The organism is Pseudomonas sp. R11-23-07 (assembly GCF_003852295.1).
Lineage (GTDB): Bacteria > Pseudomonadota > Gammaproteobacteria > Pseudomonadales > Pseudomonadaceae > Aquipseudomonas.
Map to the genome: position 1 here is coordinate 2277652 of NZ_CP027761.1, position 57671 is coordinate 2335322.

At 61.9% G+C, this 57671-nt stretch carries 45 protein-coding genes and 2 pseudogenes (2 of these 47 only partly in view); 11 read left to right on the plus strand and 36 right to left on the minus strand.

The features are described from left to right. Positions 1-219: the 5' end (the start) of an acyl-CoA dehydrogenase family protein gene (locus C4J84_RS10510; RefSeq protein WP_124435282.1), read on the minus strand. Its footprint begins 1020 nt before the window's first position; only the first 219 of its 1239 coding nucleotides appear in the window; the start codon lies at positions 217-219; the stop codon falls past the left edge of the window. A gap of 268 nt (positions 220-487) precedes the next feature. Between C4J84_RS10510 and sfnG the strand changes: the two genes are divergently transcribed. Beyond that, entirely contained in the window at positions 488-1573 is a 1086-nt protein-coding gene (sfnG, locus tag C4J84_RS10515; protein WP_124435283.1) for a dimethylsulfone monooxygenase SfnG, read from the plus strand. Positions 1574-1576: 3 nt separating this feature from the next. Here the strand turns inward: sfnG and map are convergent, their stop codons facing one another. Beyond that, positions 1577-2332: a type I methionyl aminopeptidase gene (gene map, locus C4J84_RS10520; RefSeq protein WP_124370381.1), complete on the minus strand. Its 756-nt coding sequence runs from the start codon at positions 2330-2332 to the stop codon at positions 1577-1579. Then, positions 2329-2532, minus strand: a complete 204-nt coding sequence (locus C4J84_RS10525; protein WP_124362422.1) for a ParD-like family protein — start codon at positions 2530-2532, stop codon at positions 2329-2331. The genes map and C4J84_RS10525 overlap by 4 nt, the downstream gene beginning before the upstream one ends. A 358-nt stretch (positions 2533-2890) precedes the next feature. Between C4J84_RS10525 and C4J84_RS10530 the strand changes: the two genes are divergently transcribed. Next, the gene (locus C4J84_RS10530; RefSeq protein ID WP_124370382.1) at positions 2891-3157 is read left to right on the plus strand and encodes a DUF1652 domain-containing protein; all 267 of its coding nucleotides are present in this window, start codon (positions 2891-2893) and stop codon (positions 3155-3157) included. Between the two features lie 66 nt (positions 3158-3223). Here C4J84_RS10530 and C4J84_RS10535 read toward each other — a convergent pair whose 3' ends face one another. The 8 genes from C4J84_RS10535 to C4J84_RS10570 form a co-directional block, all read right to left on the minus strand. Continuing rightward, positions 3224-5833, minus strand: coding sequence for an autotransporter outer membrane beta-barrel domain-containing protein (locus C4J84_RS10535; RefSeq protein ID WP_124435284.1), 2610 nt, complete (start codon positions 5831-5833; stop codon positions 3224-3226). A 118-nt stretch (positions 5834-5951) separates the two neighbouring features. Continuing rightward, on the minus strand, positions 5952-6890 hold the full coding sequence (locus C4J84_RS10540) for a carbohydrate kinase (protein ID WP_124435285.1): 939 nt from the start codon (positions 6888-6890) through the stop codon (positions 5952-5954). A 12-nt stretch (positions 6891-6902) separates the two neighbouring features. Then, positions 6903-8384: a xylulokinase gene (xylB, locus tag C4J84_RS10545; RefSeq protein WP_124435286.1), complete on the minus strand. Its 1482-nt coding sequence runs from the start codon at positions 8382-8384 to the stop codon at positions 6903-6905. A 139-nt stretch (positions 8385-8523) separates the two neighbouring features. Next, the gene (locus tag C4J84_RS10550; RefSeq protein WP_124435287.1) at positions 8524-10005 is read right to left on the minus strand and encodes a mannitol dehydrogenase family protein; all 1482 of its coding nucleotides are present in this window, start codon (positions 10003-10005) and stop codon (positions 8524-8526) included. Between the two features lie 19 nt (positions 10006-10024). Beyond that, complete coding sequence (locus tag C4J84_RS10555) at positions 10025-11128, minus strand: ABC transporter ATP-binding protein (protein ID WP_124370387.1); 1104 nt, start codon at positions 11126-11128, stop codon at positions 10025-10027. A 23-nt stretch (positions 11129-11151) separates the two neighbouring features. Beyond that, entirely contained in the window at positions 11152-11982 is an 831-nt protein-coding gene (locus tag C4J84_RS10560; protein WP_003233033.1) for a carbohydrate ABC transporter permease, read from the minus strand. 10 nt (positions 11983-11992) lie between these two features. Continuing rightward, positions 11993-12883, minus strand: a complete 891-nt coding sequence (locus C4J84_RS10565) for a carbohydrate ABC transporter permease (protein WP_065952553.1) — start codon at positions 12881-12883, stop codon at positions 11993-11995. 149 nt (positions 12884-13032) lie between these two features. Next, a complete protein-coding gene (locus C4J84_RS10570) occupies positions 13033-14316 on the minus strand; it encodes a sugar ABC transporter substrate-binding protein (protein ID WP_372238206.1) in 1284 nt (427 codons plus the stop codon). Positions 14317-14599: 283 nt separating this feature from the next. Here C4J84_RS10570 and C4J84_RS10575 point away from each other — a divergent pair, with 283 nt between their 5' ends. Then, positions 14600-14896, plus strand: a complete 297-nt coding sequence (locus C4J84_RS10575; RefSeq protein ID WP_124435289.1) for a chitin binding peritrophin-A domain-containing protein — start codon at positions 14600-14602, stop codon at positions 14894-14896. Positions 14897-14981: 85 nt separating this feature from the next. Here the strand turns inward: C4J84_RS10575 and C4J84_RS10580 are convergent, their stop codons facing one another. From C4J84_RS10580 to C4J84_RS10590, 3 genes are all read right to left on the minus strand, one after another. Then, positions 14982-18755 carry a hypothetical protein gene (locus C4J84_RS10580; protein ID WP_124435290.1) on the minus strand — a complete coding sequence of 1258 codons (3774 nt, stop codon included), beginning with the start codon at positions 18753-18755 and terminating at the stop codon, positions 14982-14984. Positions 18756-18865: 110 nt separating this feature from the next. Beyond that, positions 18866-19771: an AraC family transcriptional regulator gene (locus C4J84_RS10585; RefSeq protein WP_124435291.1), complete on the minus strand. Its 906-nt coding sequence runs from the start codon at positions 19769-19771 to the stop codon at positions 18866-18868. Between the two features lie 72 nt (positions 19772-19843). Then, positions 19844-21133 carry a glycosyltransferase gene (locus C4J84_RS10590; RefSeq protein WP_124435292.1) on the minus strand — a complete coding sequence of 430 codons (1290 nt, stop codon included), beginning with the start codon at positions 21131-21133 and terminating at the stop codon, positions 19844-19846. 159 nt (positions 21134-21292) lie between these two features. Between C4J84_RS10590 and tpx the strand changes: the two genes are divergently transcribed. The 5 genes from tpx (at position 21293) to C4J84_RS10620 (ending at position 31108) form a co-directional block, all read left to right on the plus strand. Further along, complete coding sequence (gene tpx / locus C4J84_RS10595; RefSeq protein ID WP_124370392.1) at positions 21293-21793, plus strand: thiol peroxidase; 501 nt, start codon at positions 21293-21295, stop codon at positions 21791-21793. 231 nt (positions 21794-22024) lie between these two features. Then, the gene (locus tag C4J84_RS10600) at positions 22025-23323 is read left to right on the plus strand and encodes an MdtA/MuxA family multidrug efflux RND transporter periplasmic adaptor subunit (RefSeq protein ID WP_124435293.1); all 1299 of its coding nucleotides are present in this window, start codon (positions 22025-22027) and stop codon (positions 23321-23323) included. Next, positions 23320-26421, plus strand: a complete 3102-nt coding sequence (locus tag C4J84_RS10605) for an MdtB/MuxB family multidrug efflux RND transporter permease subunit (protein ID WP_124435294.1) — start codon at positions 23320-23322, stop codon at positions 26419-26421. Before C4J84_RS10600 ends, C4J84_RS10605 begins: the two co-directional genes overlap by 4 nt. Next, positions 26418-29525, plus strand: a complete 3108-nt coding sequence (locus C4J84_RS10610; RefSeq protein WP_124370395.1) for an efflux RND transporter permease subunit — start codon at positions 26418-26420, stop codon at positions 29523-29525. The genes C4J84_RS10605 and C4J84_RS10610 overlap by 4 nt, the downstream gene beginning before the upstream one ends. A 155-nt stretch (positions 29526-29680) precedes the next feature. Further along, positions 29681-31108 carry an efflux transporter outer membrane subunit gene (locus tag C4J84_RS10620; RefSeq protein WP_124435295.1) on the plus strand — a complete coding sequence of 476 codons (1428 nt, stop codon included), beginning with the start codon at positions 29681-29683 and terminating at the stop codon, positions 31106-31108. A gap of 160 nt (positions 31109-31268) precedes the next feature. On the opposite strand, the gene C4J84_RS10625 is transcribed toward C4J84_RS10620, so the two are convergent. The 4 genes from C4J84_RS10625 to xylA form a co-directional block, all read right to left on the minus strand. Then, the gene (locus C4J84_RS10625) at positions 31269-32405 is read right to left on the minus strand and encodes a sugar ABC transporter permease (protein ID WP_124435296.1); all 1137 of its coding nucleotides are present in this window, start codon (positions 32403-32405) and stop codon (positions 31269-31271) included. After that, on the minus strand, positions 32406-33962 hold the full coding sequence (xylG, locus tag C4J84_RS10630) for a D-xylose ABC transporter ATP-binding protein (protein WP_124406942.1): 1557 nt from the start codon (positions 33960-33962) through the stop codon (positions 32406-32408). Continuing rightward, positions 33959-34960: a D-xylose ABC transporter substrate-binding protein gene (gene xylF, locus C4J84_RS10635; protein ID WP_124370398.1), complete on the minus strand. Its 1002-nt coding sequence runs from the start codon at positions 34958-34960 to the stop codon at positions 33959-33961. Before xylF ends, xylG begins: the two co-directional genes overlap by 4 nt. Before the next feature lie 169 nt (positions 34961-35129). Next, positions 35130-36446, minus strand: coding sequence for a xylose isomerase (gene xylA / locus C4J84_RS10640; protein ID WP_124370399.1), 1317 nt, complete (start codon positions 36444-36446; stop codon positions 35130-35132). Positions 36447-36585: 139 nt separating this feature from the next. Here xylA and C4J84_RS10645 point away from each other — a divergent pair, with 139 nt between their 5' ends. After that, entirely contained in the window at positions 36586-37761 is a 1176-nt protein-coding gene (locus C4J84_RS10645) for a XylR family transcriptional regulator (RefSeq protein WP_124370400.1), read from the plus strand. On the opposite strand, the gene C4J84_RS10650 is transcribed toward C4J84_RS10645, so the two are convergent. The 4 genes from C4J84_RS10650 to C4J84_RS10670 all read right to left on the minus strand — a co-directional run bounded on the left by C4J84_RS10650 (position 37758) and on the right by C4J84_RS10670 (position 43435). After that, positions 37758-39023, minus strand: coding sequence for a carbohydrate porin (locus tag C4J84_RS10650; RefSeq protein WP_124370401.1), 1266 nt, complete (start codon positions 39021-39023; stop codon positions 37758-37760). The genes C4J84_RS10645 and C4J84_RS10650 overlap by 4 nt on opposite strands. 55 nt (positions 39024-39078) lie before the next feature. Further along, on the minus strand, positions 39079-41487 hold the full coding sequence (locus C4J84_RS10655) for a glucose/quinate/shikimate family membrane-bound PQQ-dependent dehydrogenase (protein WP_124370402.1): 2409 nt from the start codon (positions 41485-41487) through the stop codon (positions 39079-39081). 357 nt (positions 41488-41844) lie between these two features. After that, positions 41845-42888 (minus strand): LLM class flavin-dependent oxidoreductase, encoded by a 1044-nt coding sequence (locus C4J84_RS10665; protein WP_124370403.1) that lies wholly within the window; start codon positions 42886-42888, stop codon positions 41845-41847. Positions 42889-42949: 61 nt separating this feature from the next. Further along, complete coding sequence (locus C4J84_RS10670; protein ID WP_124362446.1) at positions 42950-43435, minus strand: flavin reductase family protein; 486 nt, start codon at positions 43433-43435, stop codon at positions 42950-42952. A 318-nt stretch (positions 43436-43753) separates the two neighbouring features. On the opposite strand from C4J84_RS10670, the gene C4J84_RS10675 reads away from it, so the two are divergent. Further along, on the plus strand, positions 43754-45160 hold the full coding sequence (locus C4J84_RS10675) for a cytosine permease (protein ID WP_124370404.1): 1407 nt from the start codon (positions 43754-43756) through the stop codon (positions 45158-45160). Positions 45161-45354: 194 nt separating this feature from the next. Here C4J84_RS10675 and C4J84_RS10680 read toward each other — a convergent pair whose 3' ends face one another. From C4J84_RS10680 to ribBA, 5 genes are all read right to left on the minus strand, one after another. Then, the gene (locus C4J84_RS10680; protein WP_124366692.1) at positions 45355-46509 is read right to left on the minus strand and encodes an ABC transporter ATP-binding protein; all 1155 of its coding nucleotides are present in this window, start codon (positions 46507-46509) and stop codon (positions 45355-45357) included. A 17-nt stretch (positions 46510-46526) separates the two neighbouring features. Next, a complete protein-coding gene (locus tag C4J84_RS10685; protein WP_124370405.1) occupies positions 46527-47336 on the minus strand; it encodes an ABC transporter permease in 810 nt (269 codons plus the stop codon). A gap of 6 nt (positions 47337-47342) precedes the next feature. Further along, the gene (locus C4J84_RS10690; RefSeq protein ID WP_164487653.1) at positions 47343-48260 is read right to left on the minus strand and encodes an ABC transporter permease; all 918 of its coding nucleotides are present in this window, start codon (positions 48258-48260) and stop codon (positions 47343-47345) included. Beyond that, positions 48257-49282 carry an ABC transporter substrate-binding protein gene (locus C4J84_RS10695; RefSeq protein ID WP_124370406.1) on the minus strand — a complete coding sequence of 342 codons (1026 nt, stop codon included), beginning with the start codon at positions 49280-49282 and terminating at the stop codon, positions 48257-48259. The genes C4J84_RS10690 and C4J84_RS10695 overlap by 4 nt, the downstream gene beginning before the upstream one ends. 178 nt (positions 49283-49460) lie before the next feature. Continuing rightward, positions 49461-50567 carry a bifunctional 3,4-dihydroxy-2-butanone-4-phosphate synthase/GTP cyclohydrolase II gene (gene ribBA, locus C4J84_RS10700; RefSeq protein ID WP_124370407.1) on the minus strand — a complete coding sequence of 369 codons (1107 nt, stop codon included), beginning with the start codon at positions 50565-50567 and terminating at the stop codon, positions 49461-49463. Between the two features lie 69 nt (positions 50568-50636). Between ribBA and C4J84_RS10705 the strand changes: the two genes are divergently transcribed. Continuing rightward, positions 50637-50930 (plus strand): DUF1330 domain-containing protein, encoded by a 294-nt coding sequence (locus tag C4J84_RS10705; RefSeq protein ID WP_124366697.1) that lies wholly within the window; start codon positions 50637-50639, stop codon positions 50928-50930. A gap of 139 nt (positions 50931-51069) precedes the next feature. Here the strand turns inward: C4J84_RS10705 and C4J84_RS10710 are convergent, their stop codons facing one another. From C4J84_RS10710 to C4J84_RS26720, 9 genes and pseudogenes are all read right to left on the minus strand, one after another. Beyond that, positions 51070-51633, minus strand: coding sequence for an NUDIX hydrolase (locus C4J84_RS10710; RefSeq protein WP_124370408.1), 564 nt, complete (start codon positions 51631-51633; stop codon positions 51070-51072). 2 nt (positions 51634-51635) lie between these two features. After that, complete coding sequence (locus C4J84_RS10715; RefSeq protein WP_065952753.1) at positions 51636-52388, minus strand: GntR family transcriptional regulator; 753 nt, start codon at positions 52386-52388, stop codon at positions 51636-51638. A 23-nt stretch (positions 52389-52411) separates the two neighbouring features. Then, positions 52412-52801, minus strand: a complete 390-nt coding sequence (locus tag C4J84_RS10720) for a carboxymuconolactone decarboxylase family protein (RefSeq protein ID WP_065883580.1) — start codon at positions 52799-52801, stop codon at positions 52412-52414. A 13-nt stretch (positions 52802-52814) separates the two neighbouring features. Next, entirely contained in the window at positions 52815-53300 is a 486-nt protein-coding gene (locus tag C4J84_RS10725; RefSeq protein WP_065952751.1) for a flavin reductase family protein, read from the minus strand. Between the two features lie 12 nt (positions 53301-53312). Further along, entirely contained in the window at positions 53313-54794 is a 1482-nt protein-coding gene (locus tag C4J84_RS10730) for an aldehyde dehydrogenase (RefSeq protein ID WP_124370409.1), read from the minus strand. Further along, positions 54791-55624: an alpha/beta fold hydrolase gene (locus C4J84_RS10735; protein WP_124366707.1), complete on the minus strand. Its 834-nt coding sequence runs from the start codon at positions 55622-55624 to the stop codon at positions 54791-54793. Before C4J84_RS10735 ends, C4J84_RS10730 begins: the two co-directional genes overlap by 4 nt. Positions 55625-55663: 39 nt before the next feature. After that, positions 55664-56254, minus strand: coding sequence for an amino acid synthesis family protein (locus C4J84_RS10740; protein WP_124362460.1), 591 nt, complete (start codon positions 56252-56254; stop codon positions 55664-55666). A 167-nt stretch (positions 56255-56421) separates the two neighbouring features. Further along, a pseudogene (locus tag C4J84_RS26715) lies at positions 56422-56958 on the minus strand (methyl-accepting chemotaxis protein); the annotation flags it as partial. A gap of 327 nt (positions 56959-57285) precedes the next feature. Continuing rightward, positions 57286-57671: pseudogene (locus C4J84_RS26720) on the minus strand (cache domain-containing protein) (its annotated part continues 694 nt past the right edge of the window); the annotation flags it as partial.

The window sequence follows — 57671 nt, forward strand, 5'->3', positions numbered from 1 at the left end:
CGGCAGGGACGCGCCGCCACCGCCATATTCCACCGGCACTCGCACCGCGCCAAAGCCGGCTTCCTTCAACCAGCGGATCGGCTCATGGGGCAGGGTGCGGCTGTGCTCGCGTTCAACCGCGCCGTCGGCGATGCGCTGGAAAATAGGGCGGAAACGCTCGGCCAGGGTGGTGTAGTCGACGCCGATGGACAGCGGGTTGATGACGTGTTGCTCGGTCATGGGGGTGGGCTCCTGGGCAGTGATCAAGTCCCAGGGTGGTTGCACACTCCGTGCCGGGCACGCCGGCCCGTGTTTACGGCGCGGGGACGCCCGCCGCTGTTGCTCCAGCAACAGCGTTTGGACAAAGCGCAGCGATCCATGACAGTCGCGGCACGCCGTGCAAACCCTGGGTTTTGCGCCGCGACCCGCACGGCCAGGGCGTTTAACCGTGGCTGGCACGCTTGCTGCTCAAGCCCTGGGTACATCCCTGTGTGCGAGGAACCGTTCAATGAGTCAGCAAGCCGTGAAATTTGCCTATTGGGTGCCCAACGTCAGCGGTGGGTTGGTGGTCAGCAAGATCGAACAACGTACCCACTGGGGCATCGACTACAACCGTAAACTGGCGCAACTGGCCGAAGCCGCCGGCTTCGAATATGGCCTAACCCAGATCCGCTTCACTGCCGGCTACGGCGCCGAGAACCAGCACGAATCAGTGGCCTTCAGCCACGCGCTGCTGGCGGCGACCACCACCCTCAAGGTGATTGCCGCGATCCTGCCGGGTCCGTGGCAACCGGCGCTGGCGGCCAAGCAACTGGCAACCATCGACCAGCTCACCAACGGGCGTATCGCGGTGAATATCGTCAGCGGCTGGTTCAAGGGCGAGTTCCAGGCCATCGGTGAACCCTGGCTGGAACACGATGAGCGCTATCGCCGCTCCGAAGAATTCATCCGCGCCTTGAAAGGCATCTGGACCCAGGACGATTTCACCTTCAAGGGCGACTTCTACCGCTTCAACAACTACACCCTCAAGCCCAAGCCGCTGGGCCAGCCCGAGGTGTTCCAAGGCGGCAGTTCGCGGGCGGCGCGAGACATGGCCGCGCGGGTGTCGGACTGGTACTTCACCAACGGTAATACCCCGGAAGGCATCAAGGCCCAGGTCGATGACATCCGCGCCAAGGCGGCGGCGAATAACCATTCGGTCAAAGTCGGCGTCAACGCCTTCGTGATCGCCCGCGACACCGAGGAAGAAGCGCGTGCCGTGCTCGCCGAGATCATCGATAAAGCCGACCCGGAAGCGGTCAACGCCTTCGGTGACGCGGCCAGACAAGCCGGCAAGGCATCGCCGGAAGGCGAGGGTAACTGGGCCAAGTCCAGCTTTGAAGACCTGGTGCAGTACAACGACGGCTTCAAGACCAACCTGATCGGCACACCGCAGCAGATCGCCGAACGCATCGTGGCGCTCAAGGCGGTGGGCGTGGACCTGGTGCTGGCCGCTTTCCTGCATTTCCAGGAAGAGGTGGAGTATTTCGGCAAACGCGTGTTGCCGCTGGTGCGTGAGCTGGAGGCCAAGGCCGCGATCAAGCAGGTGGCTTGAGGTTCAAGCGCTCGCTTGCAGCGTCAATACTTCGAACCCATCGGCCGTGACCGCTACCGTGTGTTCCCATTGCGCCGAGAGGCTGTTGTCTTTGGTCACCACCGTCCAGCCATCCTTGAGGCTGCGCACCTTCGCGCTGCCCTGGTTGAGCATCGGTTCAATGGTGAACACCATGCCTTCACGCAGCTCCAGCCCGGTGCCGGGGCGGCCGAAGTGCAGGATTTGCGGCTCTTCGTGCATTTCCTGGCCAATGCCGTGGCCGCAGTATTCACGCACCACGCTGTAGCCATTGGTATGCGCATGGTGCTGGATCGCATGGCCAATATCACCCAGGCGGGCGCCGGGCCGCACCTGGCGGATGCCCGCCCACATGGCCTCGAAGGTCATCTCTACCAGGCGCCGCGCCTTGGGGGAGACATTACCGATCATGTACATCTTGCTGGAGTCGGCGATAAAGCCACCTTTTTCCAGGGTGATGTCGATATTGATGATGTCGCCATCCTTGAGCAATTGCGTGGCGCTGGGCATGCCGTGACACACCACTTCGTTGATCGAGGTATTGATGCAGAAGGGGTAGTCATATTGCCCGAGGCTGGCCGGGCGGGCTTTGAGCTCCTGGCGGATGAAGGTTTCGACGGCGCTGTCCAGCTCCAGGGTGGAGCGGCCGGCGACGACAAAGGTGTCGAGCATGCTGAACACCTGGGCCAGCAGGCGCCCGGCTTCGCGCATGACCACCAGCTGTTGTGGCGTCTTGATCATTGGCTGCGCCCTCGGATCAGGTCGGGTTTGTCCAGCAACAGCTTGTTGATCAGCTCGTTGTAGGGCAGGTGGGGATTGAGTTCAGCCAGCAGGCCGATCTTGATCCAGAACTCGGCCTGGGCGTTGATGGAGCGGTCCATCGCGGCGCTGGCCAAGCGCAGCTGTTCGTGCAGTTGGTCGGTGATCTTGACGATGCCCATAAGCTTCACTGTGTTGGGTTGATATACGAAGCGTATATGTTTCGTATGGTTTGCGTAAGTCCCTCTCGACCCAACGGCGACAGATAAATTGGTTGCCATATGTTGCTGGAAAAACCGGCCTGCGCACGCATCCTGTGGGTTAAACGTTTAATCGAAGTGGTTCGACGAGGATGCAGACAGTCAGTTTTTTCATATATAAGCGCCGTCAGCGCTTATGAAGAATGGTTACAACAGCAGGAGATTTTGCCGAGTAGGCTTATTTCTGTAGGCGTCTTCCAGGGCCGGCAAGACGTGGCAGGCAAGTGCCTGCCGGATACTTATAAAACCATTGGCAGTCTCAACAAAGGAGAGGTTAGCCATGCTTTCGGAACTAGAGCTTCGCAGCATTATTGAAGGAAGTTTCCTGCCTAAGCGGTGTGAGTGCACCAAAGCCGAAGACGCTTCACTGACAATCAAGGTGTACGACGACCGCGACCGTGATCGAGTGGACTTGGAGGTCAAGGGTATAAACGCCGACAAACTCGACAGCAGTCGCGCCATTTGCAACCTGATCGCTGAACTGCGTGAAGACCTCAAGCACAGCCACACGCCCGTCCTGCAACGAGCAGGAGGGCGCAGATTTTAAGGGTGTGCTTCGTTCAACGCTGACCTGTGGGCCTGGTATTGACCAGGCCCTCAAACCACACGGTCTTTACCAACTCATACGCACCCCGGCATTGCCGCTCACGCCCTCCTGGGCGTTGCCATCCAGGTTGGTGGTGTAGTCCGCCGCCAGGTAAACGCTCACCGTTGACGACAATCGGGCGACAAGCCCCACGCCGAGATCGGCGGTGGACGCCTTGTGATCGCTCTTGATGCGGTCCACATCATCGTAAGTCACCGTGTCCCTGCCGCCGAAGGTACGCCAGGCATTGGCGCGCACGTAGGGTTCGACGGGGGTGTTGCCCACCAGGTAGCGGCCTTTGAGACGTGCGCCAAGACGGCCGGTCCAGTATTCCTGGGAATCGAACGCTACCTTGGAAATGCCGTCGTGCTGGCTGTCCAGGTCGATGGTCTGGCGGATCACCTGGACCTGGGGCTCCACCACCCACTGCTCGGACAGGGTGATCGGATAACCCGCTTCCGCGGACAGCGCCAGGGCATGGCCCTTGGTGTTCATCTTCACGCCACGGTCGGATTTGTTTTCACCGTCCAGGCGCGTGAACATCGTGACCACATCGACGTACCCACCTTCGGAGCCGGTGAGGGTCCAGTAGGCGCCGAAATTGTCGCCATCCAGTTTCACCCGTCCCGAGCGCCGGTCCTGGAAGCCTTCGGCAAATCCCTTGACGTCGCCGTTCAAGCGACTCTGCCCGACGAACAAGCCAAACCGTTGCAGTTGCCCACCGCTGGTGTGCGCAGCGTAGAGGTCGTGCCCCACCTGATAGCCCTTGACGCTGCCGTCGAAGCTTGGCGATACGGTGCCCGACCAACGCTTGTTGAAGTCGCTGCCATAGGCCCGCGCCCAGCCCGCCGGCACCGCGCCGGTTTCGCTGAGCAGGCTTTGCTCGCCCTGGCGCTCGTGGAAGGTGCCCAGGGCCATGCGGGTCATGACTTGCGCGGCGGGGACCACTATCGAGTACACCGGCACTTCCAAACGGTACAGCGCGATAGGTTCGGCACCGGGCACCGCCGTCGGCACGGCCGGGTTGCTGGCGGCCGATTGCGGTGAAGTGGCTGCCGCGACTTGGCTCGGCGCCGGCGCCGGGGGCTCGATCGGCGCGACCGGCTGCGCGGTCGGTGGCTCCACCGGGGGTTCATCGGGGTCGACCACCGGCGGCGTCGGCGGAATCGGCGGAACCGGCACCACCACCGGCGGAGTGGGTGGCACTGGCGGCACGGCGGGTGGCTGCACGGCCACCACCGAGGAGCGCAGGTACCAGTTGTTTTCCGTGCCGGCGGTCACGCCGCCTTTGAACAGCCGGTATTCATAAGCACCGGCCGACACCGAGCCCTTGAGGGCGAAGGCATCCGTGCTGCTCACCGCGCCGTTGACGGCCTGGACCACCTCGATGCCGCTGTTCTGGGTAAAGCCACCGGCACCGCCGAGGTTGGTCACGGCCAACTGGGTATGGCCGCTGAGCGTGCCATTGGACACCACCAGCTTGTCGGTGGCGGAGTTGTCGTCACCGAGCACGGTTTGCAGCCACAGTTGACCGTTGTTGCCCACGTAATTGCCATGCACCGTGAGCGCATCGGCGGCACTGGCGCTGCCGGTGGTCATGTCGATCGTGCCGGCGTTGTTCAGCGTGGCCAATTGGCCGGTGGTGTAAGGGCGAATGGCGCCTTGCGTCACGGCCAGGGTACTGCTGCCATCGATGTTGAACGTACCGGTGTTGCTGGTGCCGTCGCCGAGGAAAAAATCCCCGGCCAGGTCAAAACGCGAGGCGTTATTGAGGTTGACCGTCTCCCAGCCGACATAGCGCGCAGCGTTGCCGGAGGTGGTGTTATCCAATGTCAGCTGATCATTGCCCAGACCACCGTCAATCGACGGCGTAGCGGCCAACCGGCTTTCAGTAAGGCCGCTGAGCAAGGCGGTATCGTCACCATCGCCCATCAATACTGAAGACTGGATCTCACCGCCGTTGCGCCAGGTGAACGTGTCGTTGCCGAAACTGGCGCGGATTTCACCTTTGATCACGCCGTCGCTCACCCTGATGATGTCATCGCCGCCGCTGGTGCTGATGTTGCCGCCTACGCTGCCTGTCCCCGAGATGTCGATCCTGTCCTTGCCGAACCCGGTGACCAGGTTGCCGAGGATCTCGCCGCCGGTCATCTCGTATACGTTATCGTCCAGCTTCATGTCGACCCGGCCAATGGTGCCGCCGGTTTGTCTCGCCACGTCACCGTCGACGAATTCTCTTTCGATGACGCCGTTGGTCATCAGGAAGGTGTCGAGGCCATCGCCCTGGGCCAGAGAAGGAATTCGCCCGCCGTTCATAACGAAGTCATCGATGCCGGAGCCTTGTTGCACAGCACCCAGGATGCTGCCGGCATCAATCCGGATTCGATCTTCGCCCGCGCCGAACGTGACAGGGCCGTTGACGGTTCCCGTACCACCGGCGGGCAGCGACAGACGATTGTTGCCCTGAAGATCGGTGAGTCCGGCGGTGCTGGTGCCGCTGTCGCAGACGTAGGTATCGTCGCCTAAACCTGGGGTAAAGGCACACGCGGAATGCGCGGCCTGGGGGGTGATGTACTGCAGTGAAAGGATGCCGACAGCAATAACGGCTCGGGTTGGAAAGCCTGAGACCTTGGTCATAACGTGTCCTACGTTGTGTTTTTATTACTGCTGTTCTTTGGTCTAGCACACACCTCGTTCATCGGTGAAATTTCTGACAAAAGGTTGCAGGCCACGCAGTGCGTGGCCTGTGGGGCGCTCAGCCGAGCTGGCTGCGGTAAGGCAGGTCCGGCCCGGTGCGGGTGCAGGTCAGCGCTGCGGCGCGAATCGCAAAGCCGAGCATGGCGTCGATCTGTTCGCGGCTGAGCTGTTGCAGCCCTGCGACCGAGTCCAAGCGGTGCTCGGTCAACCAGGCGATCAGCGCCGCCTGGAAGGTGTCGCCGGCACCCACCGTATCGGCCATCACGATGTCGATTGCCGGTTGCGACCAGTTGCCGTGGCGGCGGCTGAACACGCTGGCGCCATCGCCGCCACGGGTGAGAAATACCAACTGGCAGCGGTGTTGCAGCCAGCCTTGCAGCACGCTTTCCGGCGACTGCTCGGGGTAGAGCAGGTGCAGGTCTTCATCGCTGACTTTGATCAAATCAGCATGCTTGACCAACTCCGTCACACGGTCGCGCCACAGCTGGATGTCCGGTTGCGGGTTCAGCCGTACGTTAGGGTCGAGGCTGATCAGGCGCTTGCCGCTTTCGCGCTTGACCAGCGCCAGCAGTGTGTCGCCAATCGGCTGTACCACCAGCGAAAACGAGCCCACATGCAGCCCGCGAATCTCATCACCCAAGGCCGGCAGATGCGTCAACTGCAGTTGCCGGTCTGCACAGCCTTCGCCACGAAAGCTGTATTGCGGTGAACCATTGGCACCCACGGCCACCATGGCCAGGGTGGTCGGCGCGTCGAAGGGCACCAGGAAATCTTCACTCACGCCTTCGTCTTTGAGCACTTGTAGCAAGCGCCGGCCCAGGTAGTCATGGGAGATCCCGGCGAAGAACCCGGACTCGATCCCCAAGCGGCGCAGGCCCACCGCCACGTTGAACGGCGAACCACCGGCAATCGCCGTGTAATTGAGCTTGGCAGCCTGCCCGTCGGCATCCTCCTCGCTGAAAAAATCGAACAGCGCTTCACCACACACCAGATACATAGTCACTCGCTCTTAAAGGGTTGCCACAAGCTGTTGATAGCGCTCATAGGCCTGTTGATAGGCGCTCACGTTGGCCGGCACCGGCACGGTACGGCTGGCCGGGTCAAGACTCACGCATTTGTCGCACAGGCTGGCCAGGGATTCGCCGGACTGGCACCACGCCGCCTGGATCGCCGCGCCCAGGGCCGCGGCCTCGCTCTGTTCGGTACAGACCACTTCGGTGTTCATGATATCGGCGACCATCTGCCGCCACAGCGGGCTTTTCGAACCGCCGCCGATCAAGCGGATGCGCAGGCTTTGCAGGCCGGTCTGGCGCAGCAGGTCCAGGCCGTAGCGCAAGCCGAAAGTGGTGCCTTCGACCACCGCGCGGCACAGGTTGGCGCGGGTCAGGTTGGTCATGGTCAGGCCGTGCAGGCTGCCGGTGGCCTGGGGCAGGGCGGGTACGCGTTCGCCGTTGAGGAACGGCAGCATGCTCACTCCGTCCGCGCCAATGGGGGCCTGCTCGACCAGGGCATTGAAGGCGTGCAGGTCGAGTTCGAACAGCTCGCGGATCACCCCGGTGGCGTTGGTCAGGTTCATGGTGCAGATCAACGGCAACCAGCCGCCGCTGGATGCGCAGAAGGTGGCGACCGACGCCTCGGGGCTGACGTTGGGCTGGTCGGCAAAGGCGTAGACGGTGCCCGATGAGCCCAGGCTCATGGTGATCACCCCAGGGGCGATGTTGCCGGTGCCGATGGCGCCCATCATGTTATCGCCGCCGCCGCTGGCGACCACCGCGTTGGGGTTGATGCCCAGCCGCTCGGCGATGGCCGGCAGGATCGTGCCCACGGCTTGATCGGCTTCAATCAGCTCGGGCAGCGCCGCCTGCAGACGACCACTGGGGTCGATGTGCTCAAGCAGCGCCACGTCCCATTCACGGCGGCGCACGTTGAAGTAGCCGGTGCCCGAGGCATCGCCGTATTCGGCGACGGCGCGGCCGGTGAGCCAGTAATTGAGGTAGTCGTGGGGCAGCAGGATATGGGCGATGCGCGCAAAGAGGTCCGGGTGCTGTTCGCGGGTCCAGAGCAGTTTGGACACCGTGTAGCCCGGCGCAATGGCCACGCCCAGACGCTCCAGCGAGCCGCTTTCGCCGCCCAGGTAGTGCAACAGGCGCTCATTTTCTGTGGCGGTTTCGGTGTCGCACCACAATTTTGCCGGGCGCAGCACCTGGCCCTGGGCATCGAGCAACACCAGGCCGTGTTGCTGGCCGGAAACACCGATGCCGAGGATGTCCTGGCCGTCCACCCCGGCCTGTTGCAGGGCGCGGTGGGTGGCTTCGGTGAAGGCGTCCAGCCATTCCTGGGTGTGTTGCTCGCGCCGGCCGTTGGCGCCGCTGATCAAGGTGTGCGCGGCGGCGCCCAGGCCCAGCACCTTGCCGCTGGAAGCGTCAAGGACGATGGCTTTGGTGCCCTGGGTGCCGCAGTCGATGCCGAGGAACAGGTTTTGCTGGGTCATGATGATTTGCTCAGCAGTCTTATTGTTGGAGTGGTAACACAGTCAAATGTGGGAGGGGGCTTGCTCCCGATAGCAGTGGTTCAGTTGATAAATCTGTGACTGATATACCGCTATCGGGAGCAAGCCCCCTCCCACAGTTTTAAGCCAGTTTGTTCAGGAGGTTCTGTAGGGTCGCGCTGACGCCGTTGTCACGCAGGCTCACATAACACCGCTCGAACGCTGCCACAAATGCAGGCGAGTTGGGAATAGCCGTGCCGAAAATCTCTTCAACCCCCAGCAGGCGCTGGCTGATCAAGGCGTCATCACTCACCAGCGCCTGGCAGAACGCGGCACGCGGATCGGGAATCGTGTAGGCCACGCCATTTTCGTCGACACCCTTCAGGTACAAGGCCCAGGCAGCCACCACCAGCGCCGCGCGTTCGGTCTTGCGCCCATCGGCGATCAGGCGGTTGATGGTCGGCACGGTGAACTTGGGAAACTTCGACGAACCGTCCGAGCACACCCGTTCCAGCTGGTCGGCAATCGCCTGGTTGGAGAAGCGGTCGACCAGGGTCTGCTTGTACGCCGTCAGGTCGATGCCTGGCACGGGTGCCAGGTGTGGCGTGACGTCGAGGTCCATGTAGGCGCGCATGTAGGCGACGAACAGCGGGTCGTTCATGGTGTCGTGAACAAACCGGTAGCCCTTGAGAAAGCCCAGGTACGTCAGCGCCAGATGGCTGCCGTTGAGCAGGCCGATCTTCATTTCTTCGTAAGGCGTCACGTCATCGGTGAACTGCACGCCGACCTTTTCCCAGGCCGGGCGGCCGTTGACGAACTTGTCTTCCAGCACCCATTGCACAAAGGGTTCGCACACCACTGGCCAGGCATCGTCGATGCCGTGCTCATCATGCAGTTGCAGGCGGTGGGCGGTGCTGGTCATTGGCGTGATGCGGTCGACCATGGCGTTCGGAAAGCTCACATTGGCTTCGATCCAGTCATGCAGTTGCGCATCGTGCAGCGCGGCGAATGCAAGCAGGGCCTTGCGGGTGACGGCGCCGTTGTGGGGCAGGTTATCGCAGGACATCACGCTGAACGCCGGGGTGCCGGTGGCGCGGCGTTGGGTCAGCGCGGCGCAGATAAACCCGAACACGGTCTGCGGTGCGCCGGGGTGCGCCAGGTCATGCTGGATCTGCGGCAGGTGAGCCATGAATTGGCCGTTGCTGTCGTCGATGCAGTAGCCGCCTTCGGTGATGGTCAGCGACACGATACGGATGGCCGGTTCGGCCAGTTTATCGATAAGGGCCTGGGCGCCGTCTTCTGCCAGCAACATGTCGCTGATGGCGCCGATCACGCGTACTTGGGTGTCGTCGGTGTCGCCCAGTTCATACAGGGTGAACAGATAATCCTGGCCGGCCAGATCATCGCGGGCCTTGCGGTCTTCGGCCCGCAGGCCAACGCCGCAGATGCTCCAGTCCAGGCCCTCGCCGGTGTTCATCAGGGCGTCGGTGTAAAACGCCTGGTGCGCGCGGTGGAAACCGCCGACGCCGATATGCGCGATGCCCTGGGATGTACTGGCAATGGCATAGGCTGGCACTTTCACGTCGGGCGCCAACTGGGTGAGGTTCTGTTTATTCAGCTTCATAGCGTCAATACTCGCGAAATCAGGCGGCGGCGCGCAGGGGGCGGGCCACGGCCACGCCGTCGGTGTCGAACAGATGGCAGTGGGCCGGGTCGAGGTGCAGGTGCAGCGTCTCGCCATATTGGCTGGCCATGTCGCCGCGAATGCGCATCGTCAAAGGCTCGCCGTTGGCGGTGATGACATGGCAGAAGGTGTCGCTGCCCAGGCGCTCGCCGACGTCGGCGGTGACGGTCAGGGTGGTCTGGCCCGGCGTGGCGATTTCCAGATGCTCCGGGCGAATGCCCAGGGTGACTGCGCTGCCCACGCTCAAGGTCGGGCCGCTGAGCGGCAGGCTGATCAGGGTGCCGGCGTCGAGCTGCACGTCACAGCCCTGGCCTTCGACACGCGTGACCTTGCCCTTGAGAAAACCCATCTTCGGCGTGCCGAGAAAGCCTGCCACAAACAGGTTGGCCGGCTGGTGGTACAGATCCAGCGGCGAGCCGACCTGTTCGATGCGCCCGCTGTTGAGCACCACGACTTTGTCGGCCAGGGTCATGGCTTCGACCTGGTCATGGGTCACGTAGATCATGGTCGCTTGCAGCTCTTTATGCAGGCGTGCCAGTTCCAGGCGCATCTGCACGCGCAGCGCGGCGTCGAGGTTGGACAAGGGTTCGTCGAACAGGAAAATCTTCGGGTTACGCACGATGGCGCGGCCAATCGCCACGCGCTGGCGCTGGCCGCCGGAGAGCTGCTTGGGCTTGCGCTCCAGCAGCGGGCCCAGCTCCAGAATGCGCGCCGCTTCGTTGACCTTGCTCTCCACCAGTTGCTTGTCAACGCCGGCCAGGTCCAGGGCGAACGACATGTTCTTGCGCACGCTCATGTGCGGGTACAGGGCGTAGGTCTGGAACACCATCGCCAGGTCACGCTTGGCCGGGGTCACTTCGGTGATGTCGCGCCCGTCCAGCTCGATGGTGCCTTCGCTGACTTCCTCAAGGCCGGCGATCAGCCGCAGCAGGGTGGATTTACCACAGCCCGACGGGCCGACGAACACCACGAATTCCTTGTCGTTCACTTCCAGGTCGATGCCCTTGATGATGGAAAAACCTTCGAAGCCTTTTTGCAGATTCTTGATTTTCAGGTTGGCCATGATGGGCCCTCCGCTTGGAATTATTATTTAACGGCGCCAAAGGACAGGCCGCGCACCAGCTGTTTCTGGCTGATCCAGCCGAAAATCAGGATCGGCGCGCAGGCCAGGGTCGACACGGCGGACAATTTGGCCCAGAACAAGCCTTCGGGGCTGGAATAGGAGGCGATCAGCGCGGTCAGCGGCGCGGCGCTCGATGACGTCAGGTTCAACGACCAGAAGGCTTCGTTCCAGCACAGGATCAGCGACAGCAGCACGGTGGAGGCCAGGCCGCCCTTGGCGATCGGCAGCAGCACCCGCACCATTTCCTGCCACAGGGTGGCGCCATCCAGGCGTGCGGCTTCGAGGATGTCCTTGGGAATGTCCTTGAAGTAGGTGTAAACCATCCACACCACGATCGGCAGGTTGATCAGGGTGTAGATGATGATCAGCGCGATGCGCGTATCGAGCAGGCCAAAGCTCTTGGCCAGCAGGTAGATCGGCATCAGCACGCCCACCGGCGGCAGCATCTTGGTGGACAGCATCCACAGCAGCGTGCCTTTGGTGCGCTTTGTCTCGTAGAAGGCCATAGAGTAGGCGGCCGGCACCGAAATCAGCAGGCACAGGGCGGTGGCGCTGAACGAGATCAGCACCGAGTTCCAGGCGTAGGCGAAGTAGTTGCTGCGCTCGTTGATGTGCAGGTAGTTCTCCAGCGTCGGCGTGAAGATGAACTGCGGCGGCGTGGCGAACGCGTCGATTTCGGTCTTGAAGCTGGTCAGCACCATCCAGAAGATCGGGAAGAAAATCAGGATCGCAATGGCCCAGGCCAGGGTGCCGAGCAACAGGCTTTGCAGGCGGCGGGATTGTTGAAGCGTCATGGCGCGGCCCTCAAGGCTTGTCAGTCAGGTTTTTGCCGATCATCCGCACCAGGATGATCGCCGCGATATTGGCGATGACCACGGCGATCAAGCCGCCGGCCGAGGCCATGCCCACGTCGAACTGCACCAGCGCCTGGTTGTAGATCAGGTAGGCGAGGTTGGTCGAGGCGTAACCGGGGCCACCGTTGGTGGTGGTGAAGATTTCGGCGAACACCGAGAGCAAAAAGATGGTTTCAATCATCACCACCACGGCAATCGGACGGGCCAGGTGCGGCAGGGTCAGGTGCCAGAAAATCGCGATGGCGCCGGCACCGTCCAGGCGTGCGGCTTCCTTTTGTTCCTGGTCGAGGGACTGCATGGCGGTCATCAGCAACAGGATGGCGAAGGGCAGCCATTGCCACGACACAATGATGATGATCGACAGCAGCGGGTAGTGCGCCAGCCAGTCCACGGGTTCTGCGCCAAAGAACTTCCACACCGCAGCGAGAATCCCCGACACCGGGTGGAAAATCAGGTTCTTCCAGATCAACGCGCCGACGGTGGGCATGATGAAGAACGGCGAAATCAACAACACCCGCACCAGGCCGCGACCGAAGAACTCACTGGCCTCCAGCAGCGCACTGATCAACACGCCGAACACCACGCTGATCAGCAGCACGCTGCCCACCAGCAGCAGGGTGTTAGTGGCGCCTGGCAGGAAGCCGGAGTCGGTGACGAAGTAGGTGAAGTTCTCCAGCCCCACGAACTGGTTTTCGCCGGGGTAGAGCAGGTTGTAGCGGATCAAGGAGAAGTACAGGGTCATGCCCAGGGGCACGATCATCCACAGCAGCAGCAAGGCCACCGAGGGGCTGACGAGGAACCAGCCGGGGTTGGCCAGGCGGTTTTTGGGTGTTGTATTCATGGTATTCGAGACCAGTCAGGTACATGCAAACGCGGTCAATGTGGGAGGGGGCTTGCTCCCGATAGCAGTGTGTCAGTCACACAATCTTCAACTGATAGAGTGCTATCGGGAGCAAGCCCCCTCCCACATTTGACTGTGGTGAGGCAGGGCTACTTGGGGTAACCGGCCCGCTTCATTTCCCGCTCGGTGGTGGTCTGGGCAGCGGTCAATGCAGCATCCACTGTCTGCTGGCCGGTCAGCGCGCCGGAGAAAAACTTGCCGACCTGGGTACCAATCGCCTGGAATTCAGGAATGGTCACCAATTGAATACCGATATACGGCACCGGTTTTTCGGTGGGTTTGGTCGGGTCCGCGACTTTCAGCGATTCCAGGGTCACCTTGGCGAACGGCGCGGCCTTCATGTACGCGTCGCTGTAGGTGGATTGGCGGGTACCTGGCGGTACGTTGGCGACGCCGTCGGTCTTGGCGACCAATGCGCCATATTCCTTGGAGGTGGCCCAGGTGGTGAACACCTTGGCGGCGTCCTTGGCCTTGGAGCTGGTGGGTATCGCCAGGCTCCAGGAGTACAGCCACGAGGTGCCCTTGTCGGTCTTCTCGTGGGGCGCAAAAGTGAAGCCGACATGCTCGGCGACCTTGCTCTGGCTCTTGTCGGTGACAAACGAGCCGGCCACGCTGGCGTCCACCCAGATCGCGCACTTGCCGCTGTTGAACAGCGCCAGGTTTTCGTTGAAGCCGTTGCTGGACGCACCCGGCGGGCCGGATTTTTTCATGTTGTCGACGTAGAAATTCAGCGCGTCTTTCCACTCGGGGCCATTGAATTGCGGCTGCCACTTCTCGTCGAACCAGCGTGCGCCGTAGCCGTTGGCCAACGTGGTGATCAGCGCCATGTTTTCGCCCCAGCCGGCTTTACCGCGCAGGCACAGGCCGTATTGCTCTTTGCTCTTGTCGGTGAGTTTGGCCGCGTATTCGCCGATCTGGCTCCAGGTCGGATGCTCGGGCATGCGCAGCCCGGCGTCCTTGAACAGGTCGGTGCGGTAATAGGTGATCGAGCTTTCGGCATAGAACGGCAGGGCGTACAGCGAGCCTTTGACCGACAGGCCGTCGCGTACCGAAGGGAACACGTCATCGAGGTCGTAGGAAGCCGGCAGGTCCTTCATCGGCTCCAGCCAACCCTTGGCGCCCCAGAGTGCGGCTTCGTACATACCGATGGTCAACACGTCGAACTGGCCGCCCTGGGTGGCAATGTCGGTGGTCAGGCGCTGGCGCAGCACGTTTTCTTCGAGCACCACCCAGTTCAGCTTGATCTCCGGATGCTCGGCCTCGAAGGTTTTCGAGAGCTTCTGCATGCGGATCATGTCGCTGTTGTTGACGGTGGCAATGGTCAGGGTTTGCGCGCCGAGGCTGACGGCGCTGAGGGTCATGCAGGTCATCATGCAGGTTGAGACAAGCAGAGCTTTTGCTGTGAACTTCATCGCGCACTCCATTTCCGCGCCCAGAGGGCTACAGAAGGACGGTTATTGTTGTTGTGTCTTCCCACAGGGAGTCAGGAAGAGTGTGCGTTGATTACAGCCCTCAAATGCGCCGGTGACAAATCCTTGGGAGCACTGAGACTGATACTTTTTTGCACTGCACGGGCACGGCGGTAGCGCAGCGTCATGGCGCGCTCACCTGTTAATTCTGACAGTAGACGCAGAAAAACAACGGGGAGTTAATGGCGTGGCATACACCAACCTGGAGATGTTTATGAATCCTTTCCGTGTAGACCTCAAAAGCAATAAAGCCCTATTAGTCTTGATGATTGCAGGTTTTATCAGCGCTTGTAGCACCGAATCGCCGTTGGCATCACGAGAACCGGCATGTACGAAAGAAGGCTATTTCAAAAGCACCAATGTGGTAGGTGGATACCATCGGTGTGTTTATAACGCCAACATCCAGCGGTATATTCAATACCCGTTTAACTGCCCGGCCGGGCTGGAGTTCGATGAGTCCGTGCGTACCTGTGTAAGACCCTGACGGAACTGCCTGTCCCCAACATTTTCAAGCCGCAGCAAGCCATTGAAAAGGGATCGGTACCCAGGTACCGATCCCTTTTTCACCTCTACATCACGGTCGGATACGGCGTCTGTGTGATACAGATATCATCGATGTCATACACCCCGCCGGTGGTCGGGTTTCTGACCGAAACGGAGGCCTCGAACGGTTTGCCGGGCAAATAACCGAGCGGCACATTGACGCTGAGCCAGGTATTCAACGTGGGCACGTTTTGCGTCCATTTCAACGTGCCCAGATGAATCTCGACAAAGGTCGGCGCCCCAATCGCGGCAAACTTGCTGATCCTGTAGCGGAAGCTGACGCGGTAGTAGCCCTCGGCGGCGGGCGTCAGCACTTTGTACAGACTGACGCCCCTGCCGGTAGTCGGTGTCGACTGCCAGAAATAGTTGCCATTCGACTCGCGGCGAATGCCTGCGTCCGGCCATTCACTGAGCCAGTAGTTCATGTAATTGTCATTGAACGTCGTGCACTCCTTGATCATCACGCTTTGCAGCGTGTAACGGGTGGGTGGAAATTCAATCGCTTGCAATTCATCCCTTACGCCATTGAGCGCCGCTTTGAATTGCAGGGTCAGCTGGCTGCGATTGCCAAGGTCTCGCAGGTAATTGATCAATACGGTTTCCAGGTGATAACCCTGGCTGATCCAGGCCGAGTCGACCTCGGCCTTGTTCGAACCATTCATCAGGGTCAGGTTATGCGGCGTACCGTCGGCTCTGAAACCGTACAAATACAGCCATACGGGCAGGTGTGGGGCAATGAATGGGAAGGTCGTCACCCTTGCGGTGGCGTTGCCGGGCAGGGCGTCCACATCGATCACGCCGCTGGCGGATGCTTGATCGATACGAATCACGGTTTTTCTCAGTTCGCTCAGCGGCAGGCTTTCAAGATTGACCGTGAGCGGTACCGAGGGCCGGGTTTGCCCGCCTCGTGTCACCGTATACCTGATCGTGAACTGCGTAGGCGTGTTGCCGATATTCGCGGCGATCACTGAAGCGGGCACGTCGACGATGACGGTGCCATCGGTTTCGCCATACTTCGGCCCGATCACTGCCGAGCCTGCAGCGGTTTTACCCACGATCTCCACGAAGATGACGTCGCTGGTATACATCGGGCTGGTGGACACTTGCACATGCGCCCCGTACTGTGCGTTCAAGGGGGCCAGGGTGACCAGTGTGCCGGAGCCGGTTGCCTCGATCAGCGTCGGCACCGGGAACTGCGCGGGCAAGGCCTGAATGGTATAGCGCCGCTCCTTGAACCAGACCGCATTGGCCAGCTCGGCGCTGCGGTCGAACGTTACCCCGAAGCGCATGTTCAGTGGCGAACCGTCCTTGAGCTTGCGCAATTCAGCGACCGGCGCCGGTGGCCGAATACCGTTCAATTCGCCGTCCTGTGTCACCAGGTCTGCCGTGTAAAAAGTGTGATAGAAGGGATAACCGTCAGCGTAGGTGCCGGACATCTCGAACCACATTCTCTGGAACCGATGACTGAAGTGCCAGCGGTCTTCAATGGCGCGTTCGGTACCGTTCAATGTGCCGATATTCAGCACGCCATCATAGGAGTGGCCTTCTATGTAGGGTTCAGGCAGCGGCGGTGGCAACAACTCCAGGGCCAGCACAGGCGAAGGGGACTCGTGCTCGCCCCGCATGACGAAGTACTGCACGTGGATGACGTGTCCCTGGGCCTGGATGTTGGCGCCCACCACCTCCGGGTCAATATCAAAGTGCAGGACTTTCGAAGAGCTACCGTATTGGGTCTCGCAGTAAGTGCCGATGTCCGCAATGCCGGTCCAGCAACAGCGAACGTGATGGGAAGGCAGCATCTGCGGGTACTCGACGACGACAGTCGCGCCCTTTATCGCGGCCACCGCCGCCAACTGGTCGGGATAGCGCGTGGCCTGCACGACCTCGGGACGCTTGAGGGTCAGCGCCTGGCCCACGGTAATGGTCCGGCGCTCCGAATAACGGCGCCGGCTGCCGTCCTTGGGTGCCAAGGCGTAGCTCAGGCGGATTTCCTTATTGTCATTGGCAATGACGAACGCTTCGTCCACCAGGACCACTACCGGCTTGCCGGCCGTGTCGGAATAGAGTTCGACTTCCCCTCCAGTGGTTCCGTTGGCGTTGGCGCCCAGCCATGCCCAGATGAACTTGTCCCCAGGGAACGTGCGTGTGTAGGGCAACGTCAGCTTGAGCTGACCTCCGATCACGCTGGCAGGGTCCAGGTTGTCGAACACGTCGACATACTGCAATTGCGGCGCCGGCAACTCGGCGACGACCGATCCGAAAATGACTTCCAACACTTCGGACTTGCGCACCGTCTGTACGCCTGGGCCAAGCGCGCGCATTTGATGGTCATTGACGAGGTAGTAGACCTTGACCGGTCCCACGCCAATGAAGGGCGCAAAATCCTCCTGCAGTACGATGCGAAAGCGGTCAGGTGGCGGTGGGGCGCCGGCATTCACGGTTTCTTCGTATTCAATCAGTCCGCCGCCAGGTCGCGGTGCTTCCATGCGAAAGGTCACGCTGTTGCTGGGGGCGTAAGGGCTGTAGACCGGGAAAATGGCTCTGATGAAAGGGTGTTCCGGATCAATCAGGCCGCCCTCGTCCTGCTCGATTCGCATCGGGGGCATCATTTTTTTCGTGCCGAACACGCGAATACTCAGGCGTCGAGAAGCGCGCAGGAAGGCGCCGCTGGCCGTTGTCAGGATATATTCGATGCGCAGTTGGCCATCGATCACGTCTTCAAGGTACTTATTGTCCAGCACGATGGAGGACGAAAGGCCGATGCGTGCAGGAAAACCAGGCAGCGTCACCACGCTGGATGAGCCATCCGGGTAAAACTGGGTCAGGGTTACATGGATCAGCGCGCCGGCGGGGGTAGGTCTGGCGGTATCATTGGGCGTAGCGGGTAGCGTCCGAGGAACGACCATTTCCGCGGTGAACACCTCGTCTCCATGGGTATCAAAATTCAGCTCGTCGACGGACTCATCGCCGACCACGAAGTGCGGCCGATCAAGCAAACCGGGTTCAAGGTCGGTCTCCAGCTTGACCACCTTCGACCACTGCGGGTCTTCCCCGGAATAGTTGAGTACGCGGTCAAACACCCGGAAGAGAATCGAGACTGCGCCGCTGCCCCCTGAAATAATCGTTTGTTCAGGTACATGCACGATGATGGGCTTGGTGCCATCAACGTGTTGCTGATCGATTTTTTGAAAAACAGCGATACCGTTCCACCACACTTCAATAGTGTCGCCGACCGTGCAGAACGGATAAAAGTCACAGGTCAAGTCCACTCCTGCCTTGGCACGCTCGGCGTCCAGCGGCGTGTATTGCAGGTCTTCAGGCAGGTGTATCACCAGGTTCGAGTGGAACCATGGGTAGATGCTGCGACCACCTGGCCGTGAGGTTTTGGTGTACCAGGTCTGAGGTGGGGATGTGCTGGGCGTGGCGCTGCCCACTCTGATCACTTCACCGAAGCAGGGATAAATCGTGCCTTCGGGCACCAGCGATGCGGGAATGACCAACTGCACACGGTCCTTGTACAAATCTTCCGGGTAAACCTCGCCTGCACCCAAGGCGTAGTTGGTACTGCCGGCGAAAAATTTATAGATGTCACCGACATTGAAGTTCGACCATTTTTCAAAACTCACAATCAGCCACGGATCGATCTGTCGAATGCCCAATCCTACGTCAGCATCCAGATTCGGCTGCAGTGCGCCGTTGACGTAAGGCGGGTCAAGGTTGACGGCGGAGGGCGATGCGGGCTGGTGGGGCGGAAATTCACACAGGGGAATGGGCAGGTTGGAGGACGTTGGTTCTTTCATCGTGGGCGCTCCTTGTACAGTGGTGAGACCGGGCAAGGAAATCACACACCCCTGGCAGCAGAGCGGATAGCTGTCAAAGTTGACAGAAGCGACGAGTGGTTGCGTCAGGCTCAGGCCTGGTTACGCTCAGTCAACCGTTGTACGGCCAGGCGCCGATAGTGCGATGGGGTCATGCCCTTGAGCTGCTGAAAGCGCCGGTTGAAGTTGGAAATGTTATTGAAGCCCGACTCAAAGCACACATCCGTCACCGCCTTGTCGCCATCGGCCAGCAACTCGCAGGACTTGCTGATGCGCAGCCGGTTGACGAACTCGATAAACGTGCGCCCGGTAGCCTGTTTGAACACGCGGGAAAAATAGGTGGGCTTCATGCCCAGGTAGTCTGCCACTTCCTCCAACGGTAGCTCGCGGGCGTAGTGGGCAAAGATATAATCCACCGCGCGGTTGGTGCGGTCGATGCTGTGCTCATCGGCCAGCTGCGGTGTAGTGGCACCCGACAGCAGATGGTAGTCCTCGCAGGCGCTCAGTACTTCCAGCAAGATAAAGAAGTGCCCCAGCCGCGCCATGCCCTGGGTGTCTTCGATGCGCTGCATCAGATCCATGGCTCGTGCGATGGTGGTTTTGCAGCGGAATTCAATGCCGTACTGGGCGCGTTCGAGCAGCGGCGCCAGGCTTCTGAGTTCAGTGAAGATCTGACTGCCGTTTTCCAGCAACTCGTCGGTAAAGTTCACCAGCATGTCGCGCTTGGGGACTGTCTCATCGGCCTCCCCCTGGCTGATCCAGTTATGTGGCAGATTGGGGCCCGTCAGGAACAGGCTTTCGGGATAGAAGTTGCCGATGTAGTCGCCAATGAACACTTTGCCGGAGCTGGCGACGATCAGGTGCAGCTCGTATTCCTTATGGAAGTGCCAGCGCACCAGCGGGCAGGGAAAGCCGTGCTGGCGATAGATGATGGACAGGCCGTTATGGTCGTCCATCAACTCGTAGGAAGGGTCGGTGATGCGCGTTGCTCGGGTCATGTTGCCGTCGCTTTATTGTGGGTGCCGCGTAGGATAATGCCCCGTTGCGCGCGACCCTGCCAGCGTCGCGCGTTAAAGGCTGCGGTTTTTTGCTTCGATCCACTGGGACATGTACTGGGTGCTCTTGTGCGCATGATGGCGCAGCATGCTGCCGGTGAAGTTGTCCCTGCGATGGGCGGCGAGGTTGCCGCGGCATTGCTCCAGGCACGCTACCAGAGCGGGCCCATGAGTAGCCTGGTCATAACGCCGGGCCAGAAGCTGGCGACCGTGTTCCTGGGCCTCGGTCCAGCGCTCGCGGTCCTGGTAGAGGCTCACGGCGGCAGAAGCCAGAGCCGGGGCGTCGTGTTCGATCACGCCCGGCCAGGGCTGGTCATCGCCCATGGCCTCGGCGCCGATCGGGGTGGTGACATTGGGCGTGCCGCACAGCATCGCGTCGACCAACTTGCCTTTGATCCCCGCACCAAAGCGCAGCGGCGCCAGGCAGATACGCGCAGCGGTCATCACTTGCAGCGCATCTTCGGCCCAGTTCATCACATGAAAGCCCTGCGTCGGGTTGTGCAGGGCGGTGGCCTTGGGCGGGGTGTAGGCGCCGTAGATGTGCAACTGGGCGCCCGGTAATTGCTGGCGGATCAGCGGCCAGAGGCTGTGCTTCATCCACAGCACCGCGTCCCAGTTGGGCGCGTGGCGGAAGTTGCCGATGCTGAGAAAGTGCGCGCGGTCTTCGAACGGCGCAAAGGCTGCGGTTGGCGGCTCCATCATCAACGGGCACCAGTGGAGCAGGGCGGCGGGCACCTTGAACTGCTCGGTGAGCAGGCGGATTTCCACGTCGGAGATCATCAGGCTGATGTCGCAGCGGTAGATCGCGGCAATTTCGCGTTTGGCCAGGTCAGTGTCGGCCATCCGTTGGAATTCTTGCTCGAGGTCCGGGGCGAACAGGGCGGTAAAGTCGTCACCCTCCGGATCGGCTTTGAGCGCCGCCTTGAGCCGCACCTGCCGGGCGTCGCGCAGGCTTTGCAGGTCGGAGGTTTCCAGCACGCGCAGGGCGTCGGGGCAGCCTTTTTCCACGCGCCAGCCGAACTGTTCTTCCATCATGAAGCGGTCGAACAGCACGATGTCCGGCGCCAGCTCACGGATGAAGTCGTCGAAGCTGCTGTTATTGAGCTCAATGGCGCATTCACGGATGCCCAGCGCCGGCAAGTCGGCCTTGTGCTCGCCGATGGTGGCCGGGCTGCTGAAGGTTATGTCCCAACCTTGTGTAAGAAAACTCTGCAGAATTTGCATCATATGCCCGCCGGCAGCCGAAGAACGCGGCTCCGGCCAGACGTAACCGATGACCAGGACTTTGGTGGCGGGATGATTCATCGGCGTTGATTTCCTTGAAGGGCAGGCGAAAAGCGCGCAATTAAACCACAACCAGATGGCATGACAATTTGTGTCTGGCGGTAGGTAGCCAACGGACTTTGTGGTTAACTTCGGCCTCTCGATTTCGTTTAACCAAAACCCAGCATAAGGATTCCGTTCATGGCTCAAGTTACCCTCAAAGGCAACCCGGTCCAGGTTGAAGGCGAACTGCCGAAAGTCGGCGCCAAAGCTGCAGACTTCACCCTGACCGCCGGCGATCTGTCCAACGCCACCCTGGCCACCTTTGCCGGCAAGCGCAAAGTGCTGAACATCTTCCCAAGCGTTGACACCCCAACCTGCGCGACCTCGGTGCGCAAGTTCAACGCCCAGGCCAACGATGTGGAAAACACCGTGGTGCTGTGCATCTCCACCGACCTGCCATTCGCCCAGGCGCGTTTCTGCGGTTCCGAAGGCCTGGAAAACGTGAAGAACCTGTCCGACTTCCGCGATTCGGATTTCGCCGTTGATTACGGTGTGGCGATTGCCGACGGCCCGCTCAAGGGCCTGACCGCTCGCGCGGTGGTGGTGCTGGACGAAAACGACACTGTGCTGCACAGCGAGTTGGTCAAGGAAATCGCTGAAGAGCCAAACTACGACGCCGCCCTGGCTGTGTTGAAGTAACTGTATCTGCGCGTGACTGTCGTTTGGCAGTAACACGTATGATGCATGATTGCGGCCTGGCCTAGTCCAGGCCGTTTTTATTTGAGCGTCAGCGGTTTAGCGAAATAGCCGGCGGACTAAGATCAACAGTTAAAAGTTGTAAGCCCAAGGTAAATAGCCGGTAAAGGTGCTTTTCTAAACGCACCCCAGTGCTTATCTTTCAGCCTCCCAAAGAAGAAGCTCTCGCGCCCAATGGTTGATCACTCCATGCAATCCTCCCCCCGCAACTCCCGTCGCTGGCTGTTCGGCCTGCTCGTGCTGCTGGTTATCGCCGGCCTGTGCTGGAAATTCTGGCCCGGCAGCGCAGCCCATAAGGACGCTCCGGCCGGGCACACCGGTAAAACCGGCATGGCGCGCCCGGGTTTCGGCGGTGCTACCGGCCCGATTCCGGTGCGTGTGGCATCGGTGGCGCTGGGGGATTTTCCGGTGTACTACAAGGCGTTGGGCACGGTGACGGCGCTCAACACCATTAATGTGCGCAGCCGGGTGGGCGGCGAGCTGGTGAAGATCGCCTTTGAAGAAGGGCAGATGGTCAAGGCCGGCGACTTGCTGGCGGAAATCGACCCGCGCAGCTACCAGAACGCCTTGCTCCAGGCCCAGGGCACGTTGCTGCAGAACCAGGCCCAGCTGAAAAACGCTCAGGTCGACGTCGAGCGTTATCGCGGCCTGTACGCCCAGGACAGCATCGCCAAGCAGACCCTGGACACCGCCGAAGCGCTGGTCATGCAGTACCAGGGCACGGTCAAGACCAACCAGGGCGCGGTCGACGATGCCAAGCTGAACCTTGAATTCACCAAGATCCGCGCGCCGATTGCCGGTCGCGTCGGCCTGCGTCAGCTCGATGTCGGCAACCTGGTGGCCGCCAACGACACCACCGCCCTCGCGGTGATCACCCAGACCCAGCCGATCAGCGTGGCCTTCACCCTGCCGGAAAATACCCTGGAAACCGTGCTGGCCCGTTACCACGCCGGCAACAAACTGCCGGTGGAAGCCTGGGACCGTGGCGACGCGAAAAAGCAGGCGGTGGGCGTGCTGCAAAGCCTGGACAACCAGATCGACGTGACCACCGGCACCCTGAAATTCAAGGCGCGCTTCGATAACAAGGATCAGGCGCTGTTCCCCAATCAGTTCGTCAATGTGCATCTGCTGGCCGACACCCTGCACAACGTGGTACTGGCACCTTCCGCTGCGATCCAGTTCGGTAACAACGGCACCTTCGTCTACAAGCTCGATGGCGACAAGAAGGTCAAGGTCCAGCCGCTGGTGGTGGGCGACACCGATGGCGACAACACCGTGATCAAGCAAGGCCTCGCGGCAGGTGATCGGGTGGTCATGGAAGGCACCGACCGTCTCAAGGACGGCAGTGAAATCGAAGTGGTCAACGACAGCAGCGACGTGCCGACCACCCCGACCGAACACCTGCAAGGCAAGCCCGCGGCAAAAGGGGAGACCGGCACTGACGGCGGCAAGGCGCAAAAGGTCGGCGCATGAACCTGTCGCGCCTGTTCATCCTTCGCCCGGTCGCCACCACGCTGAGCATGCTGGCCATTGTATTGGCCGGCCTCATCGCCTATCGCCTGTTGCCGGTGTCGGCCTTGCCCCAGGTGGACTACCCGACGATTCGGGTGATGACGCTGTACCCCGGCGCCAGCCCCGACGTGATGACCAGCGCAGTCACCGCGCCGCTGGAGCGCCAGTTCGGGCAGATGCCCGGCCTGACCCAAATGGCGTCCACCAGCTCCGGCGGCGCGTCGGTGCTGACCCTGCGCTTTAACCTCGACATCAACATGGATGTCGCCGAGCAACAGGTACAGGCCGCGATCAACGCCGCCACCAACTTGCTGCCCAAGGATTTGCCGGCGCCGCCGGTGTACAACAAGGTCAACCCGGCGGATACCCCGGTACTGACGTTGGCCATCACCTCCAAGACCATGCTGCTGCCCAAGCTCAATGACCTGGTCGACACGCGCATGGCGCAAAAGATCGCGCAGATCAGCGGTGTCGGCATGGTCAGCATCGCCGGTGGCCAGCGCCAGGCCGTGCGCATCAAGGTCAACCCCGAGGCCCTGGCGGCCAACGGCTTGAACCTGTCGGACGTGCGCACCTTGATCGCCGCGTCCAACGTCAACCAGCCCAAGGGCAATTTCGACGGCCCCACCCGGGTGTCGATGCTCGACGCGAACGACCAGTTGGTCTCGCCCCAGCAATATGCCGAGCTCATTCTGGCCTACAGCAACGGCGCGCCGCTGCGCCTTAAAGACGTGGCGCAAATTGTCGACGGCGCCGAAAACGAGCGCCTTGCCGCCTGGGCCAATGAAAACCAGGCCGTGCTGCTCAATATCCAGCGCCAGCCGGGCGCCAACGTGATCGAGGTGGTGGACCGTATCAAGGCGCTGCTGCCGAGCATCACCGACAACCTGCCGGCGGGGCTGGACGTGACGGTGCTCACCGATCGCACCCAGACCATCCGCGCGTCGGTGAAAGACGTGCAGCACGAATTGCTGATCGCCATTGTCCTGGTGGTAATGGTCACGTTCCTGTTCCTGCGCCGAGTCAGCGCCACGCTTATTCCATCCATCGCCGTGCCGCTGTCGCTGATCGGCACCTTTGGCGTGATGTACCTGGCGGGGTTCTCGGTCAATAACCTGACGTTGATGGCCCTGACCATTGCCACCGGGTTCGTGGTGGACGATGCCATCGTGATGCTGGAGAACATCTCCCGCTACATCGAGGAAGGCGAGACGCCCATGGCCGCCGCGCTCAAGGGCGCCAAACAGATCGGCTTCACCCTGATTTCCCTGACCCTGTCGCTGATCGCCGTGCTGATCCCGCTGCTGTTCATGGCCGACGTGGTCGGGCGCCTGTTCCGCGAGTTCGCCATTACCCTGGCCGTGGCGATCCTGATTTCCCTGGTGGTGTCCCTCACGCTCACGCCGATGATGTGCGCGCGCTTGCTCAAGCGTGAGCCGAAAGAAGAGGAGCAGGGCCGCTTTTACAAGGCCAGCGGCGCCTGGATCGATTGGCTGATCGAAGCCTACGGGCGCAAGTTGCAGTGGGTGCTCAAGCACCAGCCGCTGACCTTGCTGGTGGCCATCGCCACCCTGGGTCTTACGGTAGTGCTGTACCTGGTGGTGCCCAAGGGCTTTTTCCCGGTGCAGGATACCGGGGTCATCCAGGGCATTTCCGAGGCGCCGCAGTCGATCTCCTTTGCGGCGATGAGCCAGCGCCAGCAGCAACTGGCGAAGATCATCCTGGCCGATCCGGCGGTTGAAAGCCTGTCGTCCTACATTGGCGTGGACGGTGATAACGCCACGCTCAACAGCGGCCGCTTGCTGATCAACCTCAAGGCCCACGGGCAGCGCGACTTGAGCGCGATGCAGGTGATCGCTCGCCTGCAACCGGAAATCGACAAGCTGGTGGGCATCCGCCTGTTCATGCAGCCGGTGCAGGACCTGACCATTGAAGACCGTGTCAGCCGCACCCAGTACCAATTCAGCATGTCCTCGCCGCACGCCGAGCTGTTGGCCCTGTGGAGCGACAAACTGGTGCATGCCCTCAGCCAGTTGCCGGAACTCACCGACGTGGCCAGTGACCTGCAGGACAAAGGCCTGCAGGTATACCTGGTGATCGACCGCGATGCCGCCTCGCGCCTGGGCGTCAGCGTCTCGACCATCACCGACGCGCTGTACGACGCCTTCGGCCAACGGCAGATTTCCACCATCTACACCCAGGCCAGCCAGTACCGCGTGGTATTGCAGGTCCAATCGGGCGAAACCTTGGGCCCGGCCGCGCTCAACCAGATCCATGTGAAGACCACCGACGGCGGCCAGGTACGGCTGTCGAGCCTGGCCCATGTGGAGCAGCGCCAGGCACAGTTGGCGATTGCCCATATCGGCCAGTTCCCGGCGGTGATGATGTCGTTCAACCTGGCCCCCGGCGTTGCGCTGGGCAAAGGCGTGGAGCTGATCAACCAGACCCAGAAGGACATCGGCATGCCGGTCGGTGTGCAGACCCAGTTCCAGGGCGCGGCCCAGGCGTTCGAGGCCTCGCTGTCGAGCACCTTGCTGCTGATCCTGGCGGCGGTGGTCACCATGTACATCGTGCTCGGCGTGCTCTACGAGAGTTATATCCACCCGATCACCATTCTCTCGACCTTGCCCTCGGCGGCGGTGGGTGCCTTGCTCGCCTTGCTGCTCAGTGGCAATGACCTGGGCATGATCGCGATCATCGGCATCATTTTGCTGATCGGTATCGTCAAGAAGAACGCGATCATGATGATCGACTTCGCCCTCGACGCCGAGCGCAACCAGGGCCTGGACCCGCAGACCGCCATCTACCAGGCGGCGCTGCTGCGCTTCCGGCCGATCCTGATGACCACCCTGGCCGCCTTGTTCGGTGCGGTGCCGTTGATGCTGGCCAGCGGTTCCGGTGCCGAGCTGCGCCAGCCCCTGGGCCTGGTGATGGTCGGCGGGTTGCTGGTGAGCCAGGTGTTGACGCTGTTCACCACGCCAGTGATCTACCTGTATTTCGATCGGTTGGGACGGCGCTGGCGCAAAGAGCCACAGAGCCTGGAGCCGGTTGAGTCATGAACCTGTCCGGACCGTTCATTCGCCGGCCGGTAGCCACGATGCTGCTGAGCCTGGCGATCATGCTGCTCGGCGGCGTCAGCTTCAACCTGCTGCCGGTGTCGCCGTTGCCGCAGATCGACTTCCCGGTGATCGTGGTGTCGGCCAGCTTGCCCGGCGCCAGCCCCGAGGTGATGGCGTCTACCGTGGCCACGCCGCTGGAGCGCTCGTTCGGTGCGATTGCCGGCATCACCACCATGAGCAGTTCATCGAGCCAGGGCTCTACGCGGGTGATCCTCGCTTTCGATTCCGACCGGGATATCAACGGCGCGGCGCGGGAAGTGCAGGCGGCGATCAATGCGTCGCGCAACCTGCTGCCCAGCGGCATGCGCAGCATGCCCACGTACAAGAAGATCAACCCGTCCCAGGCGCCGATCATGGTGCTGTCGCTGACCTCGGACGTGCTGCAGAAGGGCCAGCTGTACGACCTGGCCTCGACCATCCTGTCCCAGAGCCTGTCCCAGGTGCCGGGGGTGGGCGAAGTGCAGATCGGCGGCAGTTCGCTGCCGGCCGTGCGCATCGAACTGGAGCCCAAGGCCCTCGACCAGTACGGCGTGGCCCTGGACGATGTGCGCAATACCATCGCCAACGCCAACCAGCGCCGGCCTAAGGGCTCCCTGGAAGACAGCGAGCGTAACTGGCAGATCCAGGCCAATGACCAGTTGGAAAAGGCCAAGGACTATGAGCCGCTGCTGATTCGCTACCAGAACGGTGCGGCGCTGCGCCTGAGCGATGTGGCGAAGATCAGCGATGGCGTCGAAGACCGTTACAACAGCGGTTTTTTCAACAATGATTCGGCAGTGCTGCTGGTGATCAACCGCCAGTCCGGCGCCAACATCATCGAGACGGTGCGGCAGATCAAGGCGCAGTTGCCGGCGTTGCAGGCGGTGTTGCCGTCCAGCGTCAAGCTCAACCTGGCCATGGACCGTTCGCCGGTCATCACCGCCACCTTGCACGAAGCCGAAATGACCCTGCTGATCGCCGTGGCCCTGGTGGTGCTGGTGGTGTACCTGTTCCTGGGCAACTTCCGCGCCTCGTTGATCCCCACCCTGGCGGTGCCGGTGTCGCTGGTGGGCACTTTTGCGGTGATGTACCTGTACGGGTTTTCGTTGAACAACTTCTCGCTGATGGCGCTGATCCTGGCCACCGGCCTGGTGGTGGACGATGCCATTGTGGTGCTGGAGAACATTTCCCGGCATATCGACGAGGGCGTGCCGCCGATGAAGGCCGCCTACCTGGGCGCCGAGGAAGTCGGCTTTACCTTGCTGTCGATGAACGTATCGCTGGTGGCGGTGTTTCTCTCCATCCTGTTCATGGGCGGCATTGTCACCAACCTGTTTCGTGAGTTTTCCATCACCTTGTCGGCGGCGATCATCGTCTCGCTGATCGTGTCGCTGACCCTGACCCCGATGCTCTGCGCGCGCTGGCTCAAGCCCCATGTCAAAGGGCAGATGACCGGGTTGCAGCGCTGGAGCCACCGCATTAACGAGCGCATGGTCGCCGCCTATGCCACCAGCCTGGACTGGGTGCTGCGCCATCGACGCCTGACCCTGCTCAGCCTGCTGGTCACCGTGGGCGTGAACATCGCGCTGTACGTGGTAGTGCCGAAAACCTTCATGCCCCAGCAGGACACCGGCCAGTTGATCGGTTTTGTGCGCGGCGATGACGGGCTGTCGTTCAATGTGATGCAGCCGAAGATGGAAATTTTTCGCCAGGCCGTGCTCAAGGACCCGGCGGTGCTCAGCGTGGCTGGCTTTATCGGCGGCAACAGCGGCATCAACAATGCGGTGATGCTGGTGCGCCTCAAACCCATCGGTGAGCGCAAGGTCTCGGCCCAGGCGGTGATCGAGCGCTTGCGCAAGGAGGTGCCGCTGGTGCCGGGCGGGCGGCTGTTCCTGATGGCCGACCAGGACCTGCAGTTTGGCGGCAGCCGCGACCAGACCAGCGCGCAGTACTCCTACATCCTGCAAAGCGGTGACCTGGCCGCATTGCGCCTGTGGTACCCGAAAGTGGTGGCCGCCATGCGTGAGCTGCCGGAGCTGACCGCCATCGACGCCCGCGAAGGACGCGGCGCGGCCCAGGTCACGCTGATCGTCGACCGCGACCAGGCCAAGCGCCTGGGTATCGACATGGACATGGTCACCTCGGTGCTGAATAACGCCTACAGCCAGCGGCAGATTTCCACGATCTACGACAGCCTCAACCAGTATCAGGTGGTGATGGAGGTCAACCCCAAATATGCCCAGGACCCGATCACCCTTAACCAGGTGCAGGTGATCACCGCCGATGGCGCGCGGGTGCCGCTGTCAACCATTGCCCATTATGAGAACAGCCTGGCCGATGACCGCGTCAGCCATGAAGGGCAGTTCGCCTCGGAAAACATCGCGTTCGACATGGCGCCCGGCGTCACGGTGGAGCAGGGCACCGCCGCCATCGAGCGCGCGATTGCCAAGGTCGGCCTGCCGGAAGACGTGATCGCCAAGATGGCCGGCACCGCCGACGCGTTCGCCGCGACCCAGAAAGGCCAGCCGTTCATGATTCTCGGCGCGCTGGTGGCGGTGTACCTGGTGCTGGGCATTCTGTATGAAAGCTATATCCACCCGCTGACGATTCTGTCGACCTTGCCGTCGGCCGGGGTGGGCGCGTTGCTGTCTATCTACCTGCTGGGCGGGGAGTTCAGCCTGATCTCCCTGCTGGGGCTGTTCCTGCTGATCGGGGTGGTGAAGAAAAACGCGATCCTGATGATCGACCTGGCGCTGCAGCTTGAGCGTCATGACGGCATGAGCCCGCTGGAGTCGATTCGCAGCGCCTGCCTGCTGCGCCTGAGGCCGATCCTGATGACCACCCTGGCGGCGATTCTCGGGGCCTTGCCATTGCTGCTCGGCGCCGGCGACGGCGCGGAAATGCGCCAGCCTTTGGGCCTGACCATTATCGGCGGCCTGGTGTTCAGCCAGATCCTGACCCTTTACACCACTCCGGTGGTTTACCTCTATCTTGACCGCGCGCGCCACCGCTTCAATGCCTGGCGCGGCGTGCGTACCGATGCTGCCCTGGACACTGCGCTATGACCGATTCAACCAATCCCTCACCGGTAGGCTCCCGCTTGTTGTGGCGAGGGAGCTTGCTCCCGCTGGGCTGCGCAGCGGCCCCAAAAGCGCCTGGGAGTGCTCCGCCCTCCAGCGGGAGCAAGCTCCCTCGCCACAGCGCGAGTCTCGGCAAGGGTATGAGGGTGCTTACCCTGGTTATCTCTGGTGTGCTACTCAGCGCCTGCGCCATCGGTCCTGATTACCAGCGGCCGACCGTGGTCGAACCGGCACAATTCAAGCAAGCCCAGGGCTGGCGCCAGGCCAATCCAAGCGATTCCCTGGCCCGTGGCGCATGGTGGGAGCTGTACGGCGATCACCAACTGAACGACCTGGTGGTACGCCTCAACACCTCCAACCAGACCGTCGCCCAGGCCGAGGCGCGCTTTCGCCAGGCCCAGGCACTGGTACGCAGTGCTCGCGGGGCGTTTTACCCCAGCGTCGACCTGAGCGTCGGTAAAACCCGCGCCAGCCAGGGCACCGGTAGCAGCAGCGCCAGCCTCAGCAGTTCCAGCAGTGGTATTCGCGACACCCTCAATGCGCAGTTGGGCGTGAGCTGGGAAGCCGATATCTGGGGCAAATTGCGTCGGGGCCTGGAGGCCAACGAAGCCAGCGCCGAGGCCAGCTCGGCCGACCTGGCCGCAATGCGCCTGAGCCAACAGTCGGAGCTGGTGCAGAGCTATTTGCAGTTACGGGTCATGGACGAACAGACACGCTTGTTGCAAGCCACGCTGGACACCTACCAGCGCTCGCTGCAAATGACCGAAAACCAATACCGCGCCGGTGTGGCCGGCAAGGACGCCATCGCCCAGGCGCAAACCCAGTTCAAGACCACCCAAGCCAGCCTGATCGACCTGATCTGGCAGCGCGCGCAATTGGAAAACGCCATTGCAGTACTGATCGGTGAAGCGCCGGCCAATTTCAGCCTGGCCGTGAGCAAAGACATCCCGGCACTGCCGCAGATTCCCGTCGGCCTGCCGTCGCACCTGTTGGAGCGTCGTCCGGATATTGCCTCGGCGGAACGCTCGGTGATTGCGGCCAACGCCAATATCGGCGTAGCCAAGGCTGCCTATTACCCCGACTTGACCTTGAGCCTGGCGGGGGGCTATTCCAGCAGCACCTATGCAGACTGGATCAGCCTGCCAAACCGCTTCTGGTCGGTGGGCCCGAAGCTGGCTATGACCCTGTTCGACGGCGGCCAGCGCTCGGCGGAAGTCGACCGCAGCGTGGCCAGTTATGACGAGACCGTGGCCAAGTACCGTCAGACCGTGCTGGATGGGTTCCGCGAAGTGGAAAACTACATGGTGCAGCTCAAGGTGCTGGCGGACGAAGCGGTAGTCAGCAACGAAGCGCTGGAGGCTGCGCGCGAGTCGTTGCGGTTGACCGAGAACCAGTACAAGGCCGGGTTGATCGCTTATCTGGACGTGGTCACGGTGCAGGCAACGGCCTTGAGCAACGAGCGCACGGTATTGACCTTGCTGCAGTCGCGGCTGGTGGCGAGCGTGCAATTGATTGCGGCGCTGGGTGGCGGATGGGACGGCAACACTGCTCTGGTCGAGAAGGATTGACCGCAGACACCGATCGTTTCCACGCTCCCGCGTTGGAACGATCATCCCCGTGGAAAAATGAGGACAATGTGGGAGGGGGCTTGCCCCCGATAGCGGTGTATCAGCTGAATGAATATCGACTGGCAATCCGCCATCGGGAGCAAGCCCCCTCCCACAGGGTCTACCGGCGTCCCGCCCGTGTACTCACATCCACCCACACCGCCAGCACCAGGATGCTGCCTTTCACGATCATCTGCCAGTAACTGTCCACATCCAGCATCGACATGCCGTTATCCAAACTGGTAATCACCAACGCCCCGAGCAAGGCGCCATATACCGTGCCCGACCCGCCGCGCATCGAGGTGCCGCCGATGAAGCACGCTGCGATGGCGTCCAGCTCGCCCATATTGCCCGCCGACGGTGAGCCGGCGGCCAGGCGGGCGGTGTTGACCAGGCCGGCGAGGGCGCACATCACGCCCATGATGCCGAAGATCCACAGTTTCACCGCCTGCACGTTGATGCCGGACAGCCGCGTGGCTTCCATATTGCTGCCCACCGCATACACGCGGCGGCCGAAGACGGTCTGGCTGGTGACGTAGCTGAACACGCCGAGCAGCACCAGCAGCAGCAACACCGGCACCGGGATGCCGTCGTAGCTGTTGAGGGTGGTGACAAACCCGGCCAGCACCGCGCCGATCAGCACCACGCGCAGTACGTCGCGTAGCAGGGAGTGCGCGGCCAGGCCATGCAGGGCGCGGTTGCGCCGTTGTTTCCAGGTGAGGAACAGGGTCAGCGCGAACAGCACTGCACCCAGGCCGATGCCCACGGTGTGCGGCAGGTAGCCTTGGCCGACGTACACCAGCGACGGCGACACCGGCGCGATGGTGGTGCCGCCGGTGATCCCCAGCAGGATCCCGCGAAACGCCAGCATCCCGCCCAGGCCGACAATGAACGAGGGGATGCGCAGGTAGGCGGTCATGTAGCCGTTAGCCAGGCCGATCATCAGGCCGCATAACGCCACCAGGCTCAGGTTGGCCAGCAGCGGGATGTGGTACACCACATCCAGGATCGCCGCCAGCCCACCCAGCAAACCGAGCAACGAACCCACCGACAAATCGATTTCGCCGCTGATGATCACCAGCACCATGCCGCACGCCAGGATCCCGGTGATCGACATCTGCCGCAGCAGGTTGGACAGGTTGCGTGGCGTGAGGAAGCCGCCGTCGGTCTGCCAGCTGAAAAACAGCCAGATGAACGCCACGGCGATCACCAGGGCGAGCATTTTGTAGCGGGTGAAAAGGTGTTTGACCTGATTCATCTACGCGGTCTTCCGATCATTATTGTTTTGGCTGAGCGCAGCGGCGAGCACCTGTTCCTGGGTGAGCCCCTGATTGATGAAATCACCCCGCAACTGGCCGTCGCCGATCACCAGCACGCGGTTGGACACGCCGAGCACTTCAGCGAGCTCCGACGACACCATGATGATCGACACCCCCTCGGCTGCCAGCGCGCCCATCAGTTTGTAGATCTCGTACTTGGCGCCCACATCCACCCCGCGCGTGGGCTCATCGAGGATCAGCACCTTGGGCTTGGCCATCAGCATTTTCGCCAGCACGGCTTTTTGCTGATTGCCACCGGACAGGCTGGTGATCGGCAGAAACGGGCTGGCTGTCTTGAGGTGCATGCGGGCGATCTGCTGATCGATGCTGCCCAGTTCGGCCTCGGCGTCGATGCGGGTCAGGTGGGCGTAGGTGTCAAGCACCGCCAGGGTGATGTTCTGGCCCACGCCCAGGTCGGGAATGATGCCCTGGCGCTTGCGGTCCTCGGGCACCATGCACAGCCCTGCGCGGATCGACTTGAGCGGCGTGCGCGTGTCGATCACCTGGCCCTCCAGCCATACCTCGGCGCTGTAGCGGCCGGGGTAGGCGCCGAACAGCGCCGACACCAGTTCCGTACGCCCGGCGCCCACCAGCCCGGCGATGCCGAGGATTTCACCGCGCTTGAGTACAAACGAAATATCGTCGACGCGTTTGCGCCTGGGGTTGTCGACGTCGTAGCAGGTGACGTTGCGCGCTTCAAAGATCACCTCGCCCACCTCGTGGGGTTCGGTGGGGTAGAGGTTGCTCATCTCGCGGCCGACCATCTGCGTGATGATCCGTGGGATGTCCATGTCGGCCATGGCGGTGGTCGCTATGTGCTTGCCATCGCGAATCACTGTAATGGTGTCGCACACGGCGGCCACTTCATCGAGCTTGTGCGAGATATACACACAGGCCACGCCCTTGGCCTTGAGGTCGCGGATAATGTCGAGCAGCACCTCGATCTCCGAGCGGGTCAGGGCCGAGGAGGGCTCGTCCAGGATCAGCAGGCGCGCCTGTTTGTTGAGGGCCTTGGCGATCTCCACCAGTTGCTGGTAGCCGCCGCCGTACTGCGACACCGGCAGCGCGACGTTCATGTCCGGCACCTTGAGTTCGCGCATCAACGCCTCGGCGCGGTGCAGCATCGCCGGGTAATTCATGCGCCCACCGGGCAGGGTCAGCTCGTGGCCCATGAAGATGTTCTCGGCCACCGACAGGTCGGGCACCAGGGTCAATTCCTGGTGGATGATGACGATGCCGGCGGCCTCGGTTTCGCTGATCGACTGGGCTTTGAGCGGCTGCCCGTCCCAGAGGATCTCGCCCTCCCAGGTGCCATACGGGTAGACCGCCGACAGCACCTTCATCAAGGTGGATTTGCCGGCGCCGTTCTCGCCACACAGGCCGACGCATTCCCCCGGCCGTACCTTGATGTCGATGCCGTCGAGGGCGTTGACACCGCCAAAGCTTTTGACGATGCCGTTCATTTGCAGCAGGTAGTCGGCGGCCATAGCGGTCATTGCCCGGCGATCTGCTCTTTGGTGTAGAACCCGTCCTTCTCCAGCACGTCGATGTTGGCCTTGGTCAGCGGCGTCGGCGTGAGCAGGATGGTGTCGACCTGCTTGCTGCCATTGTCGTATTGCGAGCTGTAGGTGGGCTTTTCATTGCGCGCCAACTGCACCGACAGTTTGGCCGCCTCGGTGGCGATCAACTTGAGCGGCTTGTAGACGGTCATAGTCTGGGTACCGTCGATCACGCGCTTGATCGCCGCCAGGTCAGCATCCTGGCCGGAAATCGGCACTTTGCCTGCCAGCTTCTGCGCGGCCAGGGCCTGGATCGCACCGCCGGCGGTGGCATCGTTGGAGGCGACGATGGCGTCGATCTTGTTGTTATTGCGGGTCAGGGCGTTCTCGACGATGCTCAGCGCCTCGGTGGGGTTCCATTCCTTGACCCACTGCTGGCCGACAATCTTGATATCGCCCTTGTCGATGGCCGGCTGCAGCACTTTCATCTGGCCTTCGCGCAGCACCTTGGCGTTGTTGTCGGTGGGCGCGCCGCCGAGCAGGAAGTAATTGCCCTTGGGCGCCGCTTGCAGCACGCCGTTGGCCTGCATTTCGCCGACCTTTTCGTTATCGAAGGAAATGTAGGCGTCGATGTCCGCGTTGAGGATCAGCCGGTCGTAAGACACGACTTTGATCCCGGCCTTCTTGGCTTCAGCGACCGCGTTGGTCAACACCGTGGCATTGAACGGCACGATAACGATCACGTCGACGCCACGGGAGATGAGGTTTTCGATCTGCGAGATCTGCTTCTGCTCGTTCGCATCGGCCGATTGCACGAACACCTTGGCATCCAGCTTTTCCGCCGCCGCGACGAAGTAATCGCGGTCTCGGGACCAGCGTTCCAGGCGCAGGTCGTCGATGGAAAAACCGATTTTCGGGTGCGCCGAGTCGGCCATCACCGGCAGGGCGAGCAGGGCCAGGGCGGTGGCGAGCAGGGTACGTTTGAATGACTTCATGGTGGTGCGTCCTTTTATTGTTGTTGGAAAGACACTGTGGCGAGGGAGCTTGCTCCCGCTGGGCTGCGAAGCAGCCCCAAAACCAGACACCTCGGTATATCAGGTAAACCGCAGAACCTGTAGACGGGGCCGCTTCGCGACCCAGCGGGAGCAAGCTCCCTCGCCACAGTCAGGTGTAGATAAACCGGTTGACCACACCCTCCAGCATCTCCTGGCGCCCACTCACGGCCTGCGGGTCCAGTTCGTTGGCAAACGCGTGTTCGGCGAGGGATTGCAGGCTGAACTCGCCCGCCAATACGGCTTTGCCCAGCGGCTGGTCCCAGCCGGCATAACGCTGGTCCTTGAACTGCTGCAGCCGGTCGTTCTGCACCATCGCCGCCGCGCGTTCCAGGGCCAGGGCCAGTACATCCATAGCCGCTACATGGCCGTGGAACAGGTCCACATCGTCCAGGCTCTGGCGGCGGACTTTGGAATCGAAATTGTAGCCGCCGTTCTTGAACCCGCCGGCCTTGAGAATCTCATAGGTGGACAGGGTCATTTCCTCGACGCTGTTGGGGAATTGGTCCGTGTCCCAGCCGTTCTGCGGGTCGCCACGGTTGGCGTCGATGCTGCCGAAAATCCCCAGGGACACGGCGGTGGCGATCTCATGATGAAAGCTGTGCCCGGCCAGCGTCGCGTGGTTGGCCTCGATGTTCACCTTGATCTCGTGTTCCAGGCCGTACTCATGCAGGAAGCCGAACACCGTGGCGCTGTCGTAATCGTACTGGTGCTTGGTCGGCTCCTGGGGCTTGGGCTCGATCAACAGGTCGCCCTTGAAGCCGATCTTGTGTTTGTGTTCCACCACCATGCGCATGAACCGGCCGAGCTGTTCACGCTCGCGCTTGAGGTCGGTATTGAGCAGGGTTTCATAGCCTTCACGGCCGCCCCACAGCACATAGTTGGAGCCCTTGAGCCGCAGCGTGGCATTCATCGCGCTGAACACCTGGGCAGCGGCGTAGGCGAACACCTCTGGGTCGGGGTTGCTCGCGGCACCGGCGGCAAACCGCGGGTTGCTGAAGCAATTGGCGGTGCCCCACAGCAGCTTGATACCGGTCTGTTCCTGATGACGCTCCAGGTGATCGACCATCTGCGCAAAGTGGTTGCGATATTCCTTGAGCGAGCTGCCTTCGGGCGCCACATCGGTATCGTGAAAACTGTAGTAATCGATGCCCAACTTGGAGAAGAACTCGAAGGCCGCGTCCGCCTTGCCGATGGCCAACTCCATCGGATCACCGCTGCGCTGCCACGGTCGCTTGAAGGTGCCCACGCCAAACATATCCGCCCCTGGCCACACAAAGGTGTGCCAGTAACAGGCGGCCATACGCAGGTGCTCGCGCATGGGTTTGCCGAGGATCAACTTGTTGGCGTCGTAGTGGCGAAAGGCGAGAGGGGCATCGCTGGCAGGACCTTCGAAGCGAACCTGCTCGACACCGGGGAAGTACGGCATGGCGTTTTCCTTATTGTTCTTGGCGGTGTCTGGATACTAGCAACGGCACTGGGGCTGCTGATTATGAAAATCACCAAGGGATGGTGCGATTTTGTGCAGTCAGGTCTAGTCTGTCTCAACCGGCCCCAGGACAAAAACAATGAAAACCCTACCGCCCGTTCACCGCATCGCCTTGCTCTTCAACGGCAGCAAAATCTACGACCGTGGCATCATCGCCGGCATCGGCAATTACCTGAGCAGCACCCGGGCGTCCTGGGATTTGTTTCTGGAAGAAGATTTTCTCTGCCGGTTGCGCGGCATCGAGCGTTGGCAGGGCGACGGCATCATCGCCGACTTCGATGACCCGCTGATCGGCGAGGCGTTGGCCGGGAGCCGAATACCGGTGGTGGCGGTGGGCGGTTCGTATGAGGACGCCGGCCAATACCCCAAGGGCATTCCCTATGTGGCGACCGATAACCATGCGTTGATGAAGTTGGCCTACGAGCACCTGATCGAGGCCGGGCTGACGCGGTTTGCCTGTTTCAGCCTGCCCGAAGCCCAGGCCAATCGCTGGGCCCAGGAGCGTGAGAAGGCCTTTCGCCGCTTGATGCAGCGCGATGGCCTGCATGTCGAGGTGTACCGTGGCCTGGGTACCAGCGCGCCGTTATGGGACAGCGCGGTGGAGCAGCAGATCGCCTGGCTGCACAGCCTGCCCAAGCCCATCGGCATTATTGCGGTGACCGATGCCCGCGCCCGGCAACTGCTGCAAGCTTGCCTGACGGCGGGCATTGCAGTGCCTGAGGAAGTGGCGCTGATCGGTATCGACAATGACCCGTTGACCCGCACCCTGACGCGGGTGCCGCTCAGTTCGGTGATCCAGGGCACCGAGACCATGGGCCGCACCGCCGCCGCGCTGCTGCACCAGATGCTGCATGGCAAACCCTGTGCAGGTACGCAGGTGCTGGTGCCGCCGGACGCGATCAACGTGCAGGCCTCCAGCCTGCATCAACCGTTGGGCAATCCCTATGTGATGCAGGCCCTGCTGTTCATTCGCCAGTATGCGTGCCAGGGCATCAAGACCGCGCAGGTGGCGGCGTATGTCGGGGTGTCGCGTTCATCGTTGGAGTCGCACTTTCGCAAGGTGCGCGGGTGCAGCGTGCACGATGAGATCCTGCGCTTCAAACTCGCCGCCGCCGCCAAGGGCCTGGAAAACCAGGCGCTGGCGATTGCCGATATCGCGCAGACCTGCGGGTTTACATCGGCGCAATACCTGCACACGGTGTTTCGTCGTGAGTACGGGTGTACGCCGAGGCAGTACCAGAAAGGCGAGGCTTAGAACACCGCCTTGACTTGCAAACCCAGAATCAGTGCATTGTCGATGCTCTGCCCGGAAAACGCGCCGGGTTCGATGATGTATTGCACGTCCGGCCGCAGGGTCAGCCAGGGCGTGGCCTGATAGCCATAACTGAGTTCGATCAACTGCTCGGCGCTGTCGAGGCCAGGGTAGGGCCGGTCGGCATTGAACGCCGCAAGCGCCTGTACGTCGCGACTGCGCGGGTTCGGCACTGCGCGGCCATAGCCCAGGGCGATGGTGTCATGCGGGCGGCCCTCGAACGGTTTGTACAGCACCACTCCGGCGCCATACCACTTGCTGAACGGTGACGCCGCCTCGCTGGCCGCCGAATACTGACCGAAGGCGTGCAGGCTGCGGCCCTGGGATGACCGGGAAGCCCACACGGCTTGATCGATCAACAGGTAATGGCCGCCGCGACCGCTGACCTCCTTATCACTGCCGATGCGTTTTACATCGGAGCTGTCGTAGTAGTAACCCAGCTTGTATTCCCCCGGCAGGCTGCCGGCGTGTTTGTAGATCAGCTCGATGGGCACCACGGTGCCGGTGGTGTGCTTGGGCCCCAGGTGCCAGGCGCGGCTGGAATTACCGTTGCTGGACGGGTCGACATTGAACGCCGCCACGCGCAGTTGCCAGCTCGGCGAAAAGTCGTATTTAACCCGCGCGCCCAGGTGCGCGTTCGGGTAGTTGGCCCAGCCGCTGCCGCCCGACATGTTCAGCGGATGCCCGCAGAAACCGGCGTTCATGAAATTGCACAGGATGCCGCTGTCCAGGCCGCCGAGGTCATTGCCCATGGCCATGTAGCCGAGCTTGATGTTGAGCCCCGGGGTGAACAGCGTGCGCTCATAGCTCAGTTCGGTGAGGCGCGTATACAGGCCGCCATAATTTTCCTGGATCGGCAGGCGGTTGCCCACCAGGTCATCGGAGGCGCTGTTGCCGCGCCGATCGTTGACGGTCAGCTGGATGCGGTCGCCATGGGTGAAACCGTAGAGCTTGCCCAGGTCGAACTGCGCACCGAGTTTGAGATTCTGCGAATAGCGCGCCGAGCGATGCTGGCCGCCGTGGGCGTTGTAGGCGGTCTCACCGCTGTAGTCGCCGGTAAAACGCACGCCGCGTTCGTCGAGTTCACGGCGCAGGCCGCCCCAGTCGCCGGTCAGGGTGGTGTCGTCGGCCTGGACGGGCAGGGCGGCAGCAAAGGCCAGGCCCAGCACCAGGCGCCCAAGGGCGATATGAGAAGTAGGGTTCATGGGGGATTTCCAGACACAAAGCGCGGTGCGGGCGCACCGCGCGAACAGAGGGTGGTTACGGCAAGGCGTAGGCGATCACGTAGTCGCCACGGTCGGTGGACTGGCGCGCACCGCCAGCGGTGACGACGATGTATTGCTTGCCGGTTTTCGGCGACACGTAGGTCATCGGGCCGCCCTGGCTGCCAACGGGCAGGCGGGCTTTCCAGATTTCATCACCGTTGCCGCTGTTGAAGGCGCGCAGGTAGAAGTCCTGGGTGCCGGCGATGAAGATCAGGCCACCCTGGGTCGACAGCGTACCGCCGAGGGTCGGCAGGCCTACTTTGATCGGCAGGTGCATGCGGATGCCCAGGGGGCCGGTGTCTTCAACGGTGCCGACCGGTACTTGCCAGGCGATTTTTTGCGTCTTCATGTCGATGGCGGTCAAGGTGCCGAACGGCGGCGCCTGGCACGGAATGCCGGCCACCGACAGGAAGCGGTTCTTGTTCACCGCATACGGCGTGCCCTTGAGCGGCACGGCGCCCATGCCGGTGTTCAGCGCTTCACCCCCGGACGCTGCCAGGGCCTTGTTCTGCGACGGCACCATCTGGATCCACAGGCCCAGGCGCATGTCGTTGACGAAGATAAAGCCGTGCACCGGGTCGGTGGAAATGCTGCCCCAGTTCATGCCGCCCAGAGAGCCCGGGAAACTCAGGGATTTATCGGTGCCCGGCGCGGTATACAGGCCATCGTAGCGCATGCCCTTGAAGTCGATGCGGCACAGCAACTGGTCATAGGGCGTCGCGCCCCACATGTCCGATTCGGTCAGGGTCTGCGCGCCGATCTGCGGCATGCCCACCGATTTAGGCTGGGTGGGGGAATACGGCTCGTTGGGAATGTTCGCGGCTTTCACCGGCACTTCCTGCACGTCGGTCAACGGCTTGCCGGTGGCGCGGTCGAGCACATAGATCTGCCCGGCCTTGGTGCCGATTACCACCGCGGGTACCGCCTTGTCGCTGCCTGGCGGGGTGAAATCGATCAGGCTCGGTTGCATCGGCAGGTCGAAGTCCCACAGGTCATTGTGGACCGTCTGGTACACCCATTTCTCTGCGCCGGTGGAGGCGTCCAGCGCCAGTACCGAAGCGCCGTATTTATGATTGAGCTCGGTGCGCTCAACACCGTAGATGTCGGTGGATGAGCTGCCCATCGGCAGGAAAACCGTGTTCATCAGCGGGTCGTAGGACATCGGCGCCCAGCTGTTGGGCGTACTGCGCACATAGGTGCTGCCGTCGGCTGGCGCCTGCTTGTCTTGCGGGTTGCCAGGGTCGAAAGCCCAGCGCATCTGGCCGCTGATCACATCGAAGCCACGGATCACGCCGCCCGGCATATCGGTCTGCACGTTATCGGCCACGCGTCCGCCCACCACCACGGTGGTACCGGCCATCAACGGCGCGGAAGACAATTGGTAGTAGCTGTCCGGGACATTGCCCAGCCCGGCTTTCAGATCTACCTGGCCGTGGTTGCCGAAGTCTTCGCAGAATTTGCCGGTGTCGGCATCCACGGCGATCAGGCGTGCATCGATGGTATTGGTCAGCAGGCGCCGCTGGCATTGCGCACCGGCGGGCACGCTGGCGGCGATCACCGGCGAACTGTTGGGTTGGGTCGGCTGGGCAATCGGCGCGCTGGCATCGAAATACGCCATGCCACGGCAACGCTGCCAGACCGCCGATTGGGCATTGATCTCGTTCTTCCACAGCTCCTTGCCGGTGTCGGCGTCCAGCGCGATGAGGTTGTTGTGCGGGGTGCAGATGAATACTTTGTTGCCGATCTGCAGGGGCGTGAGTTGGTCTTCTGCGCCGTTGCCGTCGCTGATGGCAACGTCACCGGTGCGGTAGGTCCAGGCGACTTTGAGCTTGTCGATGTTGTCGCGATTGATCTGGTCCAGCGCGGCGAAGCGGCTGCCGCCTTCGGTGTTGCCGTAGTGTGCCCAGTCTTTCTGGGCATCGGCCGCAGCCACCGGGGTGATGCCAGGGCCGGCGCCGGTCGGCGCTACGCTTGGGTGAGCGACGAACATATTGCCCGCCGCCACCGCCGCGCCCAGCGCCAGCACGGCAGCAACGCCATACGCGCCGCGCGCCGGTTTGCCGACCAGCAATGGATAGACCAGCGCAACCACGATGCCGATCACCGCGAACATGAACAGTCGCGAGAACAGCGGCCAGTACACCAGGCCTACATCGGCCACGGCCCAGACGGCCGTGCCGACCAGAAACGCGGCGAACCACCAGGCGCCCGCCGGCTTGCGCCGGGCAATCAACAGCCCGGCAATGGCCATGACCACGCCACCGACCAGGAAGTACCAGGAACCTCCCAGGCTGACCAGTTTGGCGCCGCCGACAGCGAGCGCAAGGCCGAGCAGGGCGATGATTACGCCCAGGCCCAGCAGAAGAAAACGTGAGACGCCAGCGGCGCGCGATGCTCGTTTCATGTCGAAAAGACTCGAGTGAGAGAGGGCAAAGCGCGATTTTAGCAAGATAAGTAACCAGTTAGTACATTGTGCAGCGCAATAGACTGTTACCGATGCTGCGATGATGGGCTGAGGCCAAAACACTGGGGTGCGGGCAAGTCCTGATGCCAGTCAGTTAAGGCGACACCGAACCTGTGGCGAGGGAGCTTGCTCCCGCTGGACTGCGCAGCAGTCCCATTGTTTGGGGCCGCTTCGCGCCCCAGCGGGAGCAAGCTCCCTCGCCACAAGTTAGTTCTCGCTTCTGCTACTTCTTAACTGACTGGCATTCGGGCAACCCCGCTCTCATGATGTGGTTGATGAGCGGGCGCCTGCAGCCGGTCAACGAAACGCGGGCATCACCTGCTCGATAAACAGTGCCAGGGACTTCTTTTTCTCGGCATGGGGCAGGCTGTTGTCGCACCAGAAGCTGAACTCATCCACGCCCAGTTCCTGGTAGTACCGAATGCGCGGGATGATCTCTGCTGCGGTGCCGATCATTGCGGTTTTGTGCAGGCTCTCCAGTTCGAACTCTGGGCGTGCGGCGAACTTCTCTTCCGGGCTTGGCTCCAGGAAACCATTGACCGGCACGTTCTTGTTGCCGAACCAGGCATCGAAGGTGCGATAGAACTTCGAGATCGCCTTGGCCCCGACTTCCCAGCCTTGCGGGTCATCAGCGGCGTGCACGTGGGTGTGACGCAGCACCATCAATTGTGGGCGGGGCACGCCAGGGTTGTTGTCCAGGGCGGCCTGGAATTTGTTTTTAAGGTCCAGGACTTCTTCGTCGCCCTTCATCAGCGGCGTGACCATGACGTTGCAGCCGTTGGCCACTGCAAAATTGTGGGAGTCGGGGTCGCGGGCGGCGATCCACATCGGTGGGGTGGGCTGTTGGATCGGCTTGGGCACGCTGGTGGAGGTGGGGAATTTCCAGATGTCGCCGTCATGGGCGTAGTCGCCTTTCCACAAGGCGCGCACTACCGGCACCATTTCGCGCAGGGCCTGGCCGCCGCTCGAGGCGGGCATGCCGCCGGCCATGCGGTCGAATTCCACTTGGTAAGCACCACGGGCCAGGCCCACTTCCATGCGTCCGTTGCTGATCACGTCGAGCAACGCGCATTCCCCCGCCACCCGCAGCGGGTGCCAGAACGGCGCGATGATGGTGCCGGCGCCCAGGCGAATAGTGGTGGTCCTGGCCGCGAGGTAAGCCAGCAGCGGCATTGGACTTGGCGATATGGTGTATTCCATGGCGTGGTGCTCGCCAATCCACACGGTGCTGAAGCCACCGGCTTCGGCCATCAGGGTCAGCTCGGTCAAGTCTTCGAACAACTGACGGTGGCTGACGCTTTCATCCCAGCGTTCCATGTGTACGAACAGCGAAAATTTCATGACGCATACCTCGGATCTATTGTTATTTTCCGCGAAAAAAGAACGGCTTTGGCGGGGGGTATCAGGCAGGCACCGGCAGGGTACCCATCTTGCCGTGGCAATACACCAGGGGCCCATTGGGCTGTGTCGGCACGATCAGGTTCTTGACCGAGCCAACCATGATTGCGTGGTCGCCGCCTTCGTATTCGCGCCACAACTGGCATTCAATGACCGCCGTGGCGTTGGCCAGGATCGGATTGCCCAAAGCACTCAGGGTCCACTCGATGCCCTGGGCTTTGTCCTTGCCTTTGCGCGCAAAGGCATAGGCTTCGCTTTGCTGCCCGCCGGACAACACATGGATGGCGAAGCGCTTGTTCTTGATCAGTACGGGGTAGGAGTCAGAGCTGTAGTTGGGGCAGAAGAGCACCAGGGCCGGGTCCATGGACAGCGAGCTGAACGCACTGGCGGTGAGGCCGACGATTTGCCCGTCGTCGTCCAGCGTAGTAATCACGGTGACCCCGGACGGAAACGAACCCATCACTTGTTTGTAGATGGCGGCATCGATCATGGGATGGTCCTCTGCTATGAAGCGGGTTTTTAATTTTATAGGTCTGATGGTATACCGTAATACAGCAGTTGCAAGGGCTTTTTTGGACAGGGCGATAAAACGTGTCTCTGACCACCAGAGCCCTCTATTACAGGGGTTTATCCTCTGGTAGCGGTTTTTCAAGGACCGGGATTACCGGATCAGAGGCGGGGCGAAAAAAGCGAATCAATCTTGTTAAATAGTTGGAATACCATAATATGGTGTTCATCTTGGGCGGCTGTAGAGCCCCCTCGGTTGGCGTCAAACAACTATAAGATCAGACAAACGCGAGTTATTCCTATGCCTCAGATGTCCCGGCAAGACCCCCTGATCGAGCATCATACGGTCGATTACGTCCCCCTCGCAGAGCGCCACGGGAAGGCCCGCGACCTGTTCACCTTGTGGTTCAGTACCAATATCGCGCCGCTGCCCATCGTCACCGGCGCGATGGTGGCCCAAGTGTTCCATCTCAACCTGCTGTGGGGGCTGCTGGCGATTGCCCTCGGGCATCTGCTGGGCGGTGTAGTGATCGCCCTTGCCTCGGCCCAGGGCCCGCGCATGGGCATCCCGCAGATGGTGCAGAGCCGCGGCCAGTTCGGGCGCTATGGCGCGCTGCTGATCGTGTTTTTCGCAGCGCTGATCTACATCGGCTTTTTCATTTCCAACATCGTGCTGGCCGGCAAATCCATCGTCGGCATCGTGCCCTCGGTCCCGGTGCCGGCGAGCATCCTGATCGGCGCTCTCAGCGCCACGGCCATCGGCGTGATCGGCTACCGCTTTATCCATACCTTGAACCGCATCGGCACCTGGGTGATGGGCAGCGCGTTGCTCGCCGGTTTTGCCTACATCTTTGCCCATGACCTGCCGGCCGACTTCCTCACCCGCGGCGGTTTCAACGCCGCCGGATGGCTGGCCACGGTGTCGCTCGGGATCATCTGGCAGATCAGCTTCTCGCCCTACACCAGCGACTATTCGCGTTACCTGCCGGCGGACATCGGCATCACCCGACCGTTTATTGCCACCTATCTGGGCGCAACGCTGGGCACCATCCTGTCGTTCGCCTTCGGCCTGGTGGCAGCGCTGGCGACACCGGAAGGCACCGAAGCGATGGTCGCGGTCAAACAAGCCACCGGCGCGCTGGGGCCGATCCTGATGGTGCTGTTCCTGCTCAATATCATCAGCCACAACGCACTAAACCTGTACGGCGCAGTGCTTTCGATCATCACCTCGATCCAGACCTTCGCCAGCCACTGGACCCCCAGCATCAAGGTGCGCGTGGTGCTCTCGGGCATTATCCTCGCCGGTTGCTGTGTGGTGGCGCTGGGCGCGTCGGCGGACTTCATCGCGCAATTTATCGGACTGATCCTCGCGCTGTTGCTGGTGCTGGTGCCGTGGGCCTCGATCAACCTGATCGATTTCTACATCATCAAACGCGGGGTGTACGACATCGCCTCGATCTTCCAGGCGGATGGCGGGGTGTATGGGCGGTTTAACCTGCATGCGATCGTGGCGTATTTCATTGGGATCATCGTGCAACTGCCGTTTGCCAATACGTCGTTGTATGTGGGGCCCTGGGCCAACCTGGTAGACGGCGCGGATTTGTCGTGGCTGGTGGGGTTGGCGGTGACGTGTCCGTTGTATTATTGCCTGGCGACGCGCAAGCACACGCAGAAGGTCCGAGCGGTGAAGTTGGGTTATTCGGACTGATCATCACGTCAAATCAAATACCCGGCGCTGCCGGGTATTTTTTTGTAGTCGGTTTTTCCTGGCGACGTAGTCTGGATCATTTGGTACAGACTTGATGCGACGCTCCGATGGCGGAACTGTCAGCTACAAACTAACTGGCGGATATTCCGCTATCGGGAGCCAGCCGCTGCCACATGAAGTCTTACAAGGCAGGCTCAGTGCGCTCCGGCCGCCTTATTCAAATCACTCTCCGCCCACTCCGTATACACACACGCATCCGCCGCGGCCCAACGCACCCGCACCGGATCGCCGGCCTTGAGTGGCATGCCCGCCGCCGAGAGCGCCTTGACCGTCATCGAAGTACCGCCGAGGGTCTTCACCGCGCAGGTCTGGCTCTCGCCCAGAAACAGCACCTCCCCGACAATCGCCGAGACCTCATTCCAGCCTGCGGCCAACGGTTGCTCGATGGCCTGTTCGACGCTCAGCGCCAGGGCCTTTTCCGGGCGCACCATCAGCAATACATCCTGCTCGGTTTGCAGGCCGCTGGTCAGGCGGATCGACAGCGACTGGCCTTCGAACGACGCTGCCGCATTGCCCTGGGCCTTGAGCTTGAGGAAGTTGGAATTGCCCAGGAACGAGGCGACGAACGCGTTCGGCGGGTTCTGGTACAGGTCGAAACCACTGCCCAGGCCGACGATTTTGCCGTGGCTGAAAATCGCGATGCGCTGGGACAGGCGCATGGCTTCTTCCTGGTCGTGGGTCACGTAGACGATGGTGATGCCCAGGCGCCGGTGCAGCTGGCGCAGTTCGTCCTGCAGGTCTTCACGCAGCTTCTTGTCGAGGGCACCGAGGGGCTCGTCCATCAGCAGGATACGCGGCTCGTACACCAGCGCACGGGCGATGGCCACTCGCTGTTGCTGACCACCGGAGAGTTGCGAAGGGCGGCGATGGGCGAACGGTTCCAGCTGTACCAGCTTGAGCATGGCGTCCACGCGTTTCTCGCGTTCGGCGCTGGCCAGTTTGCGGATGGCCAGGGGGAAGGCGATGTTGTCGCGCACCGACAAGTGCGGAAACAACGAGTAGCGTTGAAACACCATGCCGATGTCACGCTTGTGCGGCGGCACGTTGACCAGGGATTGCCCGCTCACCAGGATCTCGCCGCTGCTTGGCGTTTCAAAACCGGCGAGCATCGACAGGGTGGTGCTCTTGCCCGAGCCGCTGGAGCCGAGGAAGGTGAGGAACTCGCCGTCCTGGATGTCCAGGGAAATGTTGTCCACGGCGGCAAAGTCGCCGTAGTACTTGTTCAGGTTACGCAGGCTGACCAGGGGTTGGCCGGGGTTCTGCGCGACATCTTGGATCACTGCACTCATGTTCTGCTCCTGGGCGCTTAGGCGCTGGTTTCAGTGCGCCGACGAAGGGCGGCGGCGATCACCATGACCAGTACCGACAGGCCGATCAGCAACGTCGAGGCGACGGCGATCACAGGCGTCAGATCCTGGCGCAGGGTGGTCCACATTTTGACGGGAAGGGTTTGCAGGGTCGGGCTGGCCATCATCACGCTGAGCACCACTTCGTCCCACGAGACGAGAAAGGCGAACAGCGCACCGGCGACCATCCCTGGGCGAATCGCCGGGAAGGTCACCTTGAACACCGCCTGCACGCGCGAGGCGCCGCAGATCACCGCCGCGTCTTCAATCGACTGGTCGAACAGCTTCAGCGAGTTGATGATCGAGATGATGGTGAACGGCAGCGCGACAATCACATGGCTGACCACGAAGGCGAACATCGTGCCGGTATAGCCGAGCTTGAGGAACAGCGCGTACACCGCCACGGCGATGATCACCAGCGGCACGATCATCGGCAGCGTGAACAGGCCGTAGAGCAGCTCGCGGCCGGGGAAGCGTCCGCGCACCAGGGCAAAGGCGGTCGGCAGCCCCAGCGCGACGGCGAACAGCGTGGTCAGCACCGCCACTTTGAGGCTGGCCATTGCCGCGTTCATCCAGTCGGGGTTGGAGAAGAACTGGCCGTACCATTTCAGTGTCCAGCCCGGTGGCGGGAACACCAGCCATTGCGACGAACCGAACGACAGCAACACGATAAACACGATCGGCAACAGCAGGAACAGGCCAATCAAACCGGTGGTGGTGTAGAGGCCCAGGCGCATCCTGCGGCTCATGGCGTTGGGGGTCAGGAGCATGACGGCTTACCTCGCGTTGCTGGCGCCAACCGGGGATTCCGGCTGGAGCTTCAGGTAGAAGTAGAACAGCACCAGCGTGATGAAAATCAGCAACGCCGCACCGGCACTGGCCAGGCCCCAATTGAGGAACGATTGCACCTGTTGAATGATGAACTCGGGCAGCATCATGTTCTGCGCACCGCCCAGCAGGGCCGGGGTGACGTAGTAACCGAGGGACATCACAAAAACCATCAACCCGCCGGAAAACAACCCCGGCCGGCACAGCGGCAGGAACACCCGGAAGAAGTTGGTCCAAGGGCTGGCGCCACAGATGGAGCCGGCCTGCAGGATCATCGGGTCGATGGCCTGCATGGTCGCCTGCAGCGGCAACACGATGAACGGAATCATGATGTAGCTCATGCCGATCACCACGCCGGTGAGGTTATGCACCATCTCCAGCGGTTGATCGATGATGCCCATGGCCATCAACGCCTTGTTGATCACCCCCGAGGCCTGCAGCAATACCAGCCAGGAATAGGTGCGGGCGAGCAGGCTTGTCCACATCGACAGCAGCACGATACTCAGGATCCAGCGGCCCCAGCCGCGCGGCACGAGGGTAATCGCCCAGGCTAGCGGAAAGCCCAGCAGCAGGCTGAACAGGGTCACCAGGCCGGCCACTGAAAAGGTATTGAGCAACACCCGCGCATAGGCCGAGTTGGCGAACAGCTGTTCATAGTTGCCAAGGCCCGGTACCGGCTCCAGCACGCCGCGCAGTAACAGGCCGATCAGCGGTGCCAGGAAGAACAGGCCGAGGAACAGCAGGGCCGGGATCAAGTTGCTCGACCCCCGCCAGCGTTGCGCCAGGGATAGCGCCCCGGCCTTGTGGGAAACCGCGTCGGCAGCGCCGAGGGCGCTCCCGGTCGGCGTGGTTGCCGTCATTTTCATTTGACTAGCCATTCATTCCACCGTGTCGCAATGGCCGGACCGTTCTTGGCCCAGTAGGCGAAATCGAGGGTGATCTGATCCTTGGCGTACGCCGTCGGCAGGTTGGGCGCCAGGACCGAATCCAGGCGCTGCACGCTGTCGATATTTACCGGAGCGTAGGCGGTCAGGTTGGAGAAATCCGCCTGGCCCTTGGCGCTGCTGGCACTGGCCAGAAACTTCATCGCGGCCGCTTTGTTTTTCGAGCCTTTAGGTACCACAAGAATGTCGGCCATCACCAGATTCTGTTTCCAACTCACGCCCACTGGTGCGCCATCTTCCTGCAAGGCGTGAATGCGGCCGTTCCAGAACTGGCCCATGCTGACTTCGCCGGAGGCCAGCAACTGTTGCGACTGCGCACCGCCGCCCCACCAGACGATGTCTTTCTTGATGGTGTCGAGTTTCTTGAAGGCGCGGTCCAGGTCCAGGGGGTAGAGCGTGGCGGCGGGCACGCCGTCGGCCAGCAGCGCCAGTTCAAGCACACCTGGGCTTGGCCATTTGTAGAGGGCGCGTTTGCCGGGGTAGGTCTTGGTGTCGAACAAGGCGCTCCAGTCCTGCGGTTTGCCGGCGCCGAGCTTGCCTTCGTTGTAGCCGAGCACGAAGGAGAAGAAGAACGAGCCGACGCCATGGTCGGAGACGAAACGCGGGTCGATCTTGTCGCGCTCGATCACCGAGAAGTCGAGGGGCTCGAGCAGGCCTTCGGCGGCGGCGCGCAGGGCGAAGTCGGCTTCGACATCCACCACGTCCCACTGTACGTTGCCGCTTTCGACCATGGCCTTGAGTTTGCCGTAGTCGGTGGGGCCGTCCTGGACGACGGTGATGCCGCTGGCCTTGCTGAAAGGATCGGCCCATGCCTGCTTCTGCGCATCCTGGGTGCTGCCTCCCCAACTGACGAAGTTGACACTTTCCGCCGCCAACGCCGCCTGGCTGGCCACGCTCAACAAACCCGCGAACAGCACCGCGGTTGCACCTGTGTTCAACACCATTTTTACGCCCTCATTGTTGTGTTTATGAGCGGGGCTTGGAGTGCCCGCCTGTCGGGAGCAATCGGTCCGGGAGACCTGATTCAGGTTGTCCGGCCCATGGAATATCATATTATGGTATTCCAAACTTTGCGCAAGCACTTTGCCATACCGGCTATCCGCCGACGCTGGGTTTCCAGCCTCAGGTGAAGGGGATGCTTTCCACGACTTCCAGGTCGTAACCGGTCAAGCCTGCGTATTTCAGCGGTGGTCCGAGGTGGCGCAGTTTGCCCACGCCCAGGTCCTGCAATATCTGCGCGCCAGTACCCACTTCCGAGTAAATCCGTGACTGGGAGCGGCTGAACTGACGCGGCGCCTGGGTTAACTGCGGTACGCGTTCCAACAGTGCCTGGGACGACTCATGGTTGGCCAGCACCACCACCACGCCGCTGCCTTCTGCCGCCACGCGTTGCAGGGCGGCCCACAAGGTCCAGTTGGACGGCCCACTGTAGTCGGCACCGACCAGGTCGCGCAGCGGGTCGATCACGTGCACACGGACCAGCGCCGGCTCATCGCGGCGCAGTTGGCCCATGACCATGGCCATATGCACGCCGCCGTCGATGCGGTCTTCAAAAGTGATCAGGCGGAAGGTGCCGTGCACTGTGGGTAGGTCGCGTTCGCCGATGCGTACCACGGTGCGTTCGGTGCTGAGGCGGTAGTGGATCAGGTCGGCGATAGTGCCGATCTTGATCCCGTGCTTGCGGGCAAAGGCTTCCAGCTCGGGACGGCGGGCCATGGTGCCGTCGTCGTTCATCACTTCGACAATCACCGAGGCCGGTGTGTGCCCGGCCAGGCGCGCCAGGTCGCAACCGGCTTCGGTGTGGCCGGCGCGGGTCAGCACACCGCCATCCCGGGCGCGCAGCGGGAAGATATGTCCTGGCTGCACAATGTCGGCGGGGCCCGCGTTGATGTCCACAGCCGCCACCACGGTGCGTGCGCGATCGGCGGCGGAGATGCCGGTGGTCACGCCGGTGGCGGCTTCGATGGACACGGTAAACGCAGTGCTGAACACGCTGCCGTTACTCGGCACCATCTGCTCCAGGCCCAGGCGTTGGCAATGTTCATCGGTAAGGGTCAGGCAGATCAGGCCCCGCGCTTCGCGGGCCATGAAGCTGATAGTCTCGGCGGTGCAGCACGCCGCAGGCAACAGCAGGTCGCCTTCGTTTTCCCGGTCTTCGTCGTCGACCAGAAGCACCATCTTGCCCTGGCGGTAGTCTTCGATGATATCTGCGATGCTGTTGAAGGGCATGAGGAGTGCTCTGCTTGTTGGTTGTATGTATTATGGTATACCACAAATTCCAAGCAAGAGGATGTCTCGATGAAGGCCTATTGGATTGCCCATGTGGATGTGTCCGATGCAGAGCAATACACCCAGTACACCCAGCGCGCGCCGGCGGCGTTCGCGAAGTTCGGCGGGCGATTTCTGGCCAGGGGCGGGCGCAGTGAGGCGCTGGAAGGCGGGCCTGTGCGGCAGCGCAATGTGGTGATTGAGTTTGAGAGCTATGAGCAGGCGGTGGCGTGCTATGAGTCTGTGGAATATCAGGAGGCAAAGGGGCATAGAGCGGGGGCGGGAGAGGCGCAGATCATTATTGTGGAGGGGCTGGCGCCCTAGGCATACCAGGCCAAGTGTGGTCAAAATGTGGGAGGGGGCTTGCCCCCGATGGCGGTGGGTCAGCTATAAACAAGCTGACTGACAGGCCGCTATCGGGGGCAAGCCCCCTCCCACATTTTGAACCGTGTTTAGGCTGAGATCAGCGCATGAAGTGAATCTTGCCAATGTCATCATTCCCCATGTAGATGCCATACACCCCAGCCTGGCGTTCCTCGATGTAACGCTCGAGAATCTGCCGGATCGCCGGGTAGTAGATGCTGTCCCACGGAATGTCCTCGGGGGCGAAGAATGTGTAGGCCAGGGTTTCCAGGCCGAACTGGCCGGTGATCTCTAGCGCGATGGCGCGGAAGATGATGTACACCTCGCTGATTTTCGGCACGCTGAAAATCGAGTAGGGCGACACGATCTCGGCGCGCACGCCGGTCTCTTCCCAGACTTCGCGCAACGCCGCTTCTTCGGTGGTTTCGCCACCTTCCATGAAGCCCGCCGGCAGCGTCCAGGTGCCGGGGCGTGGGGGGATTGCGCGCTGGCACAGCAGGTATTTGCCGTCCTGCTCGATGATGCAACCGGCGATGATCTTGGGGTTGATGTAGTGGATGTAGCCACAGCCCCGGCACATCAGGCGCTCGTGGGTGTCGCCCGGTGGCAGTTGGTGACCGAGGTCACGGCCGCCGCAGGTCGGGCAGAAGCTGGGGCTGGGCACGGTCAGTGACCTATGCGCGGTTCTTTGAGCGCGATAGGCAGGGTGATCTCGGGGAGCTTGCCGGTTTCTTCCTGTTTGCGCTTGAGGTAATCCAAGGCCACGGCTGCCGCTGCACGCACGTGATCGACGCAGGCTTGGTGGGCGGCCAGGGGGTCACCGCTCTTGATCGCCTGAACCATGCGTTCCATTTCCTGGTTGCTGGCGCCACGCCGGTTTTGCTGGGACACAGACGTCGCGCGCAGGTAGCTGATACGCGCCTGCAACTGGCGCAACTGAGTGGCGGCCACGTGGTTGCCGGATCCTTCGAGCAACACATCATAGAAGCCCTGCACGGAGTCGATCACTTGCTGCAGTTCGCCTTCCTTGAGAGCCTTGCGGTTTTCCTCAAGGGCTTTTTCCAGGGCCTTGATGTCCTTGGCCTTGGCGCGCAGGGTGAACAGCTGCACGATCAAGCCTTCGAGCACGCAGCGCAGTTCATAGATATCGACGGCATCGGCCAGGGTGATGATCGCCACCTGCGGGCCCTTGGCATCGGCGAATTCCACCAGGCCTTCGGACTCCAGGTGGCGCAAGGCTTCGCGCACCGACGTGCGGCTGACACCGAGGCGGTCACACAGGTCGCGCTCCACCAGGCGGTCACCGGGCAGTAGCTGGAAATTCATGATGGCGCTGCGCAGTTTCTCCAGCACGATTTCGCGCAGGGTGACCGGGTTGTGATTGACCTTGAAGCTATCGTCGAGGGGCGCGCGTTTCATGGGGTCTGCTCTGAATGTAGCGGTTAACTGGAGGCCTCGGCATCGGCTTCGGCGAAGGCTTCACGGGCCAGCCGGAAGCTGTCCACAGCAGCGGGAACCCCGCAGTAAATGCCGACCTGAAGCAGAATTTCGCGTATTTGTTCACGACTTAGCCCGTTGCGCAAGGCGCCACGCACGTGCAGCTTGAGTTCGTGAGGCCGATTGAGGGCCGAAATCATTGCCAAGTTTATCATGCTGCGTTCTTTAAGCGACAAACCCTCCCGGCCCCACACATGGCCCCAGCAGTACTCGGTGACCATCTCCTGCAGCGGTCGGGTGAAGTCGTCGGCGTTGTCGATTGAACGCTGTACATAGGCTTCACCCAAGACTTGGGTACGAATTTTCAGGCCCTGTTCATACTTGTCGTTGCTCATGCTTCAGCGCTCCTCAGGCCAGAGTCGGCAATGGGCCCAGCTTGCCCTTGTGATAGATCATCGGCGTGACCGGCTGTGTGGGCAGGATCAGGTTCTTCACCGCACCGACAATGATCGCGTGGTCGCCGCCGTCGTATTCGCGCCACAACTCGCACTCGATGATGGCCGTGGCGTTGGCCAGCAGCGGGTTGCCCAAGTCGCTCAGGTGCCACTCGATGCCCTTGGCCTTTTCCTTGCCTTTGCTGGCGAAGGCATAGGCTTCGGCGGTCTGTCCGGCGGACAGCAGGTGGATCGCGAAGCGCTTGCTGTCGCGCAGGATCGGGTAGGTGTCCGACGCGTAGTTGGGGCAGAACAGCACCAGGGCCGGGTCGATCGACAGCGCACTGAAGGCGCTGGCGGTGATGCCGACGATGCCGCCGTCCGGGTCGAGGGTGGTGACCACCGTGACGCCCGAAGGGAACGAGCTCATGACGTCTTTGTAAATGCCGGGTTCGATCATGGTTGTGGACTCTTAACGCATCACGAAGGGATCAGGCATGGGCGCCTGGGAGAGGTTGATCCACACCGTCTTCAGCTCGGTGTAGGCCAGCACCGAATCGATGCCGCTTTCGCGTCCATAGCCGCTGTTCTTGAAGCCGCCGATGGGCGCCATGGCCGAGACGGCGCGGTAGGTGTTGACCCAGATAATCCCCGAGCGCACGTCGCGTGCCAGGCGGTGGGCGCGGCCCAGGTCACGGGTCCAGATGCCGGCGGCGAGGCCGAACTGCGAGTCGTTGGCGATGGCCAGGGCCTGGGCTTCGTCCTTGAAACGGATCACCGAAGCCACTGGGCCGAACACTTCTTCCTGCATGATCTTCATTGAGTTGTGGTCGCATTCGAACAAGGTCGGCTCATAAAACCAGCCTTCGCCGAGGTTCTGCGGGCGCTTGCCGCCGGTGCGCAGGCGTGCGCCTTCGGCGATGGCATCCGCCACCAGGCCTTCGACCACGGCCAGTTGCTGGGCGGTGGCCATGGGGCCCATCTCACTGGCGTCGTCCTGCGGGTTGCCGATGCGAATGCGTTGGGCGCGTTCAACCAGGCGCTCGACGAACTCGTCGTAGATTTCATCCTGCACCAGCAGGCGCGAACCGGACACGCAGCTTTGCCCTGACGCCGCGTAGATCCCGGCGATTGCACCGTTGATGGCGCTGTCGAGGTCGGCGTCGGCAAAAATGATATTCGGCGATTTGCCGCCCAGTTCCAGCGACAGCTTGGCGAAGTTCTCCGCGCTGCTGCGCACCACATGCCGTGCGGTGGCCGCGCCGCCGGTAAAGGCGATCTTGCGTACCAACGAGTGGCGGGTGAGGGCGGCGCCGGTGCTTGGGCCGTAGCCGGTCACCACGTTGACCACGCCTGGTGGAATCCCGGCTTCCAGCGCCAGGCGCGCCAGCTCCAGGACGGTTGCCGAAGCGTGCTCCGAGGGTTTGATCACGATGGTATTGCCAGCCGCCAGGGCCGGCGCGAGTTTGATCGCCGTCAGGTACAGCGGGCTGTTCCACGGAATGATCGCGGCGACCACGCCCATGGCTTCGTGGACCGTGTAGGCGAACAGGTCCGGTTTGTCCAGCGGCAAGGTACCGCCTTCGAGCTTGTCGGCGAGGCCTGCAGTGTAGTGGAAGAACTCCGGCAGATAGCTTACCTGGCCGCGGGTCTCGCGGATCAGTTTGCCGTTGTCGCGGCTTTCCAGCTGCGCCAGTTGTTCTGTGTTTTCGGCGATCAAGTCACCCAGGCGGCGCAGCAATTTGCCCCGTGCTGTGGCGCTGAGGCTGCGCCAGGCCGGGCTATCGAAAGCCGATTGCGCGGCCTGTACGGCGCGGTCCACGTCGGCTTCATCGGCATCGGGCAATTGCGCCCAGGGTTCGGCCAGGGCCGGGTTGAGGCTGTCGAAAGTCTTGCCGGACAGGGCATCGACCCATTCACCGCCGATGCACATCTGGAAGCGTGCGAGTGTCATGCAACGATCCCCTTTATTGGATTGTTTTGGGCGTACACGGTGTCGAGGAACCCCAGCAGCAGGCTATTGACCAGGCGCGGTGATTCCACCGGCATCATATGCCGTTGCTCGGCCAGCACCGCAACCGTGGCGCCGGGAATACGGTCGGCCAGTTGCCGGGCCATTTCCGGCGTCGAGCCGGGGTCCAGTTCGCCGGTGGCGACCAGGGTGGGCACGCGCAACCCCTTGAGGTCGTCGGCGCGGTACATGTCCTGGGTCGCAAACAGCTCGTAGGTGGTGAGGTAGCCCTGGGGGTCATTGCCCGCCAGGGTCTGGCGCAACGCGGCGATCTGCGCCGGGTTGGCCGCCTGGTATTCACGGCTGAACCAGCGCGACAGCGCCGCTTCCGCATTCGCATCCGGCCCGTGCTCGGCGGCCTGGGCCGTGCGCGCGATCACGCCGGCACGCTGCTCGGGGCTGCGGTTGAATACACTGTTGAGCACCACCAGGCTTTTTAGACGGTCGGGGTAATGCAGGGCAAACGCCCGGGCAACCAGGCCGCCCATGGAAAACCCGATCACCGTGGCCTGGGGCAGTTGCAGGTGGTCGAGCAGTTCCAGCAACTGGTCCGCATAGCCGAGCAACGGTGTGCCGGCGGCCGGGCGCGGGCTGGCGCCATGGCCGAGCATGTCATAGCTGATCACATGGTAATTCGTGGCCAGGCCAACGATTTGCCCGCCCCACATTTCTTTGTTCAGGCCCACGCCGTGGATCAAAACCACAGGCTGGCCTTGGCCGGTCGCCAGGTAACTGGTACCTGCCGGGGTGCGTTCAGCGGTGAGCCGAATCATGGAGCGCTCCTGCATGCTTTTTGTTATGGCCGGTGTCGCTTACTGGGCTTTTTCAGCCGCCAGCTCTTCCAGGTCGATGTAACGGTTGCCGATCCGTGGGTGCAGGCGACCGCCATCGGCGCAGCCCAGCACGACGACGATTTCGTCAGCGCGCGGCGCGTCTTCGATTTGCATTTCCAGGGTGATGTAGTGCGAACGCAGGCCTTCGTCGTCCTTGTGCATCATTGGAATCTGGATCGAGGTACCCGGGCCGCCGCGCTTGTTGGTGAAGCTCAGGTAGCTTTTGGCCTTGACGGCTTCACGGTAGTGGTTGCCGAAGCGCAGGGTATGGATGATCGCACTCGCGTGTTCGATCTCGCCATCGGCGCCTACCACGGCCGCTTTGCCGTAGGCCTCGATCTTGTCGGCACCGCCGATGATGCCCACCAGGCGCTCGACCATCAGCGCGCCGAGGTCGGAGCAGTTAGCGCGGATCTCCGGCTTCAGGTCTTCGACGAAACCACGGCCCAGCCAGGGGTTTTTCAGTACCACGGCCAGGCCGACCATTTTCACGGGCGTGTCGGAGGCTTTGCCGCCCTCGATAAAGGTCTCTTCTACATAACTGACGATCTTGCGGATTTCGAAACTCATGGGCTGCTCCGTCTAAGTGAGGGTCTGCGTATGATGGTATACCATAATACGAGAAGCGCAATAGGCGTGCGGCAAGATCCCAGGCAAGCGTGCGTGGGTTTGTTGAGGAGGGGGGTTATGCAGCGATCAGGCGGTGAAGGGCTCACCGCCTGTCTTGGGAGAGGACGTCAGAACTTGAAGCGGCCCACCAGCCCGTTGAGCTGACCGGAAATGTCGGTCAAACGCCCCGACCCGCTCTGCGCCGTATGCGCAAACTCTTCAACCAACTGCGCATCGGCATGAATCTGTGCGATGTGCCGGTTGATCTCTTCGGCCACTTGGTGCTGCTCTTCGGCGGCGGTGGCGATCTGGGTGTTCTGGTCGCGAATCGAGTCCACCGAACCGCGAATCTTGTCAAAGCTGTCGCGGGCCTGCTGGATGCGTTCCACGCTGGTGTGCGACCCCTGCAGGCTGCTTTGCATTTGCTGGGTGACTTCCTTGGTGCGGCGGGCAAGATTGCCCAGCAGGCTGTCGATCTCGCCGGTGGAGTCGGCGGTGCGGCGGGCGAGGGCGCGGACTTCGTCGGCGACCACGGCGAACCCTCGGCCCTGATCGCCGGCGCGTGCGGCTTCAATCGCAGCGTTGAGCGCCAGCAGGTTGGTCTGTTCGGCAATCGAGCGGATGGTATCGAGGATGGCGTTGATGTTCTGGCTGTCTTGTTCGAGCAACTGCATGGTCTGCGTGGATTTCTGCAGGTCTTCGCTGAGCTTGAGCACGCTGCCGGTGGCTTCGCCGATGTGCTGCTGGCCGTTGTGTACGTCGCGATAGCCTTCGTCGGCACTCGACGCGGCGGCGCTGCACGAGCGCGCCACTTCATTGGCGGTGGCCACCATTTCGTTGAAGGCGGTGCTCACCAGTTCCACGGCTTCGCGTTGGCGGCCGGCGGCCTGGTTCATGTTGTGCGCGACTTCACGGGTGTCGGCGGCGGCGGTTTGCAGGTCTGAGGATGCGTTGCCGATGCGCTGCACCAGCTGGGCGATCATGCTCAGGAACTGGTTGAACCAACCGGCCAGGCTGGCGGTTTCGTCCTTGCCCTGCACCTTGAGCTGGCGCGTGAGGTCGCCTTCACCTTCGGCAATTTCCTGCAGGCCGTCGGCCACGCCGCGAATCGGGCGCACGATCACGCGGGCGAAACTGGCGCCGACGATGGCGAACACCAGCGCCAGGACGGCGGCGATGGCAGCGATCAACCACGTCAGGCGGGTGGCGCCGGCCATCACTTCGTCACGCTTGATCAGGCCGATAAAGCGCCAGCCCAGGTCTTTGGAACTGACCACGTTGGCCATGTAGGCCACGCCGTCGATGTTCACCTCGGTCACCCCATCACCGTCCTTGGCCAGTTCGGCGTAGTTCGGCCCCAAGCTGGCCAGGGGCTTGA

Coding starts and splice junctions, on each gene's coding strand:
- C4J84_RS10725 (WP_065952751.1), bottom strand. CDS start 53,300: ATGATCGAACCCGGCATTTACAAAGACGTCATGAGCTCGTTCCCTTCG.
- C4J84_RS10530 (WP_124370382.1), top strand. CDS start 2,891: ATGCTTTCGGAACTAGAGCTTCGCAGCATTATTGAAGGAAGTTTCCTG.
- C4J84_RS10570 (WP_372238206.1), bottom strand. CDS start 14,316: ATGATGACCTGCATGACCCTCAGCGCCGTCAGCCTCGGCGCGCAAACC.
- C4J84_RS10550 (WP_124435287.1), bottom strand. CDS start 10,005: ATGAAGCTGAATAAACAGAACCTCACCCAGTTGGCGCCCGACGTGAAA.
- sfnG (WP_124435283.1), top strand. CDS start 488: ATGAGTCAGCAAGCCGTGAAATTTGCCTATTGGGTGCCCAACGTCAGC.
- xylA (WP_124370399.1), bottom strand. CDS start 36,446: ATGCCGTACTTCCCCGGTGTCGAGCAGGTTCGCTTCGAAGGTCCTGCC.
- xylG (WP_124406942.1), bottom strand. CDS start 33,962: ATGACCGCTATGGCCGCCGACTACCTGCTGCAAATGAACGGCATCGTC.
- C4J84_RS10535 (WP_124435284.1), bottom strand. CDS start 5,833: ATGACCAAGGTCTCAGGCTTTCCAACCCGAGCCGTTATTGCTGTCGGC.
- C4J84_RS10675 (WP_124370404.1), top strand. CDS start 43,754: ATGCCTCAGATGTCCCGGCAAGACCCCCTGATCGAGCATCATACGGTC.
- C4J84_RS10695 (WP_124370406.1), bottom strand. CDS start 49,282: ATGGTGTTGAACACAGGTGCAACCGCGGTGCTGTTCGCGGGTTTGTTG.
- C4J84_RS10625 (WP_124435296.1), bottom strand. CDS start 32,405: ATGAATCAGGTCAAACACCTTTTCACCCGCTACAAAATGCTCGCCCTG.
- tpx (WP_124370392.1), top strand. CDS start 21,293: ATGGCTCAAGTTACCCTCAAAGGCAACCCGGTCCAGGTTGAAGGCGAA.
- C4J84_RS10560 (WP_003233033.1), bottom strand. CDS start 11,982: ATGACGCTTCAACAATCCCGCCGCCTGCAAAGCCTGTTGCTCGGCACC.
- map (WP_124370381.1), bottom strand. CDS start 2,332: ATGATCAAGACGCCACAACAGCTGGTGGTCATGCGCGAAGCCGGGCGC.
- C4J84_RS10565 (WP_065952553.1), bottom strand. CDS start 12,883: ATGAATACAACACCCAAAAACCGCCTGGCCAACCCCGGCTGGTTCCTC.
- C4J84_RS10620 (WP_124435295.1), top strand. CDS start 29,681: ATGAGGGTGCTTACCCTGGTTATCTCTGGTGTGCTACTCAGCGCCTGC.
- C4J84_RS10555 (WP_124370387.1), bottom strand. CDS start 11,128: ATGGCCAACCTGAAAATCAAGAATCTGCAAAAAGGCTTCGAAGGTTTT.
- C4J84_RS10720 (WP_065883580.1), bottom strand. CDS start 52,801: ATGAGCAACGACAAGTATGAACAGGGCCTGAAAATTCGTACCCAAGTC.
- C4J84_RS10705 (WP_124366697.1), top strand. CDS start 50,637: ATGAAGGCCTATTGGATTGCCCATGTGGATGTGTCCGATGCAGAGCAA.
- C4J84_RS10730 (WP_124370409.1), bottom strand. CDS start 54,794: ATGACACTCGCACGCTTCCAGATGTGCATCGGCGGTGAATGGGTCGAT.
- C4J84_RS10605 (WP_124435294.1), top strand. CDS start 23,320: ATGAACCTGTCGCGCCTGTTCATCCTTCGCCCGGTCGCCACCACGCTG.
- C4J84_RS10645 (WP_124370400.1), top strand. CDS start 36,586: ATGAAAACCCTACCGCCCGTTCACCGCATCGCCTTGCTCTTCAACGGC.
- C4J84_RS10680 (WP_124366692.1), bottom strand. CDS start 46,509: ATGAGTGCAGTGATCCAAGATGTCGCGCAGAACCCCGGCCAACCCCTG.
- C4J84_RS10740 (WP_124362460.1), bottom strand. CDS start 56,254: ATGAGTTTCGAAATCCGCAAGATCGTCAGTTATGTAGAAGAGACCTTT.
- C4J84_RS10670 (WP_124362446.1), bottom strand. CDS start 43,435: ATGATCGATGCCGCCATCTACAAACAAGTGATGGGTTCGTTTCCGTCC.
- C4J84_RS10610 (WP_124370395.1), top strand. CDS start 26,418: ATGAACCTGTCCGGACCGTTCATTCGCCGGCCGGTAGCCACGATGCTG.
- C4J84_RS10600 (WP_124435293.1), top strand. CDS start 22,025: ATGGTTGATCACTCCATGCAATCCTCCCCCCGCAACTCCCGTCGCTGG.
- C4J84_RS10665 (WP_124370403.1), bottom strand. CDS start 42,888: ATGAAATTTTCGCTGTTCGTACACATGGAACGCTGGGATGAAAGCGTC.
- C4J84_RS10590 (WP_124435292.1), bottom strand. CDS start 21,133: ATGAATCATCCCGCCACCAAAGTCCTGGTCATCGGTTACGTCTGGCCG.
- xylF (WP_124370398.1), bottom strand. CDS start 34,960: ATGAAGTCATTCAAACGTACCCTGCTCGCCACCGCCCTGGCCCTGCTC.
- C4J84_RS10585 (WP_124435291.1), bottom strand. CDS start 19,771: ATGACCCGAGCAACGCGCATCACCGACCCTTCCTACGAGTTGATGGAC.
- C4J84_RS10540 (WP_124435285.1), bottom strand. CDS start 6,890: ATGTATCTGGTGTGTGGTGAAGCGCTGTTCGATTTTTTCAGCGAGGAG.
- C4J84_RS10655 (WP_124370402.1), bottom strand. CDS start 41,487: ATGAAACGAGCATCGCGCGCCGCTGGCGTCTCACGTTTTCTTCTGCTG.
- C4J84_RS10580 (WP_124435290.1), bottom strand. CDS start 18,755: ATGAAAGAACCAACGTCCTCCAACCTGCCCATTCCCCTGTGTGAATTT.
- C4J84_RS10735 (WP_124366707.1), bottom strand. CDS start 55,624: ATGATTCGGCTCACCGCTGAACGCACCCCGGCAGGTACCAGTTACCTG.
- C4J84_RS10715 (WP_065952753.1), bottom strand. CDS start 52,388: ATGAAACGCGCGCCCCTCGACGATAGCTTCAAGGTCAATCACAACCCG.
- C4J84_RS10650 (WP_124370401.1), bottom strand. CDS start 39,023: ATGAACCCTACTTCTCATATCGCCCTTGGGCGCCTGGTGCTGGGCCTG.
- C4J84_RS10525 (WP_124362422.1), bottom strand. CDS start 2,532: ATGGGCATCGTCAAGATCACCGACCAACTGCACGAACAGCTGCGCTTG.
- C4J84_RS10685 (WP_124370405.1), bottom strand. CDS start 47,336: ATGCTCCTGACCCCCAACGCCATGAGCCGCAGGATGCGCCTGGGCCTC.
- C4J84_RS10690 (WP_164487653.1), bottom strand. CDS start 48,260: ATGAAAATGACGGCAACCACGCCGACCGGGAGCGCCCTCGGCGCTGCC.
- ribBA (WP_124370407.1), bottom strand. CDS start 50,567: ATGCCCTTCAACAGCATCGCAGATATCATCGAAGACTACCGCCAGGGC.
- xylB (WP_124435286.1), bottom strand. CDS start 8,384: ATGACCCAGCAAAACCTGTTCCTCGGCATCGACTGCGGCACCCAGGGC.